The sequence below is a fragment of the Bowmanella pacifica genome (assembly GCF_014645355.1).
Classification (GTDB): domain Bacteria; phylum Pseudomonadota; class Gammaproteobacteria; order Enterobacterales; family Alteromonadaceae; genus Bowmanella; species Bowmanella pacifica.
The window spans coordinates 173,015-226,826 of sequence record NZ_BMLS01000007.1 but is presented as its reverse complement, the minus strand read 5'-3'; the positions used below and the strand labels follow the sequence as shown (position 1 = coordinate 226,826).

Below are 53,812 nucleotides of genomic sequence, written 5' to 3'. Positions count from 1 at the left end.
CGGGTGGTCAGGAGAAAACCCAATAAATACCCCACAAAGAAAAATGCCAGTCAGCTTAACTGACTGGCATTAGACCTTCTGGTCCGCTTTTTTTTGCTTGTTTTTTATCCACCGGCATTTAATCAATTGGCACAGCTCGTTTGACTGCCTGATATTCTTTGCCCGCCATTCGCCAATTTTATCCTGCGAGATTTTCGGATCAGCTTGCCGTACAAAGATATAAAAAGGTGAAATGATCTGGCCTTGATCTATAGAGGAAATTCCGAGAAATGATCTAATCCGCTAGGTTTGGGTAGGGAAAAATGCCTTTTTCGCCAAAAAATTGACATTTTTTTAGCTAAGCTGTTGTTAAATAAATAAACTGTGTTTAGTATTTGTACCGTTTCGTAACTAAGTGTTATGAGTTGTAATACGGTTTCGAAACCTGGCTCTCTTAGCTGCCGATTGGGCAGATACGGACATGCCGGAGGGAGAGAGAGTCGAGCAGGGATTTGTAGACGGCAAAAATAATAACAGAGACAGTTTATGAATCGCTCATCGAGAGGTTTTGGTCTGGCAGGGGTCGTGTTTGTGGTGATTATTATGGTTATCACGGCATTTTTCGGTGCCAGAGCCGATGCTGCAGCCTTTAAGGCGCAGCATGAGTCTAGCGTTTCTGGTGACGTTCACGATTAACCAGACGCTGTTGCTCGCTTTTCTTTAATAGTACGTAGGTGGCTGCCAGGCCGCCATGGTGTTTTTGCGCCGTATGAAAAGCCAGTACTTGCGGAATTTGCCTTAGCCACTGATTCACATAGCTTTTCAGTAACGCTGGAAAAGGTTTGCTATGTAAGCCGATGCCATGCTGTATCAGCAGGGTACGAAGGCCGCGACGATGCGCTTGCATCAAACTGTCAAACAGTGTGTGCCGGGCAGATTCAATACGTTGCATTTGCAGATTCAGGATCTCATCAAGCTGATATTGCCCTAAGCGTAATTTCTTATGCACTCCCTCCTGGACGCCGTCTTTCTTATAATCCAGAAAATCATAGGGATCGAGGGGATCCACTTTTTCCACGCTCAGGTAATTGGCGTCTTGCAGTAACTGTTTTTCCAAGGCTTGGCGTTTCAACTGCTGTGCCAGCGTAGTGTTGCTGGGCGCAAGATTAACCACCTTATTGTCCTGGGCTAGGGGCGTAACATCGCTCATAGCCTGCATAAAATCATTGTTCAGTTGGTTGTCTTGCATACTACTCTCCCCATCATGCGGCCATTATCTACTATACGGCCTAAAGCGATGTCTGGATCCGTGCAGCGAGATGATTAAGTAATTGCTGCAATTTCTCAACGGCGTGAGGATAACCGTCCTGGTCAAGTTGCTGATTATCCGTAAAGCTGCCTTGAGACTGAACTTGGCCTTGCTTATCCAATAACCAGTACTGTGCGTTTAGCAATGCACCCTGCTGCTGATCAATCAGCAGGTGACGTATCTGCACCACCAAACGTTCTTCAGCACGCTCTGCGCCTGGCTCCGTCATGATCAGGAAATGCCCTGATTGGGTATGGTTCAGGGCATCCACCAACACCTGCGGCATACTTTGTTGCAGTCCCTGGGCCCAGAGGTGCTGACGGGAGACATGTAATGAACCGTCGGCCATACGCATAACCAAACCATCTTGTTGCAGATATTCAGGCAGCGGCAGCACCTCTACACGAATCTGCCTTTTCAGCGGCGTATTCTCGGCAGACTTTATGCCGGGGGAGTCCAGTAAATAATACTGCAACGGCGGTGGTGCACTGCTACAGGCAGTAAGCGCTAGTAAAGTGATAACTGAGGTAAATATTCGCATTATTGCGCTCCTTGAGCCTTAGGCTGGGGCTCTGGGCCTTGTCCGGAAAAGATCAGGCTGTTAGGGGACTGATTCAGTTGTTGTAACAGCGGCTGGCTTTGCTGCAGGGTACGTTGAATTTGTTGCAGGGTTTGCTGGATATCTCCTTGCGTACTCGAGCCTTGTGAGAAATCTCGCGCCAGCTTTTCTACACTGGCCAGGGTTGCACTTAGCTGACCGATTAACTGCTTATCCTTTACGTCGCCAAGCATGGACTGCATTCCCTGCAAAGTCACTTGCAGCTCTTGCATGGTCTGAGCGCTGCTGGCTAATACATCATTAAGATTACTGCTCATGTCCTGCAAAGGCAGGGCATTGAACTTATCCAGCAGGGCGGAAAATTTCTCGGTCAGCTGTGACAGCTCGCCGGAAACCGTAGGAATAACCCGGTACTCCCTGAGGCTGGCCAGTTGGATCTCGGATTGTAACGTCGGGGTATAAGACAATTCGACTAATTGTTTCCCGGTTAGCAGGTTGCCATTGCCAAGAGCCGCGCGCAGACCATTTTGGATCCACGCATCCATTTGTTCAGTCAAAAGCTCTCGACCTTGTATGTCGTCGCTAAGACCAATTTGTCCGGGGTACAGGGCGATAAGCACCGGGATTTGATAATGGGTATCCAAATACGCCTGGGCGGAGCCAATAGGTAGATTCACGGCCAGCACCTTACCAATATTTAATCCCCGGTAGGTGACTGGCGCGCCGGCGTAGAGACCTTTGACCGAATCCTTAAATAGCAGCAGAAACTCTTGGCTGAATTTAAAGTCTGGCGTGGTGGCCTGGGCGTAGTCAGGGTAAACCTTAAAATAGGTACGCTCATTAACAACCTCGCCTTGTGGCAGATGTTCCGGGATACCAAAGGTGACCCCACTGGTCAGAAGTGTCTGGAAGGTGCCAGACTGCACACTGACTCCCTCGGCGCTGAGATCCATCTTAATGCCGCTGATATTCCAGAATCGGGTATGGGTGGTGATCAGCTTGTCATAAGGTGCCTGAATAAAGGCATTGTAATAGACGGTGCGCTCAGCAACATTGAAATGCACATGGTCGATCTTGCCCACTTCCATGCCTTTGTAGAGGATAGGGTCGCCTGCGGCGTAGGCAAAATCCTGTCCACTGGATAAGGTCAGATGTAACCCCGGTGCGCCAGCTGGCGTGAGCGGCGGGGTATCCAGTCCGTTGAACTGGACCGCACTTTCGCTGCTATTGCCTGGTTCTAGCTTAATGTAAGCCCCCGACAACAACGTGGAAAGGCCGCTGATACCGCTTAGACTGACTTTGGGTCGTACAACCCAAAAGTTAGCATCTTGTGTCAGCAGGGGAGCCGCATCGGCTGTCATTCTGGCAGTAACCAACACACTGCTGAGATCCTTGCCCAGGGTAATTTCTTTAACCAGTCCTACTTCGACATCCCGTGCTCGAATTTTGGTTTTTCCTGGCTCTAGCCCTTCGGCGGAGCGAAATTCAATTTGGATCATCGGTCCCTGCTGGCTGAGCTGATGGTAGACCATCCATACTCCGACCCCCAGAGCAATCAGCGGGATCAGCCACACCTTTGACCAGCTGGTTACCGGTTCAACACGGGCCTGAGTGAGTTCAGTGTTATCTGTCATCTTGTTTGTGGTTCCAAATCAATCTTGCATCAAAGCTGTTGGCGGCCAACATAGTGAGTAACACTACGGCTGAAAATGCCAGCGCTGCAGGTCCCGGATACACTGCCATGGTATTGCCCAGTTGTACCAGACTGACCAGTATGGCCACGACGAATACGTCGATCATCGACCAGCGACCGATAAAATCCGTGATCCGGTACAACCTGGTGCGCCAGTTTCTAAGGCCAGGGCTATTGGTTTGTATACTGTAATTCAACCAGGCTAACACCAGGAGTTTGGCAATGGGAATCAGCAAACTGGCAACAAAAATAATCAGGGCGATAGGATAAGAACCGCCCCGCCATAAGGTAATTACTCCTCCCAGAATGGTGTTGGGCTCTTCCTGGCCCAGCAACATAGTGGTCATAATGGGAAACAGGTTCGCGGGTATGTATAAAATAACCGAGGCAATCAATAATGCCCAGGTGCGCTGCACTGTCTTACGCCGGGAAGGGGGCGTGCGTTTGGCAGCCTGCCAACGGTCTTCCCCCAGTTCCCTGAGACGGTTGGTGAGTTGAAACTCATCCAGATATAAAAACACGGTCACCAGACAAAGGGTAAACAGCATATAAGCGTAGAACGACATGCCAAGCTCAATCTCGGCGATGGACTGCATCTTGATAAGGCTTATCAGTGCGCCGATGAGAAAGATTTCGGCCATACTCCAGGGTAGCAGGGTAAACACCAACTTCTTTACCCAGGCACCGCGCGGTGGATATCGTCCGTTGCGAATAAAGATAGCAAGATAAGCCAAGCCGATGAGTATACAACCTGGTATCACGTAAATGGCCAGGATCTGTATCACGGCCAGCATAAGATAGTCCTGTTCCACCAGGGTAGTGATACTCAGTGGCATACTCATGGTCTGAAACTGACCACGCACATCAAATATCATAAAATCAAAAGGCAGAGAGGCCAGCAGGAAAAACAATCCGGCCAGGCTAAAGGCCAACACCTTGTCCAACGCCAGATAACGGTATTGGCTCAGCAGATAACCGCAGCGGGGGCAGACGGCTTTTTGCCGGTGCGCCAGAATCGGGATCTGAACCTTAAGATCGCATTCATGACACCGAACAGACTGAGTGGCAGGCATTAGTTGATTAGCTGTTTTATTGCGGGCATGGGAGCAGTGTAATCACCCTGAGATAAGATCTGCAAGCCCAAGAATTGTATAGATTTGTCGCCGGGCTCGTGCAGGCTGTCGGGCGTGAAATGTGTTGGGTTAATCCTGAGCAGGCTTGTTCGCTGAAGTTTTTGTTTTTAAGGTAGCTAAAACGCAATCAGTGGAATACCAAATATGACGATAAAAACCACCTTGTTAGCCGGGTCTGTGCTCTTGGCAAGCAGCGCTATGGCTAAGGACAACCACTTTAGTGCAGAGGATATTTTTGCCCTGGAATATGCCAGCGATGTGCAGATAAGTCGTGATGGCGAGCAAATCGCTTATGTGCGCAGTGGCTATGACATTATGACCGATGGGAATCGTCACAGCCTGTGGCTTTACGATCTGGACAGTAATCGTAATCTGCCGCTGCTGGCTGACGGGCACAGTTATACCCAACCGCGTTGGTCTCCCGATGGCAGTCGTCTGGCCTATGTATCAGATGCCAGTGGCAGCCGCCAATTGCATTTATATTGGCTGGAAGAGGGCAAAAGTGCGCTGCTGACGCAGTTGCAGCGGGGGATAAGTAACCTAAGCTGGTCTCCGGATGGGCAATGGCTGGCCTTTACCATGGATGTTCCACAGGGTAAATCCGACTATGCTAAATCGGTTAAGCGCCTGACTAAGCCCAAAGGGGCTAAGTGGGCGGATGAGCCTATCATTGTTGATAAAGTGCGTTACCAGGCGGATGGACGTGGTTTGCTTGAGCCTGTGTTTAAGCAGATTTTTGTGTTGCCGGCCACCGGTGGCACGCCCAGACAGCTGACCCACGGCGATTTTCAGCATCAAGGCCCCTTGGCTTGGCATCCTGACGGTAAATCCATTGTCTTTTCAGCCAATTTCAACGCGCAGTGGGAATACCAAACCGGTGAGTCTGACTTGCATCAGGTGGAAGTGCAAACAGGTAAGCTGACCTCACTGACACAAGCGCCTGGCAGTGAAAGCCAGCCCAGCTTCAGTGCCGATGGTAAGTACCTGGCCTATCTGCAGGAAGACAATGAACCTATGCCTTATCACACCAGTCGCGTGGCGCTGATGAAATGGGACAGTAAAGATAGCAAAGTGCTCACAAAAGAATTAGACCGTTCTGTGGATGCCCTGACATGGCAAGCCAGCCGTCAGTTAGTGGTGCAGTATGATGACAGAGGAAAACGTAAACTGGCTGAACTGAGCTTATCAGGCAAGCTCAAGCCGTTAACCGACAAACTGTCCGGTACCAGTTTGGGGCGGCCCTATATTAGTGGTAAATACAGCGTGGCTGATAACGGCGCCATTGCCTTTACCAGTGCGAATCCTCAGCGCCCTGCGGATGTGGGGTATCTGTATAAAGGAAAAACACGTCAACTAACCGCCCTTAATGAAGACCTGCTTGCCCATAAGGCGTTAGGCCAAGTGCATGAGATTGAGTATGCCTCTTCCTTTGATGGCGAGAAAATTCAGGGCTGGTATATCACCCCGCCCAATTTCGATCCGGCCAAAAAGTATCCTCTGTTGCTGGAGATCCACGGCGGCCCGCATTTGGCCTATGGCCCGCATTTCGCTGCAGAGCTGCAACGCTACGCAGCAGAAGGTTATGTGGTGTTTTATGATAATCACCGTGGCAGTACTTCTTACGGTGAACGCTTTGCCATGTTGCTGGATGGAAAGTACAGCTCAAAAGAAGACTTTGCCGATCACAATTCCGGTGTGGATGCCATGATAGCCAAGGGCTTTATTGACCCGAATAACCTGTTTATTGCTGGTGGTTCGGCGGGTGGTATTGCCACGGCCTACGCCATTGGCTTGACCGACAGATTTAACGCCGCGGCTATTACCAAGCCGGTGATTAACTGGGTGAGTAAGGTTCTGACCGCAGACAGCTACCTTGGTCAGATCCGTAACCAGTTTCCTGGTATGCCCTGGGACAACCTTGAACATTACTGGCAGCGCTCCCCTTTGTCGCTAGTCGGTAATGTAAAGACACCCGCCTTGATATTGACTGGAGAAGCCGATAGGCGCACACCTATTTCAGAGTCAGAGCAATATTATCAGGCGCTAAAGCTACAGAAGGTGGATACGGTATTGGTTCGGGTACCTGGCGCTCCCCATGGTATTGCCGGTAAGCCGTCCAGAATGATCGCTAAAATCGAGCATACCCTGGCCTGGTTTGAGCGTTATAAAAAGTCTCAGGCTAATTAAGCCTGACAGGGCAGGGCGCCGCTAGCGCTCTGCCCGCCGCGCTTTTATAAAAATTACGTTTTGAGGCCGGAGATGGCCGGCCTTAGTGACTCATAAACAACAAAGCCTGCTTGGCAGAGAGCGCAGACATTTGTGGCAGATAGGCAGCGTAAGGTTGCGCCATATCCAGCGCGCTGTGCAAGGGCAGGGTGGCGACGCCGCTAATGGCAATATCCTGTACATTGGGGGTTTTGAGCATTCTGGGCACGTCGCGCTCGCCATGTTGGGCAATAGACGGGATCAATGGGCGCAAACGCGCGATCAACAAATCCAGTAATTCAGGGGTAATGTCACCGCCAAAAATAATGGTCTGGCTGTTTAGCACCGACTCCAGCATATGAATGGCGATACGCATTGGCTCGGCAGCCAGCTCCAACCAGCGGTCTACCATTTGCGGGTGTTCATCCAGTAAGGCAGAAATGGCGGCTAAGTCCATATTGGGTTGCCGGCTTTGTTGGCGCAGCGCATCTAAGGAGGCAAAATCATTTAGTCTGCCAAGTTCTGCATCTTTGTCACTGGTTTCCGGCGTGACAAAAATCTCCCCCAGCGCGCCGGTCAATTGATTGTGACCCAGCATAATACGACGACTGTGCACCACCGCCGACTCAATTTGCAGGCCCAGATGGATATAAACAAAACTGGTCAGGCCCTTGGCTTCGCCATGCAGCATATGACAAGCGGCGCATGCCGCCGCGGTGGTCTCCAATACGGTAGGCAGGCTGAGCTTGTTGGCCAGTATCTGGGCAAACGCTTGCCGGGCCTGATGAGTGGCATAGTGTTCATCGAACTGATCAACAAAACTTAAACCTGCCCCAAGTAATGCCTCGCTACTGACCTTGTGCTTGCTTAATAAGGCTTGTGCAGCTTGCTGCAAACTCAGCTCCAGTGGCTCGGTGCGCTCAATTTGCACTTCGCCCAGTTTGCTGTTGGTCAGATTGTACAGCGCTACCTGGCAATGGCCGCTAAATACCCGAAAGCCGAGGCTGTAAGTCCCCTTGGCTGACAACGCCAGCATCTTCGAGGGTTTTCCTACCGTACCTTCCTTTTTTATTCCTAACTCCGCAATGAGCTCGGCAGCCAGCAACTCATCCACCATATTGGTGATGGTTTGCTTGGTCAGCCCGGTGATCTTGGCTATCTCTGCCCGTGAGATAGGGCTGAGAGTGGCGATATGGGATAGCACCAACCTAAGATTTAACGCTTTGTTTTGTTTGGAATTTGAAGCCTGCAACTAAGGATCTCTGGGTGTTATTTAGCGCGATCATTGTACGTATTATGCCACCCCCTGCCAGTACTATTTCTGGTTTTTGTATTTAAGTAAAAATGATTGACATATGTTTTGCGGCCTCTACACTAACTTCAAATGTAAAGTTAACGTAATAGGGTTGTGAATGCGAAAGCGGTTGTTACCACTACTGGGTAGCCTGATGCTACTGACGGCACCGGTTATTGCCAAGACCGGCGGCGAGACGGACTTTGTCGGGGCGTTGGCTGAGGCGGCTAAGGCGGCCGATATCGCTATCGATGCCAGTCAAAAGGACAGCTTGAAGGCGTTAGAACTTACCGCCGCTATGGCCTGGCATGGTGCAAGTCCCTGGATTAGCGCGGTAAACCGTGGCGCTAAAGAGGAATTTGAGCGTTATGGGGTAAAGGTTCTGGTAACCACCGATGCGCAATACGATCCGGCTAAACAAGTGGCGGATATCGAGAATATTCAAGCGCTTGCGCCAGATATGCTGCTGTCTTTGGTGATCGATGGCATAAGCGCCAAGGTTGGCTTACAAAAAGCGGTGGATAGTGGCAGCCAGTTGGTGCTGCTGAGTAATCCCATTCCTGGTTTTATACATGGCCAGGATTATGCCGGGATTGTGTCTGATGATATGCAAGGAATGGGCAAATTGGCGGCCCAGGCCGTTAATCAACACCTGCAGGGGAAAGGCAAGATCGGCGTGATCTTTCATGACGTGAACTACTTTGTGACCAACACCCGCGATCAGGCTTTTTTAAAAGCGCTGGATGATTATCCCGCTATTGAGGTAGTAGCGCGTAAGGGCTTTGTAAAAGAACAAGACACCAGCGCCATTGCGTCGGCCATGATGCTCAGGCACCCGGATATTGACGTGATTTACGTTGCCTGGGATGCCGCCGCCGAAGGGGTGGTGGAAGCCCTGCGTGGTGACGGCTTCGAACAGGTCAAAGTGGTGTCGCATGATCTCGGCGTGAATAACCTGCTGGATATGGCACAACGCGGCAATATGCTGGCGTCGGTTGCCGACCGGCCTTATGAAATAGGCGCCACTATGGCCAGGATTGCCATGCTGGCCGAACTCGGTGAGCAGGCCCCGCTTTTCACCCTGGTGCCCTTTGACCTGGTGACCCGTGACAATATTCAGGACGTTTGGCAACAAGCTTACCAGGCCGACGTTCCACGCATTATCAACCTTGTTCTTGGAGACTAAGATGTCCACCACTTCTTCTGCACTGGGTCGCAATGACTGGAGTGCCAGGCTATTAAAGCGACAGTACTTTATTTACTACATGTTCATTCTTGTATTGGCTGGTTTTGCCCTGTTTCTGAATGACACCGGTTTTTTAAGTCTTAACAACTTTATGAACATCATCCGTCAGACCGCGCCCATTACTATTATGGCGGTGGGATTGAGCTTTGCGCTGGCGGTGGGTCATATAGATTTATCCATAGGTTCGGTGGTGGCATTGAGTGCCATTGTGGGCGCGATTTTGCTGCAATACGTTGGTATGCCGCTGGCCGTAGCGGGCGCATTGCTGACCGGCGTGCTGGTTGGTCTGATTAATGGGTTGCTGATTGAACGATTGCGGGTGTCTTCTTTACTTATCACCTTAGGCACTATGGGCGTGATTACCGGTATTACCCGGCAGGTGAGTAACCTGGAGTCTATTCCTGTTATTGACCCTATGTTCAGGGCGTTATTCGGAAACGGTGAGTTTCTCGGTATTCCCGGCTTGCTGTGGTGGACGGTGATCTTCGCGCTAATTGGCTACCTGGTAATGAACAAACTGGTGTTTGGACGCCACTTGCTGGCGGTGGGCGGTAGTCCTGATGCCGCGCGGGCCATGGGGATTCGCATTGAGAATGTGCGCATCAAGGCGTTGGTGGTGTGTTCCTTATGTGCCGCCCTGGCCGGCTTACTCTATGCCGGCCGCTTAGCCGGTGCCCGCTATACCCTGGGCGAAGCCGATTTACTCACAGTAATTGCCGCCGTGGCTATTGGCGGGGCCAGCTTGTTTGGCGGACGGGTCAGTATCATTGGTGCGGTCATAGGTTCATGGTTGATGGGCATGATTAATAACGGTTTGATCCTTTCCGGTTTTTCAACCGATGAGCAAATGATCACCCGTGGTCTTATTTTAATTACTGCTGTGGCTATCGGAGCCAGGGAGGCGCGAAATGGTTAGAAATGCATTAAGCCAGACCATTCTGGAAGTAAAAGGCATTACCAAACGTTTTGGTGGCGTTGAGGCCCTGCGTGGCGTGAACTTTAAGGTCAATAAAGGCGAGGTAGTGGGCCTTTTGGGCGACAATGGGGCCGGTAAATCGACCCTGGTCAGATGTATCTCAGGTATTCATCCACCGGATGAAGGTGAGATCCTGATTGCTGATAAGCCGGTCAAGTTTAGCTCCCCGATGGATGCTAGGAACGCGGGGGTTGAAACTGTGTTTCAGGACTTGGCTATCGTGCCGGAATTCGATGTGGTGCAGAACCTTTTTTTGAATAGAGAGATTCGTGCCTCCAACCCTATTCTGCGCTGGTTGGGATGGTTGGATACTAAGGCCATGACCAAGCGCAGCCAAAAATCCCTGAATCGCTTGAATAGCCGGATCCCTAGCTTAAATGAAAAGATCATTAACCTGTCGGGCGGACAACGCCAGGCGGTGGCTATTGCCAGAGCGGTAAGCTGGGGCGCGGAAGTGGTGATTATGGATGAACCGACCGCTGCCTTGGGGGTTGAGCAAAGTGCCCAGGTTAACGAACTCATTAAGCTCATTAGCTCTCAGGGCGTGGCCGTGGTGCTGATCAGCCACAATATGCAGCATGTGATGGATACCTGTGACAGGGCCGTGGTGCTTTATCAGGGGCGTTGCAGTGCGGATGTGGCGATTGCCGATGTGGACAAAAACGATCTGGTATCGCTGATAACCGGTGCCTCTGGTTTGCAATTGGCTGAATCTGCATAGGGAGCAAAGGAATGCAGCGCAATATTAAACAACTTATCGATTCGATGAGTGTGGAAGAGAAGGTAGGGCAGCTATTTGTACTGGCATTTGCTGGTCAAGACAAAGAATACGCCAGCTACCTGGTCAGAGAGCGTCATATTGGTGGTTTTTATCTGACCGATGACAATGCCGCCACACCGCAACAGGCCAGAGAACTGACCATGCATTTGCAACATCTGGCCAGTTTACGCGCTTGCGATGCCCCTTTATTGCTGGGGGTGGATCAGGAAGGGGCTTGGGGAATTTTAACTAAGTATTTGGATCTGGGACCAGGAAACCTGGCACTGGGCATTGCTGATGACGAAACCCTGACCCGGGAAATTTACCAGATGTTTGCCCGCCAGGTGGGTGCCCTGGGGTATAACTGCATTCTTGGCCCTTGTGCTGACGTGAATACTAATCCCGATAATCCCATTATCGGACAACGCAGTTTTGGTGAACGGCCCGAGGCCGTCAGTCGTCAGGTTAAAGCGGCGGTTGACGGCTTGCATCAAGGTGGGGTGGTAGCCAGTGCCAAACACTTCCCGGGCCATGGTGATACCGCAGAAGACAGTCATCAAACCTTGCCTGTGGTCGACAAGCCCCTTGAGCGGTTAATCAATGAGGATCTCGCACCCTTTCAGGCAGCGATAGACAGCGGGGTTGAGTTGGTGATGACCAGCCATATACGTTTTCCGCAGTTGGATAAATCACAGCCAGCTACCTTGTCACGCGCTATCTTGACCGACTTACTAAAACAGCAAATGGGCTTTAAGGGCATTATTATTACCGACAGCATGAATATGTGGGCCATGCGTCGTCAGTATGATCCCGTAGATGCGGTCGTTATGACACTGACTGCAGGCGCTCACTTGATCATGTTGTCAGAAGAGCATTATGAGAATAAAACCACTGACTATAAGGCCATACAGAATGCCACCCTGGATGGCGTAATTGAGGCCGTCCGACAGGGACGATTGAGTGAGTCCGTGTTAGACAGCCGTCTGGCAGAGGTGCTTGCCATGCGTTATGTAAAGCTGCAAAAGCCACCTGTAGATCTGTCGCGGGATTATGATGCCGCCTTGTCTTTGCAAGCTGCAGCAAAAGCCATAAGGCGGCTTCGCCAAAAACAGGCCATGCCCTGTGCGGATGCGCCTTGTTACTTTATCCCGCTGGCTGACCCGGCCAATCAAGAAAAGTTGGTTAACAGCCGCGGTATCGGACCGAACGATCCAAGAGCCGCCAGTGTTGAACTGCAAACGGCCTTGCAAACAACAATGCCTCATTTGTATCCAGTGAGCTTTTCTCAGCTACAGGCATTTTTAAGCGCGCCGGATAAACGTTTTGCCGATAAGCCAATTTTCGTTATTTGGGAAGACTATCCTTTACCCGGCGAAGATTTTGACCCACTGCAGGGGAAAAGACTGACGCAGTTACTTCAGCAGCATCCAGACAATCTGCATCTTTTGATACTGGGCCCGGATTACCCGCTTCGACATTTCCCCAACGTGCAAAGTTGTATCTGCACTTACTCAAGCCGCTGGGTGTCAGCCCAGGCTCTGGCTGAGTTTTTAGTAACTAAAAAATAACTTTTTTAACAAAGGGTTGACATTAGTCCAAATGATGGATAAATAATAAGTAAAACAAAATGACTTATTGTTTGACCACCAGATAGCAATTAAAACGAGAGGAAAGGGAACATGAACAGATCACTTAGCCGCCTGACTCTGGCCATTCTGGCCGGTTGCTGTGCTTTACCCGTTACTGCCCAAGAAACTGCCGCTGCTGGCGCTCAGGGTGCTGACAATACCGAAGTTATCCAAGTCCGCGGAATTCGCGGTAGCCTGACCCAGGCACTGGCCACCAAACGCATGTCCGATTCTGTTTTAGACAGCGTGTCGGCTGAGGACATCGGCGATTTCCCTGACAAAAATATCGGTGATGCATTGCAACGTATACCTGGTGTCACGGTTTCAAGAACTTATGGGGAAGTCGACGGCGTTAATATCCGTGGTACAGCACCCGAGCACAGTTTATTGCTGCTTAACGGGCAAAATGTCGCGACCGTTGGTTGGTTTGATAATGATCCTTTCACGCGTAGTTTTAACTTTGAAATGGTCTCGGCTGAGCAAGTTTCGGGAATGGATGTATATAAGTCCACGGAAGCGCAGGTTAACGAAGGCGCGATGGGCGGCACTATCAATCTGAAGACCCGTAAGCCTTTAGAGATGGATGCGTTTACCGTGTTTGGTTCAGTAGAAGCCAGTCACAATACCAACACAGATGGCTGGGAGCCTAGTCTTTCGGGTTTGGTTAGCTGGAAAGATGATGACGAACGCTTTGGTTTGCTGGTTGCGCATTCTATCGAGAAAAACAATGTAGCAAGGGAAACCCAGAGTACTTTTGGTGGTGCCATACCATGGACTGGCGGCGATCTTCCTGAAGTCCCAAATACTGAAGGGGATCATCCAACCGTGCCACTTGGTTTTGCCAGCATTCTGTTTGATGAGAAACGCGAAAGGACCAGCTCACAAGTGTCCCTGCAGTTTCAGGCAACAGACAAATTACTTTTCTCTGCTGACTACAACCGATTTGAACTAGATAACCCACACGTCAATACCGCTATTTTCAATTTTATGCACGTTAACGGAATTATTGACGCGGATAGCGAAGTGTATAACGACCAGGGGGTGTTGGTAGCTGCCCACAGCAGAACCCGAGATCTTGATGGTTATTCTGTGCCTTTATTCAACAATACCGTTGTTAGGACGCCGAATATGGTGTCGGATGTAACTAACCTGACCATGGACTATGAGGCTGAAAATTGGGAGCTGTCCGGGGTGGTTGGGCGTTCAAAAGCCAAATCCCGAGGTAAACAATCTAGTGTATGGTTCGCGGACACGGTAAATAAAGATAAGGCTGGTGTTAGCTGGGATATTCGGGATGTGCATAAGTTCAAACCTGATCATCCCGAAGTATTACTTGATCATGATGCTATGAATCTCTTTATGGAGTTCACTTATCTGAACAACGTGAGAGACCATAAAATTGATTACTATCAGTTGGACCATAAATATCATCTAGATGCCTTTGGTTTAACCAGCATTGAATCAGGAGTGAAATACCAGGAGCAAAAATTCAGTGCGTGGCAAGAAAATATGCACGACGGGCTGCTTGCCAAAGCTGAAGCCGATGGAATCAATATGAATGATTTCAATGGTGGTACGGTTACCGGAATTTTAAGTGAAGTATCAGGTGCTGACACCCTGACAGATTTTGCTGTAATTGATGATAGGGTACTTGCTTATGGCGAAGCGAATAAAAGCGCCATGTCAATTGATAAGTACTTTGTTATTAACGAAGACATCACTTCAGCTTACCTAAAGGGTAATTTCGAAGGTGAAAACTACCGTGGGAATATCGGCTTTCGTTGGGTTGATACTGAAGTAAGTTCCAATAATTTAACCCTGAGTCAAGATACAAGTTATACGAACTTTCTGCCAAGTTTGAACTTTGTTTATGATCTTCAGGATGATTTGCTATTGCGTTTTGCCGCCAGTAAATCTGTTTCAAGGCCACAATATGAACAAATGAAAATGGCCAGCAAGATTGAGGTGCATCAAAAGACCGCAAGCATTGGTAACCCAGATATAGAACCATACAAATCTAATCAATATGACTTGGGATTGGAATGGTATTTCAATGAGTCATCAATTATTAGTGCAACATATTTTAAGAAAGATATTAGTGACTATATTGAGACGACCGAAGAGCTAGAATCAATTCAAGGGTGTGAAGGATGCCTGGTAACGCGCTATAGGAATGCAGGCGATGCCAAAGTTAATGGTATTGAATTGCAATATCAACAGGATCTTGGCAACGGGTTTGGCTTCGTTGCTAACTATACCTACACAGACAGTGAGCTGAATAGCGTAAACACAGGAAAAGGGCCTTTGTACGGCGTTTCGGAGAATTCTTATAACCTTTCAGCTTATTATGAAAACGACATCATCAGTGCTCGCATAGCCTATAACGCACGCGATGAATGGCGTCAGGTATATAACAGCCAAGCTGGCATGGCAGAACCTTTTAACTCTGTGGATGCATCTTTGGTATGGCATGTGACAGACCAGATTGATATCTCTCTGGAAGGTGTGAATTTGTTTAACGAAGTAAGACAAATATACCGTCCCGATTATGGATATATGCATTCAGTTGACCAATTTGGTGCGCGTTACTTTGTTGGCGCAAGTTTCAAAATGTAACCACTTGCAGAGGTGAGTCATCAGACTCACCTCTCTTTTGTTTCACTGACCATTTTCTTTTTTGAGAGCAATTTTGCCTAAGCGCAGAAGAAAGTGCTGCAGGCTTTTGCACTAGTAACCCTAATCCAGTGTTTGGCGGCTTCGTGCTTTTGGAAAGGACGGTCAACTTACCCACTGAGATGCTGTAGCTGTCGGTCTCATACCATCACTAACCAGAGGATCGGATATGAAATTGAGATTGTCTTTGCTGGCCGCCTGTTGTGCGGTATCTGTCAGCGCGCAAGCCAACAATGGTGGCATTCAGGACTTCCTGGATGCATTACGTAACTTTGAGTCAGGTATTAACCCCAATCTGGCAGATTTCTATCTGCAGAATTTAAACAACCCTGTTTATACCTATGCGCAAGTATCAGCGCCGGGCCAGATGGTGCGAGACTGTACCACAGGCAGTATGATCCCTGAGCCAACCACCATCAATGAATTTTTCACCAAGTTAGGGGTGGATGGCTTTTACAATCCTCAAACGCCCTACGACGCGCAAATGTACCGCAATATGCAGTACAACTCGTTAAATGCCTGGGGCTTTGTGGGCTATCAGTTAGGTGAAGCGCTGCTGATTGATACTGGTTACTACAGCCCGGTGACCAAAGTAGTTAACGGTGTTGAGTACGACAGTTTCTATATCTTCGTGGATGACAGCAACTGGATTGGCTGTCAGACCGAAGCCCTGGTCGAGGTGGTGGGCTCTGGTGGCAATAAGGTGGTGGCCACATCGTTGAATAACTGGCAAGGCACTTTTATTGGTAAAAATGGCATCAATTCCTTTGCCGATCTGCGCATTCCCGAGAAGCAGGAGTTGGTGATGCGCGATGCCATGCGTTTTAACTACAACGTCATGAGCCAGTTGTTGGAAGACGCCAATATGACCTGGGCGCAGGCGCTGGCAAAAAGCTGGCCGGATACCGATGAAAACGGTAACCCGATTCAGGTTCAGGCCACCATGTCAGGCCTGCTGGCCGCCGCTCACCTGCGTGGTGCCTGGGGCACAGGCGCGCTGCTGACTAACGACCAAATTACCTGTGATGAACTGGGTACCTGTATCACTAAGTACGTGCATAAATTTGGTGGTTACAACACCTTATTTGATACCCCGGCGACCGAGACCATTGAGGGATCCAGCTATGATGAAACCCTGTCTGCGGGGTGGGGTAACGACGTAGTGATAACGGGGGGCGGCGTAGACACCATTCTGCTTAATGAACAGTCTAACTCTGCAGTGACGGTGAACGATTTCACTGTTGGGGAAGATTTAATCATTCTACGTGACTGGGCCGACCCGGCGCCACTGTCTAATTTGGTGGTCTCGGATACTGTTGATGGGGCCTTGTTGTCTTTCTCTTCTCAGTCAGTGCTGATAAAAGGCGTAACAGCGGCGCAGGTGAACGCCAATACCTCGGCCGTGATTGTGCAGTCCAAGGTTTACACTATGGCCTGGAGCGGCACCCAGGTAGCCAATAATTTTAACCCGGCGGTAGATAAGATCCGTGGTACGGCGGGTATAGGCTTTAAACACCTCAAAGCTTATGAAAGCAACGGCTCGCTGTTTGTCGGCGTGCAGGCCGCAGATGGCGGTATCTATAGTTATGTGGAAATGCCGGGACTGGGTCTGACAGATTTGCATGTCGATATGTTTGACAATATGACCGGCAGCTTTGACCGTCTGGGCTATGTTGTTTCGTTGGGGTGGCAGACCTGGGGTTGGAATATGGTGGTCACAGTAGACACCTTCTTCCCGGATAAAACCGAGATCAGCCTGGGGGTATTCCAATACAGCTTTAGCCAATTGCAGCTTACCCAGAATGGGGCGGATACTGTGCTGTCTTTGACACCTGCGGCCGCGGGGGGGAATAACAAACAATTGGTGCTGAAAAATACCCTGATAACCGATCTGAGTGCCGCCAACTTTAGTGGGGTATCCGGTAACTTCAGCGATATCACCACTGATAATCCGGTGTTCTTTGATATCAGTGCCAGTGTTTCCGGCGGCAACGGTGCTATCAGTCCCGCTCCGGTGGGCGGCGTTATTAGCGCCCAAGGCGGCCAGGATTTTACCCTTAGCTTTGTGCCGGATAGTGGCTACACCGTTGATACTATTTTGGTAGATGGCGTTGCTGTGGCGGCGGCCTCAAGTTACACCTTCACGAATCTGAATGCCGCGCACTCACTGGTGGTAAGCTTCAAAGTGGGTTCAAGTGGGCCAAGTTGTCCGGCGGCATGGGACTCTGGGGCAGTATATACCGGTGGGATGCAGGCAACCTATAACGGTGTGATCTACGAAGCCAAGTGGTGGTCGCAGAATAATCTGCCAACCGCCGGAGATCCTTGGAAAGTTATAGGCCCATGCAGCTAAGGCAAGTAAGCAGCGGGAACACTTCCCCGGTGCTTACTTTGACCGAATAATGCTTAAACGATAGGTGAAACCGGCCGGGACTGGCCCTCTCGTCCTGGCTGGTTTATTTATTTTCTGGCAGCGGCTTGAGATTCAAACCTGACAATCTGTCGCGCAGCTTATGCATAAAAGCAAGATCAGGATCGGTCTTGTGGGTCAGATAGTTATCGTCCTTCTCCTTCCACAATTCAGTCCCTTTAAACTGCTGATATTCGCTGTGACCTATCACATAGTCGATGGGGTATTTGCCCGCCAGGTACTCAATCAATGTCGCGTTAGCCTCTAACTGGGCATCTGTCATCGGCAACGTTTTGCCGTCCGCGATATTTTCAATCCCAATGGCGGTGTAGTTCAGGCCTATCACATGGCGGGCCATGGTGGTTTCCGGCATAAACTGATAGATAGTACCGTCTCTGTCTATTACAAACTGGCTGGATACATTGAGCGCACCGCCGGCTTTGATGCCGTCCCGGTGGGAGGGCAAGACGGCGGGATTGAATGCGTCAAAGGTTTTTTCCAGGGTAGGAATGACGGTCCAGTGCACCACGACCATGGTGGGGGTGATAGTGGGCTCATCCTGAACTATACCGTAACGCTCTTGCATATACTGCAAGGTGAGGTCTTTACGCTGTTGATCAAAAACAATTGGCTTTTGAACGATGTCTATCTGTGCTTGTTGCTGTCCACAAGCCGACAAGCCCAGTGCCAGGACACTTAACAATAGCTTTTTCATATACTTCTCCAGAACACTCTACATTCCTTATTGTGCCAGCGTTGATAAGATACATGGGTAACAATAAGCAAAGCGCATAGTGCTGTCACTATGCGCCTGCTGATACTGATGCGCTTAGTTAAAGGTATGAGTAAAGCCGGCATACAGAACCCGGCCACGTACATCATGGGTGGTGGCATCGTAACCTGGACGTACACCGTCTCCCAGGCTGGGGGGCGCTTTATCAAACAGATTGTTTACGCCTACATTCAGTAAGGTGCTGCCTGCACTGGACTCAAAGGTGTATGAATACTTCAGATCCACTGAGGTAAAGGCGGCGATCTTATCGTGCTCGTCGGCGGTTAAATCGTTATCGTAATTACTGATATAGCGAATGGAGGCATTCAGGGCATGGCCGTCCAACTTCCAGCTGGCTCGGGTATTGGCTCTTACCTGCGGCATGGCTTTAAAGGCATTGGCACTGTTGTAGCTGCCGGCGCCATCAATAGCCGGCTGACCGTCAATGGCGACAATATCAAAGGTGGCCACGTAGGTGCTGTCAAAGCCTAAGGTCAAATCCCCCATGGCAGCCAGATCCAGGTCATAGTTGGCACTAAAATCAATACCCTGGGTTTCTACCGAACCCGTGTTGATGTAATTCAGTGTTATCTCACGCAACTGACCTTCGGCAGAACGATTGATGCGGGGATCATCTTTAGGCTTGCCGCCCTGGGCAACACCGGCACACTGGGCATTCACTATGCCGGTCGCACTGGAGTCCTGGGCAACCAGGTCGCTGTAGTCGAATGACCAGAGATCTGCTTTCATCATCAGATTTTTAGTGGGTTGATACACCAAGCCCAGATTCCAGCTCTTAGCCTTACTGGGCTCAAGATCATCACTTCCCTTGGTGGTGATATACACATAGTTACTGATGCCAGCCGGGTGACAAACTGGCACGCCATTTTGCACCGACACAGGATCGTCTATGTAGGCACCACCTAGGGTTTCGCCGGTTTGCAGGTTGGTTGGGGCCTGGAACGAGGTACCGAACGAGCTGCGCAGGATCCACTGATCATTGATATCCCACTTCACGGCAATTTTAGGATCCAGCGTGGAGCCGGCGGTATCGTAGTCTTCGTAGCGCAGGGCGGTTTGCACTTCGACATCTTCATGCACTGGCACAAAGAGTTCGGCAAAAACGGCAAATACGTTGGTATCACCCGAGATTGACGCAGAAGGCGTAGAGCCAAAACCCAGTCCCTTGGCAGACAGACTGTCTGGGGTATATTGATAGTCTTCATAACGGTACTGAGCACCTATTGCTAAGCCCACCGTACCTGTGTCTAAGTCGAATAGATCACCACTGGCAATAGACTCCACCACTTGCTGTTCACTGTAAGTCTCATCAACAAAGGCATGTAGCACAGCAGCCAGTTCATCTTCACTGTTGCCTGCAATCGAGGTGCCATCCTTAGGTGAAACCAAGCCTGGGCTGGAAAGGGCGGTGCCAAAAGGATTAAATAGACCATCCAGCACGGCGTCATTAAAGGTGGTGCTGGACATTCCCAGATGCGTGGTTTCGGTGCGTTTGCCCACGGCATATACATAAGAGGTATTCAGTGTCCAGGTGTCACTGATATCGGCCTCAAAACCGGCTACGGCACGGTAATAGTCAAAGTCGATATCCAGCGCATTATTAATACCGCTGGCGGAGTCACCGGTGGTGTAAACACCAAACGGACGAGCCTTGGCAACAACATCTACGGCTTGGTGAATATCATTGTCCCAGTTGGCCGGATCAATGTAGTCGAGGCCATCCCCGGCGTCGTTAAGGACAAAGAAGTTAAACGGATGGTCACCTGGTACAAAGGTACTGCCGCCTTTGACTAAACCGTTGGAGTAAAACGGTGAGCCCAAAATGGCCTTCACTTTGTTGCGCGAAAAGCTGAATTCACCATAGGCTGTCACAGAGTCTGTGACGTCATAGGAAAACTCGCTGAACATCTGGAAACGATTTTCCGCTGGCAATATCGCCAATTGGTCAATAAAGCTGGTTTTACATACGCCACCTTGCAGTACCCCGCCGGCCGCTTCACAGTTGGGATCGGCAAACACTGAGCCGGTTGGGGTAATCACGCCGTTTTCATCGGTTTGGGCTAGCTGGTAGGAACCCGGCGAGCCGGTGGATGACAAAAACTTAGAATCATAAATATTACCGTTACCGCCCACGCGCTCGTTGATAAAATCGAAATCAGAGCGATAGCTGCGAGTCTGGCCTGTCAGTGTTGCGTACAGGTTAAACTGACCACGTTCATTGGCTGCGCCGGTAACCAGGTTGATGTCGTAGGCCTCATTGGTGGTGTCCTGATAGCGGCCGGACACTTCCAGACCTTCAAAACCCTGACGGGTAATAATATTGGCTACCCCTGCGACGGCCTGAGAGCCGTAGGTGGAGGAGGCGCCGTCGGTCAGAAACTCAATACGCTCTATCATCGCTAGTGGCAGCTGATTAATATCAAAAAACTGATTACCTAAGTTGGTTGCCACCGGCGCAATGCCCGCGCGACGACCGTTGATCAGCGTGAGCGTGGAGCCGGGGCCCAAACCGCGAATATTAAATTGTGATGTCCCTGCAAGCTGGGCATTTTCGTTGGTAAAGAGTGAGCCTGAGTTAATGGTCAGGTTGTTTGCCACATCAATCATGTTCTGGGCGCCGGAGTTTTCAATCAACGCTTTATCAAACACGGTGACCGGCATACTTTCTTCCAAATCGGCCCGCTTGATCAATGAACCAGTTACCGCGATTCGCTCAACAGTTTTCGCAGGCTCTTCTGATGCGTAAGTTGCAGGCGCGGCTGACAGAATAGCGCTAACGGCCAGGTAAATCGGTAGGGGGGAAGTTGTAAGCTGTTTCATTAATACAAATCCTATTGTTTACAGATTTGTAAAATATTTTATTTTTAACAAATAATTATCAATGAATAAATGATTCCTGGACTGCTAAGTATTGTTATAGGTAAAACTGTTGACTTTTTATTCTTAATATAGTTTTAACCAATATGCTGGCGGTTTGGGCGTCTATGTAGAGCGGATAATACAGATGATTGATATATCAAGAGAAATGGCGTCCCCACCAGGAATCGAACCTAGATCTAGCCCTTAGGAGGGGCTCGTTTTATCCATTAAACTACGGGGACTAAACGCAGAGGAAGAACCACTGCGCTCTTGGGATGCATTATTACCTATGGCTTGGGGGATTTAAACCCTTAGCGCTTGGATACAAAATCGTTTGGCTGAATATTGGCCAGTGGCGCGCCGGTCGCCGACTCAAGCACGGCGTAATCTTTCTGTACTTGCGTCACTATCACTTCCACTGGGTGCAGAAAATACTGGTAATGGGCGCGACCAAGCGGATCCATAAACTGATTCAGTTTGAATATACGCAGTTTATCGCCTCGGTTGACGCCCTGATGCTGGCCCATATCTATAGTCAGTTGCTCATTGCTGACTTTGAGTATTCTGCCGTTGGCTGGCAGGCAAGATACTTGCTCATCGACACGTTGAGCAACAGACGTGAGCAAATCGCTGACAGCCATACCATAGCTGGACTGCCAGAATTGCTGGCTTTCTGGCTGCACTTTTTGGTGCAGGTCAAACGGCCAGGGGGCGCTGGTATGAAATTGCTCTTGCAGCAAGACTTCGCCTGTCATGCCTTCCACCAGGGTAACTTGCAGAGCAAACTGTCGTTCTATGCTGGCGTCTTGCCAAAAGGTCAGCCTGCCCGGTGTACTTTGCTGGTGGCTTAGATCGGTAATTTCTGCCAGCAGTACCAATTGCCCGCCATTGCGCTTGGTCAGTCCCATAGCTTGGTTGGCGGGGTGGGTTTCTGGCTTGAGATAGAATCCCTCTATGGTATCCAGTTGTACATGCCGACTGGATAATTCAAAAGCGCGACGGAGTTGATTCGGCAGACTTTTACCCAGATCAAATACCTCCCCCAGGGTGGCCTGACGCTTGTCTTTGATGGGATACCAACTGCTGATCAGGCTCTTGCGGTAATCAGCGCCGGAACACTGGGCTTCTTCTGGGAATATATCGGCGCGAATGGAAACGGTGACAATATCGTCGTGATATACCTCATTAATCAGCTCAACCCTATCTACCTCGCCACCGGCTCGAACTTCAAAACGGTCATCCTGTAGCAGACCGTTGGCCAGCTTCTGTACCGAACTGACCCTGGCTCCGGCAAACATCAATGCCTGCTTTATAGCTTCCTGGGTGGCCAATTGCCTGGCCTGTTGTTTGTCACCCTGGACAATGACCGCCTGGCCGCTGGCTTCAAACCAAATCGCCTGACTGACAGGACTGAGTAAGATTGATATCAGCACAAAAAACCGTTTCACAGGACCACCCTTAAAAGCTAAACGCCAAGTGATTAAGCACAAAACGTACCGTTTTATCACAGCAAAACTTTGACGCCTTGGAGACGGTACGTATTTTGCTATATAAATTGAACATAGATAAAGGGCCGCAATGTGCTGTCTGGTTTGTTCGAGGTGATGATATGCGACTTCTGGGATATTGCCTGCTGTTGGGTACGCTGGCTGGTTGTTCGACATTGTATGATAAGCAGGTTGAATGGGAATACGTTGAGCCACAGAGTTATCCGCTGTTAAAGGCGGTAGGGTATGCACCTGTCGCTGCGCAGCAGGGCAGTTCGGATACAGTAAAAATGCTGCAGGCTATTAAGGCTTCCAAGCTGGATGCTTACCGTGAGTTGGCCGAACAGGTATATGGTCAGCGTTTGTCCGGCCAGCAGGAGTTGTCTAATCTGGTGCTGGATAATGCCACCTTGCGCTCCTCAGTAGATGGCGTCATCCGCGGTGCCAAGGTGATTAAGAGTTATGCCGTAGACGAGGATACCTATGCCACAGAATTGGAGCTGGATATGCGCAAAGTGCATGATATTTATCTGAGCGTGGCTAAACCCAAGCGTATCAAGGATGTGAAGTATTACTAAGGTGTTGCTTGGGAAAGGCGGGGCTGGAAGCCTAACTCGCAGGAACCGGAGCTAAACTCTTAAATCAAGCGCTGATACCGCTACCACGGGTGCCGGAATGCTTTTTGCCTGCTTTATCATAGGTCAGGCTTTCTTTAGCCCGTGACTCAACAATCAGATTTCGCAGGTGTTCAAGACGCAACTGGCCTTGCTCGACGGCGGTGGCGTTAATCTGCGTGCGGTACTGACAATCTTTCACTAAATCCAGAATATGCTGTTTCAGCGTGGCTTGCTGTTCGGTTAACTCATCGGGAAGCAATGTCGCCAGCTGTTCATCCTGTTGTTGAATTTGCTCCAGCAAAAGTTCTTTCTCTTTGACCACTGAGATCAGGGCTTCAGCATCGCGGCTACTGATCTGTTGCAACTCGTTATCTAATAACAGTTGCAGGCGCGCCAAGGCGTCCTTTTGCTGGTTCAATAGCTCAAGACTTTGCTGCGTAGACACTTAGGACTTTACTCCAAACAGTTCAGATTCCAGTTTAGCAATTTTCTGCGCCAGCACTTCAGGATTCACTTTGTATTCACCAGATTGAATGGCGCGCTTAAGGCGATCCACTTTTTCCTGGTTAACCGGTGCATCATTACCTTTCTTTTGAACCTGGGCTAACTGCTGGGCAGACTGTGTCAACGACACGGAGTCCTGCCGGGGTGCCGTTGTTTGTGCCTTGGCTTCATTTGCCTGGGCGGCCGCTTGGTTTTGAGCCTGCTGCTGTTGATTGAGCTTCTGGCTGTCTACCTGCGGCTTGTTCACATTACCATTGATGTTGTTAATCGACATGCTCACATCCACTACCTGATAAACCTCTGCTTACGTTATCGGCATAGGTCAGGATTACTTTAGCAAATTATTTTAAACGGCTCACCTGTTGCAAATCCTTGCCCCCAGGTTATCGACACGACTGCTGAAAAATTAAGCCAAATTGCATGGTACATGACTAAAAGCCATTTGTCCTAAATTCCCACCGCCACTTCGCCGACATTGATTACACGCGCATCAATTTGCTTATCGGAAGCGCGATTCTTAATCAATATGGTGTCACCTATATTACCGTCCTGTAGTGCAATGCCGGTGGTTTTAATTTGTAACCCCGCGGTGTTTGCTCTTATTACTATGCTGTCTCCCTTACATACATAGCATAGCTGCGACGGCTCGATTGGCTGACCGGCCCGCAAACGACGTTTACTTCGCGCCCCGGAAAGATCGCTAATGCTGGCAAAGGTACTGCTGCGCAGTTGCCCTAGCTCCATATTAATGACTTCAAGTTGAGATTCATCCAGCAAGGTGCCGGGTGACACTGGTACTTTGGTGACAACCACGGGCTGAGTCTGGCTTACTTTCACCATCACATATAAAAACCAGCTAGATGGGACACAACTGACCCTGACCGTCACATTAGCCTGGGATAAACTGTTTTCACTGGCCTGGGCGCTAAAAGGCTCAGTACAGGCTGGAATTTGTAATCGTTCATCCACTGAAGCGGCTTCCACCTTTAGTTGCGTGGTATCCGGGGTAAGTTGCGTCAGGCGCTCAAGTACGTACTGTCTGGCGGTATCACTCACTTGCTGGTGGGGCGATGAAATATCCAGCGTCTCGGCGAAAACACCGCCACTTTTTACGGTTAGTAGCAAAAAAATCAATATTCTCATAACACTAGCAGAATTAATCATGTTTACTTCAAGCCACTTTGGCTATGCTTAGAGACAAATTCTAGTAACATAGAGCCTGGGCGTTGAAATCCGTTTTGCATCTGTTTCCCGAATTTATTCATCAATAGATGCCCAGTGGATGTCGGTTATCAGACCGAAAGATTTTAGACGTTTACATGCCGAGCACTTAAGTATGTAGGTATGTCAAAAATCAGTCGGCCTTTGGCCAGTTTTCGAGCCTTTTAAGGCAATCTATGCGCGCTTGAATAAGTTATCGCAAGTATTGTGCCTGAATTGATTCATCACTGAGGTGGTTTTATGGCGGGAATCTTAGATTCGGTAAACCAGCGTACACAACTGGTTGGGCAAAACAGGTTAGAGCTGTTGCTGTTTAAGTTACGCGGGCGACAGCGATTTGGTATTAATGTGTTTAAAGTGCGGGAAGTGTTGCAGTGTCCGCCCTTGACTGTGATGCCTAAGCTTAACAAATTTGTCCGTGGCGTTGCGCATATTCGTGGACAAACCATTTCAGTGATCGACCTGAGTTTAGCCACCGGTGGTAAACCCATCGAGGATCTCAGTAAGTGTTTCATTATCATTTCTGAATACAATCGCTCTGTGCAGGGTTTCTTGGTTGACTCGGTTGAGCGGATCATCAACATCAACTGGGATTCCATTATGCCGCCACCCAAAGGGGCCGGGCGCGCCAGTTATTTGACGGCCGTGACCGAAGTGGACAACGAGTTGGTGGAGATTTTGGATGTTGAGAAGATTCTCAACGAAATTTCACCGCTGAAAACCGACGTCAGTGCCGAAGTGCTTGATGGTTTAGACGTATCCCCTGTTCGCGATAAGCTGATTTTCGTTGCGGATGATTCGTCCGTGGCGCGCAATCAGGTTGTTAAAGCTCTGACCAGTTTGGGGCTGAAAATTGAGACTGCAAAGAATGGCATGGAAGCTTTAGTTCGCTTGCGGGAGCTTGCCGAGGAAACCGGTGATGTCACGGATCGGGTTGGCGTGTTGGTGTCAGACATTGAGATGCCGGAAATGGATGGCTACACTCTGACTGCGGAAATCAAGCATTCCCCCGAACTCAAAGACCTGCATGTGATTTTGCATACCTCGCTCAGCGGGGTGTTTAATCAGGCGATGGTGAAGAAAGTGGGCGCGGACGATTTTATTGCTAAGTTCCACCCGGACGAATTGGCCAACTCGGTCAAAAAATGGTTAGGTCTTGAATAATTAGAGATTAATTTGTGCCTGATAAAGAGATAGGAATCCAAGACTATGCCATGTTCCGGGATTATCTGGAACGCCAGTGCGGCATTGTTTTAGGCGACAATAAACAGTATTTAGTGCGTAGCAGGTTGTCGCCTCTGCTACGTCGTTTCAACATCGCAAACCTTTCATTATTGATTACTAATGTAGTGAATGGACGGGACAGAACGTTGCGAGAGGCGGTCATCGATGCGATGACCACCAATGAGACCTTGTGGTTTCGTGACACCTACCCCTTTGAGCTGTTGAAAAGTGAGCTATTGCAGAAGTTTAAAGGCAGGCCAGGGCCGTTACGGATTTGGTCTGCTGCCTGTTCTTCAGGTCAGGAGCCTTATTCCATAGCTATGACCATTTTGGAGTTTTTACAACGCAGTCCTGGCGCCTTTCCTGGTGGGGTGCAGATTGTGGGAACAGATATCTCATCAGATATGCTTAACCGCTGTAAGGCGGCGGAGTATGACAATCTGTCGTTGTCCAGGGGCCTGTCCGATGAGCGTAAACGACTGTTCTTTGAACCTACGGCCAACGGTACTATGCGTCTTCGGTCGCAAGTGACCAACATGGTCTCGTTTCGTCCAATTAACCTGCTGGACTCCTACAGTTCGCTGGGTAAGTTCGATATTGTGTTTTGCCGCAACGTGTTGATTTATTTTTCCGCTCAGCTCAAAACACAGATACTGCAACAAATTGCCGCCGGCCTGAATAAAGAGGGAATTTTGTTCCTCGGTGCGTCTGAATCTATGTCTGGATTGTCCGATGCATTCAGTATGGTACGTTGCAATCCTGGCCTCTATTACCTTAAAAAACAATAATCTACCTCCCATTCTTAACACTGCCGGTTTGATGACACCATTAAGCTGGCACGTGTATTGCTAAGCTATTGCCAAGACAAGCTCCGTGCAAAGGAGAAAACAGGTGGCAATCAGCTTAGACAAATTAGTCGGTTTGCATCATCGCGCACTGCAAGTGCGCAATGACAAGATGGAAGTCATTTCCGGTAACCTGGCTAATGCCAATACGCCCGGCTATAAAGCGCGCGACATTGACTTTAAGTCTGCGATGCAAACGGCCCAAGCCGAGCGCAGCTCCAGTTTATCCCGCACCCACGAGAAACATTTTGCCATCGAGACCCGTCATCGTGGCGACCAAATGTTCAGGGTGCCAAATCAACCTGATACCGGCGATGGCAACACCGTGGATGTGCAGGCTGAACGGAATGCATTTTTGGATACCGGCATGCGTTATCAGGTCGGTGTTGAGTTTTTAAGCGGTAAGTTTAAGGGCATGAAAAAAGCCCTGGGTGGAGGGCAAGGCTGATGAGTCTGTTTAATGTAATGAATATCGCGACCACAGGTATGAGCGCTGAATCCACGCGCCTGAATACCACGGCTAGTAATATCGCCAATGCAAACAGCGTCAGTAGCAGTATTGATCAAACTTACCGGGCCAGAAAGCCGGTATTTGCCGCTGAAATGCAGCGAGCCATTGACGGTCAGTCAGCTGGTACCGGTGTGAAGGTGCTGGGGATTGTGGAAAGTGATCGGCCACTGCAAATGGAATACAACCCAGGTCATCCCATGGCCGACAAAGACGGCTATATCTATAAGCCAAATGTCAATGTGGTGGAAGAGATGGCCGACATGATGTCAGCGTCAAAAGCCTACGAAACCAATGTTCAGGTTGCCGACACCACTAAGCGGATCTTCCGTAGGGTGTTGCAGCTTGGTCAAGGTCAGTAAGCGCACTGAGGATTAGCAGATGACAGATTCAGTTAACAACAGTGATGTCCGCGACCTGTATTGGCCCCAGGACAAGAAAACGCCTGAGAACACCAATGGCCAGCTAAAGCAGGAAGATTTCTTTGCCTTGCTGACCGAGCAACTTGCCCAGCAGGATCCCACCAAACCGGTGGACAACGATCAAATGATCGCGCAGATGACCAGCTTTACCATGGCCGACAGCCTCAGCAAGCTGCAGTCCAGCTTTGAAGGTTTTGCTGCCAATATGAATTCCAGTCAGGCGTTAGCAGCGTCAGGTTTGATTGGGCAACAAGTATTGGTGATTGGTGATAAAGGCACTTTGACAGATGCGGAAGGCGCAGAACTCTCAGGGGTGATCATCAATGAGAAAGCCGCTCATGATATGAAGATAACCATCGAAGATAAAAGCGGGCAGACCGTCAGAACCATGACATTAGGTTCTAACGCGGCCGGCAACATCGAGTTTAACTGGGACGGAACGGATAACAGCGGCAATCCATTGCCACCCGGCAACTATACCGTTACCGCCACGGCTAAAGTGGGCGAGAAGCGTATCGACTTGCCGACTGCCATCAACCGTCATGTAAATAGCGTCAGCCTGGCGTCCAGTACCCAGGGTGTCATTCTCAATCTGGCCGGCGAAGAGAGCGTGAAGCTCGCTGATGTACTGCAGATTGGCAGCTGATAGGAGAGAACCAAGATGTCCTTCAATATAGCATTAAGTGGTGTGAACGCGGCTCAGCGTGACCTGGATACCACGGCGAATAACATCGCTAACGTGAATACCGTGGGCTTTAAGCAGTCCAGGGCGGAATTTGGTGATGTGTATGCCACCTCACTATTGGCCGGTTCACGCACCAAAGTGGGTGATGGTGTACTGACCCAGGAAGTGGCACAGCAGTTTACCCAAGGCTCACTGCAGTTTACCGAGAGTGCGCTGGATTTAGCGATCAGCGGCAATGGCTTTTTTGCTATGGCGCCTGACTTATCCTCGCGGGACTTCTCTTATACCCGAGCCGGTATGTTTAAGCTGAACTCCGACAATTATATTGTTAACTCAGGTGGTCAACACTTGTTGGGTTTTCCGGTTAACGCCGATGGCACATCTGCGTCGGTGGCCAGCAGTACTATGATACCTATTCGTGTCCCTGATTCATCCGGTGCACCTCAGGCTACCACCGAAGTCGATATGAAAATGAACCTGCCGGCAGGGGCTGTTGGTCTGGACCCGGCACAGTTTGACCCGGCCGACCAGCTAAGCTATCACGCCAAAACCTCCATTACGGTGTATGACTCATTGGGTGATAGCCATGTACAGACCTTCTATTTTATTAAAGATGGCACTGTCGGTCCTGCACCCGCTAATCCCAATCAATGGGTAATGGTAACCGCGGTTGAAGACCAGCTTGTGAATATTGAGCCGGCAGTAGCGGGTGACCCTATTGTAAATACTGCTGGTACTGCAACCGGTAATGCAGTTAACGCCGCACGTTTGGAATTTAACAGTGGTGGTGAGTTTATTGGCATTTTTGCGGCAGATGGTGCAGCCACTTCTGACTTCAAGCTAGAAACTGAAGCCTTAGGCGGTATTCTGACCAATGGTGCAGATCAGGCCCAGACACTGAAAATCGATTTCAATTTCTCTACTGGGCCACAAACCCCGGAAGAGCCGACTCAGTACGCTGACCCCTTTGTGGCAACCACCTTATCGCAGGACGGTTTGCCTGTTGGCCGCTTAACGGGAATTGAGATCAATAAAGACGGGCTGGTTCTGGCTAAGTACTCAAATGGTACCTTTGACCCGGTTGCCCGTATTGGCCTTATTCGCTTTGCTAACGAACAGGGTCTGACACAACAGAGTAATACCCAGTGGAAAGAAAGTATTCTGTCCGGCGAAGCATTAGCCGGTGAGGCGACTACCGGCACATACGGTGATATCAACTCGCAGGCACTGGAGTCGGCCAACGTCAACCTAACCACTGAACTGATTGATATGATTGTGGCACAGCGTAACTTCCAGGCGAACTCCCGTGCGCTGGAAGTGAACAACCAGCTGAATCAGACGGTACTGAATATCCGCTAGAGATAGATAGTTAGGAGAGAAGCGAAAGGGGTAAGACGGACAGCCGTCTTACCCCTTCTTTTCATTCTGCTGGAAAGCAGGGAAGAGTATTTGGTACTAATATCGCCAATGCATCATAGAATTGCCTAACACCTAACACCTAACACCTAACACCTAACACCTAACACCTAACACCTAACCATTCTGGCATCAAAATTGCTCAATTCAGGTTAAGTCTGTCTTCGAGTCAATAAACCGTCATGGATAAGTTGCTCTACATCGCTGCCAGTGGCGCCAAGCAAGATTTGCTCGCTACTGCCGTACGCGCCAATAACCTGGCTAATGCCCAGACCAATGGCTTCAAAGCCCAGTTGGAACAAGCTCGCGCCATGCCGGCGTTCGGTGAAGGCTTACCTACCCGGGTATTTGCCATGACAGAAAGCCCAACCAATGACTATGAAGGCGGTGCCATGATCCGCACCGACCGCGAGCTTGATGTGGCGATTCAGGGCTCAGGTTGGCTAAGTGTGCAGGATAAGCAAGGCAATGAAGCTTATACCCGTGCAGGCAACCTTCAAGTCGGACCGGATGGATTATTGCAGGATGGTCACGGCAACCTGGTGATAGGGGAAGGCGGTCCAATTGCCTTGCCCTTGCCCCTGTCCAAAATAGATATTGCCAATGACGGCACCTTATCCATTCGTCCCCAAGGGGCGCCTGCTGAGGTGTTGGAAGAAATTGGCCGACTGAAGCTGGTTAACCCAGACGTGGCGCAGATTGAGCGGGGAACCGATGGCCTGTTCAGACTGAAAAATGGCCAGGTAGCGGATGAAGATTTCACGGTGCGATTGGCCAATGGCACTTTGGAGGCGAGTAACGTCAATCCGGTGGAAGAAATGGTCAGCATGATTACGTTGCAGCGCCAGTACGAAATGCAAGTGAAAATGATGAAAGAAGCGGCTGATTTGGACTTACGAGCCAATCGTCTGCTGCAGATTATTTAATTTAAAGACAAGGCGGAGGTGACTTATGCACCCGGCATTATGGATCAGCAAAACCGGCCTGGATGCGGCCCAAACCGATGTGTCGGTGGTATCCAATAACTTGGCTAACGCCAGTACTGTTGGTTTTAAAAAGGGCAGGGCCATTTTTGAGGACCTGCTTTATCAAAACATCAACCAGCCTGGTGGCCGTTCGTCGGCCGATACCGAGTTGCCGTCCGGTCTGATGTTGGGCGCGGGTTCGAAAGTGGTAGCGACTCAGAAAGCCTTTACTCAGGGTAACCTGCAAACCACCGATAATGCCTTGGACATGATGGTTCAGGGCCGTGGTTTCTTTGAGATCCTGCAACCCGACGGCACTATTGCCTACACTCGTAATGGTCAGTTTACGCTTAATGAAAATGGCGAAATTGTGACGCCGGGCGCTGGGTTTCAGCTGCAACCTGTGATTGCCGTACCTGAAGACGCACAGCAAATTACCATATCTCAGGATGGCGAAGTTTCTGCCACTATCCGTGGTCAGGCTGATCCTGTTGTGCTGGGGCAAATCACCATATCGGACTTTATTAATCCCACTGGCCTTCAGCCCATTGGACAGAACTTATATGTCGAGACCGCCGTCAGTGGTGCGCCGCTGCAAGGTGTGCCGGGATTAGCTGGGTTTGGCACTGTTATCCAGGGCGCGTTGGAAACCTCTAACGTGAACGTAACGGAAGAACTGGTCAATCTGATCGAAAGCCAGCGTTTGTATGAGATGAACTCTAAAGTGATCTCGTCGGTGGATCAGATGCTCGGTCAGGTTATTCAGCAGCTTTAAGTGAAGGGTAATGCCATGAAAATCCTGATGTCGTCCATGCTGTTGGTAATGGTGGCGGGGTGCTCCAGCACACCGTCCATGCAGCCTGCTCCTAATGATCCCTTCTTTGCTCCGGTGATGCCGGATATCCCCGAGCAAAAGGTCAATGATGACGGTTCCATTTTTCAGGATAATTTTTCCAGCAGTCTCTATTCGGATGTAAAGGCCCGTCGTATCGGCGACATTATCACTGTTGTGCTGCGGGAAAATACTACGGCCAGAAAGTCTGCCGGCACGAATACCAATCGTGCTTCTGAGATGGCATTGGATCCCATTACTGGGCTGGGAGGAAATCCTGTGGCCATTGGTAATGAATCTATCCAACTCGGGGTAACCTCAAGTAACGACTTTGCCGGTTCTGCAACGGCCAACCAAAGTAATAACCTGGCGGGTAATATCTCTGTAACGGTAATTCAGGTTCTGCCCAACCAAAACCTGGTGGTTCGGGGCGAAAAGTGGCTGACGCTTAACAACGGCGACGAATATCTTCGTCTGACTGGCATAGTGCGCGCGGCAGACATCAGTCCGGAAAACGAAGTGAACTCGACCAAGATTGCCAATGCCCGCATCCAATACAGCGGTACCGGCACTTTCTCTCAAGCGCAGCAACAAGGTTGGCTGACGCGATTCTTCTCGTCCGAATGGTGGCCCTTTTAGGAGGCAATATGGTTAAGTTCAGCTATTTACTGATTCTGGGGTTACTGTTTAGCGCGCCCTTGCAGGCCGCCCAGCGGATTAAAGATTTGGTCTCTATTCAGGGGGTACGTAGTAACCAACTGGTAGGCTATGGCTTGGTGGTGGGCTTGCCGGGTACCGGTGAACAAAGCCCCTTTACCGAGCAGAGCTTTCGTACCATGTTGTCCAACTTCGGCATCATGATGCCGAGTAATTTAAAGCCAAAGATCAAGAATGTGGCGGCGGTTGCTGTGCATGCCGACCTACCGGCTTTTATTAAACCCGGTCAGACCATAGATGTCACAGTGTCATCTATTGGTGAGGCGGGCAGCTTGCGTGGCGGCACCTTATTGCAAACCTTTCTTAAAGGCCTGGATGGCAATGTGTACGCTGTTGCTCAGGGTAGTTTGGTAGTTAGCGGTTTTGGTGCGGAAGGCGCCGATGGTTCAAGAATTGTGGCTAATACGCCGACCGTGGGCAGTATTGTCAATGGCGCCATTGTTGAACGGGCAGTGCCAAGCGGCTTGATGCAAAACGACTATCTCACCCTGAATTTACATTATCCGGATTTTTCTACTGCGCGCAGTCTGGCCGATGCCATCAACAAGCGCCTGGGAGCCGATGCTGCGAGTGGGTATGCCATTGCGACGCCTATTGATGCGGCGTCTGTAAGAGTCTCCGCCCCCCGTGATGTGGGGCAGCGGGTTGGCTTTTTAGCCACCTTGGAGAATTTTGAATTTGAACCTGCCGATGCGCCGGCCAAAGTTATTATTAACAGCCGTACCGGCACTATTGTGATTGGTAAGGACGTGCGCCTGTTGCCTGCTGCGGTCACACACGGCGGGCTCACGGTCACTATCACCGAGAATCAACAAGTATCGCAGCCGAATGCATTGGCTGATGGGGAGACGGTCGTAACCCCGCAATCCGTGGTTGATGTTAATCTGGATGACAGCCGGATGTTTAAATTCGATCCCGGTGTGACACTGGATCAACTAGTGCGGGCGGTGAATGAAGTGGGCGCCGCCCCCGGTGACTTAATGGCCATTCTTGAAGCCTTGCGTCAGGCTGGCGCGCTTCAAGGTCAACTGATTGTTATTTAGTTATGGATCAGAACTTTTCTATCAACCAGCTTGAGCAGTCGCGTAATGTTCACGATCTGAAAGGACTGGACAGTTTACGTCGTGCCGCCCAGGCTGGGGATGATAAGGCGCTGGATGAAGCGGCCAAGCAGTTTGAAGCTATCTTTGTGCGAATGATGCTGAAATCTATGCGCGATGCCCAGGATGTACTGGCGGATAAAGACAGTCCCTTTAACTCCCAACAGGTCAAGTTTTATCGGGATATGCATGATCAGCAGCTCGCCACCGATCTGGCCACCAATGGTAACCTTGGATTAGCAGATATTATCGTTAAACAGCTTGGCCAAAATGTGGATGGCTATACACCGGCCAGTGTGCTGCGCGACGACGGTAATTTATCCAGTATTAACCGCAATCAGATTAAAGCCCTGGACAATATTCAGCAGCAAGTACTGGGCCCCGTTAGCCTGCCCGGCAATAAACAGCCTGCGTTTGCCGATGCAGAGGAATTTGTTGCCGCCTTGTTGCCTCATGCTGAGCAAGCTGCCAGCCAGCTTGGCCTGGATCCTAAAGCCTTGGTTGCCCAGGCTGCGGTAGAAACTGGATGGGGACAGCAAATGATCCATTTATCGTCCGGGCAGAACAGTCACAACCTGTTTGGTATTAAGGCGGACAGCCGTTGGCAGGGGGATAAGGCCCTGGTGGGTACGCTGGAATATGAGCAAGGCGTGGCAAAACCGCAAAAAGCGGCGTTCAGAGCCTATTCGTCATTTGCCGACGCCATGCAGGATTACGTCACTTTTGTGCGTGATAATCCCCGTTACAGCAAAGCCATCGAACAAGCCTCAGACAGTCAGGCTTATTTCACCGAGCTGCAACAGGCCGGTTATGCTACCGATCCTAATTACAGCAACAAAATTCTCCAGGTATTGAATCGTCTGCCCTGAGTTGGCTGGGATTCCCTTCTTTCTCGCCGTATTGGCGTAATTTTTGCTTTTAAATCGGTAAGGTAATTGGAATTGACGCTGGGTAGCGCGTTGATTTCACCCACGCTTTACTGGAAATATTAATGAGCTATATTCGCAGCGCCGACCTTCTGAACATTGCCTCATCGGCGATTAACGCACATAACAATATGCTGCGTACCACGGGTAATAACATCGCCAACGTGAATACCGAGGGCTTTGTTCGTGAGCGCACCACCTATGTTGCTCAGTTAACCGGTGGGGTAGGACGCGGAACCACGGAGCGAATTCTTAATACCTTTGCCCAGAATCAACTTCGCCGGGACACTTCCACATTAGGCGAAGCGCAGTCTTTCTTTGACAAGATCTCCCAGTTGGACAATATGCTGGCCAGTGAAGCTAACAGCATTTCTGGTAGCCTCAGTCGTTTTTTTGCGTCCATGCAAACCGCCATTGATGAACCTGGCAATCTGGCTTCGCGGGATTTGGTGCTGGGGGAAGCCAGCTCCCTGATGGAACGTATGTCCAGCTTGGCTGAGTACATGCGGCAAATGGAAAAAGACGTTAATCAGGAGTTGGCCAGTGTTACCCAGGAAGCCAATGATCTGATTAAAACCATTTCCACTCTTAATGATCAAATTCGTTATGTGGAAAGTGCCTCTACTCAGCAGGAAGCGGGGGTACTCAGAAATGAGCGGGATCTCGCGATTCAAAAGCTTTCCGAAATTGTCTCCATAGAAACCCGCACCATGGACGATGGCTCGACGCTGGTTCATCTCAAAAATGGTGAAGCCTTAGTGATGGAGGCTGGGGTTTTCAATTTATTCCAAATCAGTGGTGACCCGGATGCGCAGCGACGTAATTTGACCTTAGTGGCTTCTAACGCGCCTGTTACTCTGGGCGTAAATGAGACTGAGATGGGCGGTAAAATGGGCGGCCTGTTCTCTTATCGTGATGAGGTACTTGGCCCCAAACAGCGTGAACTTGGACAATTGGCGCTGGCATTTGCTGATGCCATGAACGAGCAGAATCAGTTGGGTATGGACTACGATGGACAGCTTGGGGCCAAGCTGTTCGAACTGCCCGAGTTTCAGGCGTTGGCTTATCAGGATAACTCGTCCAACAATCTATTGATGAATGGTCGGGTGGAAGAGAACCAGGCCGAACACCTAACCACGTCGGATTACCGGGTCACCATTAATGCCGTGAATGCCGGTCCACCGCAGACACTGGACGCCACTGTCGAGCTGCTTAATTCTGATGGCTCCCCCACTTTGGGTACTGATGGTAATCCTATTGTATACACCTTTGCTGGCCCTGATGCATTGACGACCGGTGCGGGTAACTGGAATAAAATCGGTGATGGATTGGAGCTTGAATTTCCCAGTGGTGCCTATGCCGTTGATGACAGGTTTTTGCTCCAACCAACCCGCAACGCCGCATCACAGATAGATATGGATGTATTGCGCGGCGAAGATTTAGCCTTTGCCTCACCGATTAAAGCCGAAGGAAGTATTGATAATCTGGGCTCGGCGGTGGTGGTGTCCACCTCGGTAAGTAATACTCATGTGGACAATACCGCACCTTTTGATCCTAATACTTCAGCCTTTGATGGCGCGGGGGGACTACATGGCCCCGGTGCTGCGCCAGGTGGCGGTGTGGGCGCACCTACCCAGATTCGCTTCACCGCCGAAGACACCTATGAAGTGTTGGATAGCGCTGGTACAGTGATTACCACGGTATCGGGGGCCGCCGACCTGCGCAATTTGCTTGAGCAAGCGAAAGGAACACCTGGCTGGCCGGCTGCTTTTAGTCCGCCAGCCCAGGAGGACTATCCTGGCTATGATATTAGCTTAGACGGTGTGCCCAAAGCAGGTGATACCTTTACCATAGGTTACAACACCGATGGTGTGGACGATAACCGTAATGGCTTGGCCCTGGCGGGATTGCAGGATGTGAATACGGTACGTCGTGATGCCAGCAAAGCCTTTAGCGATCAAAATGCCACCACGTTTCATGGTGCTTACGCTGATACTGTCAGTTCGGTGGGTGAGAAAGCCGCCACCGCTGATATAGAATTAAAGGCGGCTAAGGCCATGGTGCAGCAATCAAACGATTGGTTCCAGTCAGTTTCCGGGGTCAGTCTGGACGAAGAGGCGGCCAATTTGATTCGTTTTCAGCAGGCGTATGCCGCATCGGCACGAATTTTAAGCACGGCCCAGAGTCTATTCGATACTATCCTTAGCGCAGCCAGGTAGTGAGGTAACAGAATGAGAGTTTCTACCAGTCAATTATTCGACCGCGGCATCAATAATATTCTTAACGGTCAGGGTGAGCTTTCCGACACTCAGCAGCGTCTGGCTTCGGGTAAAAAACTGCTCAGGCCTTCAGATGATCCGGTCGGGGCGTCCAAGGTTATTCGCCTGACCGAAGAACTCGACCAAATAAAGCAGTTTCAGCGTAACAACGAGTTATTGACCGGCGCCCTGAAGGAGCAGGAAGCCGTGATGCGCAATATCAACGAAGCTGTGACACTGGCCCGTACTAAAGCCATTCAGGCAGGTAGTGGTGCGATGACCCCGGAAAGCCGGGCCGCCATCGGGGTGGAAATTGCACAGATTCGTGACCAGGTCTTTGATCTGATGAATTCTAAAAATGCCGCCGGTGAATATATTTTTGCCGGGTACCAGTCCAAGTCACCTGCCTTTGCTTATGATCCCAGTGCCACCGGCAATAAATATTATTTTCAGGGTGATGAGGGCACAACCAGCTATCAGCTCTCTCCGTCTGTACAGATGCAAGGAAATGACTCGGGTAAGTCGGTGTTTGAGGATGTGTTTGCCAGGCTGAAGGCTTCGGTGACTGGAACGACGGCCGCTGATGCCTCAATGACTATCAGTGAACAGAACGACCTGGATCGTTTTCATAAGCAAAATTACGATGCACTAACCCCTGCCAATAACGACTTCCAGCTTGAGGTTAGCCCCGCGGGGGACCAGGTTACCATTACCAATGTCGGCACAGGTGCTAACTTAGGTACTTTTAACTATACGCCAGGTGAGCCATTTACCTTTAATGGTATGCAATTCACCATCGATGGGGCGCCTGGAGATACGGTAGATTTCTCGCTAAGCCCACCTGAAAAGAAAAACCTGGCTCAAACCCTGGACGATTTTTTTGTCGCATTGGACGACCCGGATATTTCCCAGCAAGATTTTTTGTCTGCCCTGGATGATGCCATTATCGGTATGGACAATGGACTGGGGGCATTAGGCGCTGCTACATCTGGCGTGGGGGGAAGATTGAATGTATCGGCAGCGGTATATAGTTCTAATCTGGATCTAGAGATATCGACTAAGGAAGCACGCTCTGTGGTGCAGGATGTGGACTATGCTAAGGCCGTGTCGGATCTGAGCCGCCAGGAAACGGCCTTGCAGGCCGCTCAAGCTACGTTTTCACGAGTTACCAGCCTGTCGTTGTTCGATTACGTTCGCTAACTTGGGCTGTTTATCTGGTCAAGGGGCCCTGTCAGAAAGACTTGGGCTCAGCTAAGTAATTCGTCATCTAATGTGAACTTGGCCAGGTAAATACAGGCTTTATGGTGCTGATGACTGGAGTAGTAGCTGACAAATACGTTATTGCCCTGTCTGACTAACCCAGGGTAGCTGGTATCCCCCCCCGAGGGTAAAACCCGCAGCAATGAAGGTTTCATAGTTTGCAAATTCAACAAAACCAAAGCTGTTTTGGGCCCGTCTTGTTGCCAGATTCGTCCTGCCAGCAGGCTATAACCTTGCGATAAATTCAACATGCGTGGCCCAGCCAAATAAAAGCCTAAATCATGCCATACCCAGCGCCGATAAGGGGGAGCTGAAATTCCCAGCTGAGCGGTGCAGCTGTCTGCATCCCGGCGCAATAAAACCTGCGCTGTGCCATCTGCACTAAAATGCAGATCACTCTCGTTTGGGTATCCTTTACCTTGCTTCTTCAGGCTAAAAAGCTGCGGTTCAACACATTCAAAAGTTCGACGCGGAAGGCCGGCATATAGCCTGGTATTTTGTGCTTCGCGGTTATAAGCCACACCATAAGCCTTGTCTTTGTGCCAGCGCAGACGCCACAACCACCAGTTTTTATCACCCAGTTGTTTGGGGGATGACCAGCTTTGACCGTCTTGTGTCAGCCAGGTGTAGGCCTGGCGATAGACAGGATCCTGGTGGCCGTTATACACCTTGGCATAGGCCAGCAATAATAGCTTTCCGTCCGGTGTTACCGATAATTTGGGATCACGAAGATCCGCCCCAGGCAGCTTGACCTGCTGATGGCGAATAAGCTTGCCTTGCATATCCAGATATAGCAGCCGAATAACACCATCGGCACTGATATGGTTGGTTGCTTCTCTGAAACTACACACCAACATGCCGTTGAATTCACATAAATCCGTAAACGCGTTGTGTTGACCACGCTGCCATACACATGATTGCCACTGTTCGTGCATTTTTCTTTTCTGAGCCGAATTTTCGAGAAAGTCATTGAAACGCAAGTTCTTTAAGAATGCAAAGGCGGCAAGTTTTTTCCGCTTTTTTGCCGGGGAGGCAAAATTTTTCTAAAGGAGTTTGCCGGGGCGTCGATAACCTTAAGCGAGAGAGCCAGTAACACTAACTTTTTAACCAAAGTTATTGTTCTTAAAGTGTTTTTAACCTTCGGCGTGAGCCGGATGCCAGCGACTGCTGGACTGAGAGTGTAGGAGAGGTTTATGTCCTTATACGTTAACACCAACGTTTCGTCTATCAATGCGCAACGTCAATTGTTCAACTCCGGAACAGCATTGAATGTTTCATTCGAGCGTCTGTCCTCCGGCTTCCGTATTAACCGTGCCGCCGATGATGCCGCAGGTCTGCAGATCACTGATCGTATGACCTCACAGGTTCAAGGTTTAAACCAGGCTGTACGTAACGCTAACGACGCGATTTCACTGACGCAGACTGCTGAAGGTGCCTTGCAGGAAATTACTACGTCTTTGCAGCGTATCCGTGTCCTGGCGGTGCAATCACAAAACGGTATTAACAGCTCTGCTGACCGTGCGGCACTGCAAAAAGAAGTGTCTGCGCTGAAGTCTGAAATTTCCCGTATTGCCACTACCACGCAATTTGCCGGTGTCGATCTGCTCAAAGGCGGTTACTCAGCAGCATTCCTGGTTGGCGCAAATGCTGGACAGACTATCTCTGTTAACCTGTCTGCCAATAAGCTGGGTATCGACGGATTCAGTGCTACAGGCTTAGGTCTGGCTACGACTAGCGTGGCAACTATTGGTGGTGCATCTACTGCCCTGGGCACTATTGATGAGGCCATCTCTGCAATTGGTGGTATTCGTGCCGACCTGGGTGCGCTGCAAAACCGCTTCCAGTCAACGATTCGTAACCTAAGCAACATCTCAGAGAACGTATCGGGTGCCCGTTCACGGATTCGCGATACTGACTTTGCAACAGAGACCGCTGAACTGACGCGTAACCAGATTATCCAGCAGGCGAGTACCACTGTACTGTCGCAGGCTAATCAGCGTCCTCAGGCTGCACTGCAGTTGTTGGGATAAGCAGATAAGTATTGAACCGATGCCAGGAGGTAGTGTCGATGGGCCTGGGTTCAATACATGATTTCGCTCACTCTCTCCTAACGTAGAGCGATTTGACCGGGGGAAACCCCGGTCTGTTTCCCCTTCTGAAAATCTGTAACATCCTGAAAAATATATTATTTTTTGGGAGTTTCGTTATTTCTGCATTTTTTCCTAAAGTTTTTGTCCGTTTTGCTCGATAACTTAAGCGTAAGCACTGAGTAATAAAAATAAAAAACAGCTCAGATGCAAGACAAGCCAATAAAAACAATAACATAGGTTTGTCTGTAGCCAGATAACTAATAAAAACAACAAGTCTGGCTCGAAAATTTATCAAGTTAGGAGAAAAACATGAGTCTTTATGTAAGCACCAACGTCTCGTCGTTGAATGCGACCAGGCAGTTGTTCACGTCAAATATGAATCTGAACACCGCGTTTGAACGCTTGTCTTCCGGCTTTCGGATTAATAGCGCAAAAGATGATGCGGCAGGTTTGCAAATCTCTGATCGTATGACGTCTCAGGTCATGGGTTTAAACATGGCGGTACGTAATGCTAACGACGGCATATCCCTGGCGCAAACCGCTGAAGGTGCTATGCAGGAGATTACTACCGCGCTGCAGCGTATCCGGGTGCTAGCTGTTCAGTCGCAAAACGGCATTAACAGCTCGGCAGACCGATTGGCGCTGCAAAAAGAGGTCTCAGCCCTTAAACAAGAAATCAGCCGGATCGCCATCACCTCGCAATTTGGTGGCGTGAATATCCTTGATGGCACCTATTCCGCGGTGTTCCTGGTTGGCGCCAACGCCGGCCAAACCATCAGCGTGAATATTTCGCGTCCAGGGGGTTTTACACCCACAGGGTTATTTGGTGCCGGTAATGATGTCTCTGTTGCCAGTGCCGCAGATGCTTCAAGGGCATTAAGCTTGGTCGACCTGGCTATTTCCACTATCGGTGGGGAGCGAGCTGATTTGGGTGCCATTCAAAACCGCTTTCAGTCAACCATTCGTAACCTGAGCAACATCTCAGAAAACGTATCGGCGGCAAGATCACGTATCCGTGATACAGACTTTGCCGTTGAAACGGCAGAACTGACCCGCTGGCAGATTATTCAGCAAGCCAGTACCACGGTATTAGGTCAAGCCAATCAAAGACCGCAGTCAGCGTTGCAGTTATTGCAAGGATAAGAGGTGGATTGGATAGTGGCCGACTGACAGGCTCGATGCCAGGAGGTAGTGAGAGGTTTGAGGTAGGCCATCAAACCTGTCAGAACGGCCAGAGCTTTCGCTCACTCACATGCTTTACAGGTTGAGGGACCTGCAAACCATGAGTCAGTTTCCTGACTACGTAGAAATTAAAGCACATAGCGTGCCAAACATTTTTAAGTAAAAAAGCCGAGTATAAAAACAACAATATCAGGCGTTAAAGTTAGGAGAGAATCATGAGTTTGTATGTAAGTACTAACGTATCGTCGTTAAATGCCACCAGGCAATTGTTTACCTCTAGTACGAATCTGAATACCGCTTTTGAGCGTTTGTCTTCAGGTTTCAGAATTAACAGCGCCAAGGATGATGCGGCGGGTTTGCAGATATCGGACCGAATGACATCACAGATCATGGGCCTGAATATGGCCGTGCGCAACGCCAATGATGGGATTTCACTGGCACAGACTGCTGAAGGTGCTATGCAGGAAATTACCACTGCACTGCAGCGTATCCGAGTACTGGCGGTACAGTCACAAAACGGTATTAACAGCTCGGCTGACCGACTGGCACTGCAAAAAGAAGTCTCGGCCCTTAAGCAAGAGATCAGCCGTATTGCTATTACCTCGCAATTTGGTGGCGTCAATATCCTGGATGGCACTTATTCCGCGGTATTCCTGGTAGGCGCCAATGCCGGCCAAACTATTAGCGTGAATATCTCACGTCCTGGCGGTTTCACCCCCACTGGGTTATTTGGTGCTGGCAATGATATATCGGTTGCCACCGCCGCGGAGGCATCTCGGGCCCTGGGGGCGGTAGATATGGCTATTTCCATTATCGGTGGAGAGCGTGCTGACTTAGGTGCTATTCAGAACCGTTTTCAGTCAACGATTCGCAACCTGAGTAATATCTCAGAAAACGTCGCAGCGGCAAGATCGCGCATCCGTGATACAGACTTTGCCGTCGAAACGGCAGAACTGACCCGTTGGCAGATTATTCAGCAGGCCAGTACCACAGTGTTGGGGCAAGCAAACCAAAGACCGCAGTCGGCACTGCAGTTGTTACAAGGTTAATCGCCATACAAAGATAATGAGTTTGAGAGGGTAGGAAATGAGAGGCCGACCCTGGTAGCCTGAAGGCTGCCAACCAGAAGACTTATGCAGACTCGTCTGGATAAGTCTCCCCCCAGGGCTCTGGGGGGGAAGGAAGAAAACGCCGACTGACGGACTGAGAGTGTAGTTTTGGTTGAGAGGCCAGTTTGCATTCTCTAACCCGCAGTCGGACCGAAACCGAATTTGCTCGTTCTCCTAACTTGAGCAAGTTGGCCGGGTCATCTGACCCGGCTTTTTTATGACGGTCAATAAGACAGACCTGTCACAAACATCTATATCCTGATGTCTTCACATACTTAAATCTTTTAGCACTATTCATGCCAAGTTCTTGGCTGCTTGAGTTCACCGCTGAGAATAGGCTGAACGCTTTGTGCTGGTTTACTGACGCGCTTTCTATCTCAATCCTGCCTCCAAGTCAAAAATGCTCTTTGCTGTAGCGTACAGATGCAGATCTTTTCTAGCTTTAAAATTCTTTTAAATCAGTGTGTTGTGATTATTTTGAAAAAAATTCAAAAAAAATCCTAAAGAGTCTCAAAGGTTGGCCGATACCTAGAGTTGAGGGGTATTTTAAGTTTTGAATTTTGACCCGGCGTCAATGTTCAATCATGAGGCAGCCCAGTAATGGGTTGAAATGAGGCGAATTTACTCTGGTATGAGGGTACCAGGATAAATTCTCAGGAGGTATCTTTATGACTCTATATGTAAACACCAACGTGTCATCATTGAACGCCCAAAGGCAGTTGTTTAATTCAGGTAATGCACTTTCAGTGTCCTTTGAGCGACTCTCTTCTGGTTTCAGAATCAACAGGGCGGCTGATGATGCGGCCGGTCTGCAGATTTCAGATCGTATGACTGCGCAGGTACAAGGCCTTAACCAGGCGGTAAGAAATGCCAACGATGCCATTTCTTTGACTCAAACTGCAGAAGGTGCACTGTCTGAGATCACCACATCGCTGCAGCGTATTCGTCAGTTGGCGGTGCAGTCACAAAACGGTATTAACGGTTCTGCTGACCGTGCTGCGTTGCAAAAAGAAGTGTCTGCGTTAAAAGCGGAAATTTCACGTATTGCCACTACCACGCAGTTCGCTGGTGTAAACCTGTTGCAAGGTGATTACTCTGCAGCGTTTTTGGTAGGTGCGAATGCGGGTCAGACTATCTCGGTTAACCTGTCTTCAACCAATCTGGGTGTAAACGGCTTTAGTGCGACAGGTCTGGGCTTGGCACAAACGTCGGTTAAAACCGTGGGCGATGCGTCCAAAGCGTTGGGCACTATCGATGATGCTATTTCTGCTATCGGTGGCGTGCGAGCTGACCTGGGTGCGTTGCAAAACCGCTTCCAGTCAACTATCCGTAACCTGAGCAACATTTCTGAGAACATTGCCGGTGCGCGTTCTCGGATTCGGGATACTGACTTTGCGACAGAAACGGCTGAGCTGACACGTAACCAGATTGTTCAGCAGGCGTCCTTGTCTGTACTGAGCCAGGCGAATCAACGCCCTCAGTCAGCATTGTCACTGTTGGGATAATAAGTAGAGGCCGCTACACTATGGGTGTTGGCGGCCACTATTTCAGCATGTGGAGGTGAAAAATGGACGTAGATTTTTCACAAGGTGGCCAGAGTCTTGCTAGAACTGATGCCTTGCTACAATCACGGGAAAATATCCTGGAGAAGCAAGGGCAGAATAGTAAAGAGGCGACACCGTCGGGTGAGCAGCAATCTAAACTGCAATCAGATATCACTCAAGAAACTGGTGTCGTAGCCGATATCAGAGAAGAAGAGGTTGAACAGGCGGTAGAGCAGGTAAAAGAATTTATTTTTGCTCATAATCGTCAGTTAAGTTTTTCTGTTGATGAAGACAGTAAGCGGTCTGTTATCCGAGTAACGGATCCCGAGTCTGGAACAGTTATCCGGCAAATACCCTCGGAAGAGGTGTTAAAGCTAGCCGAGCGGATACGCGAATTGCAGTCCGACGTTGGCGCTGCGGTGGGGGTACTGTTTAACAAGGCCGTTTAATTAAGAGGTTTATCATGGCTATTCAATCTTTAGGTGTGGGATCAGGACTGGCGCTAGATGATTTGGTCAAGCAGTTGCTTGAGTCAGAGCGCAAGCCAAAGTATGACCGCCTCGATCAAAGAGAAGAGAAGCTTGAGGCCGTGATATCCGGATTAGGTGCATTGAAGTCAAAGATGGACGACTTCAAAGACACCGTAAATGCCCTGCGTAAAGAGAATCAGCTTGGGCAGCGTTCTGCCACGGCCTACCACCCAGGTGGCAGCAGCAGTGAAGATGAAGACGGCCCCAATACCGGTGCCTTTAGCGCTGAGGCGTCTAACTCTGCGGTAACCGGTTCTTATAAGATTGCTATCACTCAGCTTGCCAGCGGCAGTCGTTTAGAAACCGCCAGCGCAGCCAGTGGTGGTTTTACCTCCAGTAGCGATGTGGTGAGTAATACCGCGGGTTCTATGACCTTTAAAGTCGGCAGTGACAGCTTTGATATTAACGTCACTGCGGGTATGACGCTTCAGCAGTTACGTAATGCCGTGAATAACGCATCGGAAAACTTCGGCGTAACAGCCAGTATTATCAACACCGGTACTGCCGATGGTGGTGCCAAGCTGGTGTTTACATCTGAAAAAACCGGTGCAGGTAATGACTTAGTGATCGTGAATAACGACGACATTGCCGACCTGCAACGGGTGTCTACTACGGACTCTTCCGAAACCGCTACCTATCTTGCTCCTGCGGCTGGCAATGAAGCGAAGAACGCGAAAGCGACCATTGATGGTATTGAAGTTGAAAGTAGTACCAACAAGTTTGAAAACGTTATTGAAAACGTCAGCTTTGATGCCAAAGCCTTATCCAGCAAAGACGCCAATGGTGTGTTTGAAGAATCTACCCTGAAAATAGGCTTTGATTCCGACGGGGTTGAAAAGCTGGTCCGGGACTTTGTTGATAACTACAATGCCCTGATGGATGAAATGAAAAACCTGACCAAGTACGGTGCTTCTGAGTTGGAAGAAGATGGTCCGTTGGCAGGGGATTTTATGGCCAGGGATATTCGCACCGGTCTTGCCAATATTGTGGCATCAAGTGTACCTGGTTCGGAGTTGGGCAGCTTGTTCCAGTTAGGCGTGTCTTTTGACCGTGACGGCAAGCTACAGATTACCGCCAATGACGAGTATGGCATCGGGTCTGGTGAAGACTTATTAAAAGATGCGCTTTCTGATCACTTTGATGAAGTGGGCAAGTTGTTTACTGATGCGGACAGTGGCATTGCGACTCGTATCTATGATTATTTGCATGAGTACACCACCTTTGGCGGCTTGCTGAGATCGCGGGAAGACTCCTACAAAGATCAACGAGAAGAAATTTATACAGAACGGGAGCGCCTTGATCTGCAGATGATGGATTTTGAGCAAAATTTGCGTAAAAAATATCTGGGCCTGGATATGACAGTAGCCCGCTTAAATCAAACCAGAAATGCTATGATTGCATCCCTGAGTTCGATGGGAGGTTAATGATGTCGTTGAAAGGCATTAATGCATACAAAAAGGGTAACCTAAAGCAGGAAATCGCCCAGGCCGATCCTCATAAGTTGACCTTGATGTTGATGCAGGGGGCGTTGGACAGAATGGCCTTTGCTAAAGGTTGCATCGAACGTCGTGAATTTGAAGCTAAGGCCGAACACCTGTCCCGCGCAGGGGCCATTGTCATGAACTTGCGTGATACCCTGGATTTATCTATTCAATCCGAAGTGTCTGACAACTTATTCGCTCTTTACGACTATATTTTGCAGCGTTTAGTAGATGCTAACGTGCAGAATAACTTGAAGATTATGGACGAAGTTATTAGTCTGATGCTACCTATTAAGTCTGCCTGGGCAGAGATACCTGAAGCTGCTAAGCAACAGGCCTATGAGACCAGGCGGCAAAAAGAGCAAGCGGCAGTGTGAACAAGATCAATTTAGATCATCCTTATTCGTTTCCCGCGCTAAGAGAAAACAGTGAAGCCCTTACAGGGCTTCTTTTGCAAGAATCCCCCGATATTGATGAGCTACTCCGCCTTACAGAGCTGCGTGAATCATTGATTCTTTCTCATCAGGAAGCACTTGATGGGGAGGAAAAAAAGGCCTTTCTTGAAGCAGAGTTGGCATGTAACCAGCATCTGAATGATGTTATCGAACCAATGCGGGTAGAAGCTGAATTGGCACTATCGCAGTTGGTGAGAGGTAAAAAGGCCGTAAAAAAATACAAGAAGTAACATGCTAAAAAACATCAGGCTACATATCGAAAAGGATGAAACCCGCCAAGCGGAGTTGGAAGCGCAGCTGGCCTCACATATTGCCAGAATCAGTCATGAAAACATTAATGCCTTCCAGCGTCATATTCCTTCTCTGGTCAGCTATTTTGAGGAAACCAACCCGAATATCTCCTTATTCTGCAATAAGTTTGGTGAACTCAATATTGTAGATTACGGCAGTGGCCGTACCTTGTACGGGTTGCACCCCGAGCAGGAAATTATCAGCCATACCCAAGCCTTTTGTCAGCATCCCGCCTATCTGGACTTTTCCGCAGACCAGGCCGCACAAAGTACGCAACAAAAGGTGGGGCAAGAACTCTCATCTCTGCACAGTTATCATAGTCTTCTGGCCAGGCCTTGCCTTCCTCTGGAGCCTGAATTAGTCATCGTTTTGGGCTTGGGGCTGGGCAGTCATATTCGCTATCTGATCGAACACTATGCCATTAATCACCTCATTATTTACGAGCCAGAGCCGCAATACTTCAAGTGTTCATTAAGTGCGCAGAGCTGGAAAGAGATCCTGGAGCTTGCCAAACAAAAAGGCACGGCTCTGTATTTCCAAATAGCTAAGGACGGGCGGGATATCCTGGCGAATCTTGCAGAATTACAGGAACATGTGCAGGTAAAAGGCGCCTACCTTTATCAGCATTATAACCACCCTATATTCAATACCCTTTACCGTCAGCTACTGGATAAGTCCTGGCCAGAATTAAACAAGCAGGGACTGAGCTTTGCGTTGCAAGAGCAGGCGGAGGAATATTGCCCAGCCTGGTTAATGGCTTCCGCGCCGGAAAAATGGCGCTCGCTGACTGCAGAGGACGAGGTTTTACTGCAAAACCTGGCCGCCTTTGCGCAGTACTTTCCGACTATTTATGAAGAATTTAAAGGATATCAGCCAAAGTTTTGGTGGCCTGTACGTATGCCCGATGGCAGTGTAAATGTGGTGGAGCGCCACCGACTGGTGAGTTGGTATGGCGAGCATCCTAGAAAGGAGAGTGAGCTTAGCTATCAGGGGTTTTCCAACCATCCCCACAAAGACGGATTGGTGCTGGGGTACCATGGGGTAAAACTTAAGCATTATTTGCATTATAAGTTTGTCGCTAAGACGCAGGATATGCTGACCGAACTGGAAGATGAGCAGGGAAGTCTGCCTCAGACAGTGAAGTCACTTATCCTGTTCGGCTTGGGAACTGGCTATCAACTGGAAAGGTTGCTTGAGGAACATCAGGTTGAAAAGCTGTTTTTATGTGAACCTAATCGCGACTTCTTTTATGCCTCCTTGTTTGCCATTGACTGGGCTGGAATTTTAAAGCAACTGGATGACAGAGATGCCCGCCTATATATCAATATAGGGGATGATGGCAGCCATTTATTCCGTGACCTGTTAAAGCAGTTTTACGCAGTTGGCCCTTATATTCTGAATAACACCTATTTTTATCAGAGTTATTACAATGGGGCTTTGAATCATGCCATTGCGCAACTGCGGGAGCAGTTGCAAGTGGTCATTTCCATGGGCGAGTACTTCGACCATGCCTATTACGGTATTGCGCATACACAGGAAGGTTTCGCCCGAGGTTATCCGCAACTGCGTAAGCAAGCCTCTGGATTGCTATCTGCTTGTCATAAAGAAGTGCCGGTTTTTCTGATTGGTAATGGTCCCTCATTAGACTTCTCTATTGAGGCAATAAAAGAGTGGCGCGACCAGGCGATTATTGTGTCCTGTGGCACCTCATTGCAGGTGTTGCATCGACATGGCATTGTGCCCGATTTTCATGCTGAAATTGAGCAAAACCGGGCAACCTTTGACTGGGCCAGCAGAATTGATGATTTTGACTATTTAAAGCAGATCACTTTGCTTTCCTGTAATGGTATTCATCCTGATACCGCCGCCTTGTACAAGAATGTCTATCTGGCCTTTAAGGAAGGTGAGTCGTCTACCGTGTCTTCCCTGCAGGTGTTGGATGAGTCGCAGTTTGAAGTGCTGCGTTTTGCGTTTCCTACCGTGACGAACTTTGCCTTGAATCTGTTTTCCCGCTTGGGCATGCATCAACTGTACTTGTTGGGTGTTGATCTGGGATTTGTCAATGACAAGCACCACCATTCAAAACACTCCGGTTATTACCTGGATGGTAAAGAAGAGCTATACGAATACGCTAAGTTGCATAATACAGCCTTAGTGGTACCCGGTAACTTTCGGCCCAGCGTGTTTACCAAATACGAGTTTAAAGTCTCCAAGGTTATGTTGGAGCAGATGTTGGCAGAGGCTAAGATCGATTGTTATAACTGTGCTGATGGCGCCGCCATTAAAGGAAGCAGACCACTTCAGATTGAGGATTTATTGATTGTTACCAGCCCGGCAGATAAGCATCGGGCCTTACAAGCGATTATGTCTTCTGCCTTTACCTCCAGCCAGGGTTTTGCCGAGCGTTATACTGACAAGTATAGTCATCAGACCTTGCTTACAGAGCTACGTGTTTTCAAACAGGTATCTGAGTGCGACGTTAACACAATAGTGGAAGCGGAAGGGGTGATTGAGCAGCAGAAAAAGCTGTTGTTTCTGTCCTATCAGCAAGGTGCGTCATTACTTTTTTACTTTCTGTATGGAACGGTAAACTACGCTAATTCAGTATTGACGAAAGTGCTTTACGCCAGTACTGATGAGACTAAGGTGATTCATGGGTTTAATCATGTGCTTAGTGAATGGCGAAGTAGCCTGGGTCAAATTGAAGCAGCGCTTAATCAGAGAGAAATGAACTTTGATTTGTCTGTCTCTCATGCTGGGGAGCGAAGTATTGCTTGGATACGAAGAAATTCAATTGGTAAGAAAGTTCTGGTACTGACGAATTCATTGCGCTTTGTTTTATCTTCTCGGCATGTTAACAAATCAAGGAATCTAGGTCTTAATATTGACTTTAAAAGCCAATTACCTAAAGCGATTTTAAACGAATATGATCATGTATTAATCAATCAAAATGATAGTCTAGTAAAGGGAACCGATTTGTTCTCTATTCTTCCTACGTTGCCTGAAGGTACCAAATTTACGTTGATAATAAATGATGAAATTCAGCTGGAGAGGCTTAATAAAATACCGAGTAATTTAACTATTATTTATATGCCGAATGACTATAAGTCTGATTTTGAGTCATCTCATGCTCATGATATTCAACGGTTCTACTATTTTTGTGCTTTTCTCAACGAAGTACCATTGTGCCGTTTTATTTTTCCAAAGTTGGTTTACGAAGCAGGGCATTCAATGGATATTCCCACCAAGGTGGTTGAGCTTATAAAGGAATATGAACTCTATGAGTTTTATGACTCCATATGTGCTTTTAACATTAACATTCCTTTACCACAAATGATGGTGAGCTCTGGAATGAGGGGGCAATTATTGTGTCAAGGTTGGCAGAATAGCCCTTTGAGTCTAAGAGAAGTAGATAGGGATGTGCTCCTTAAGCAAAAAGAAAATGTCTCTTACAATTATCCTTATCTAGCCCAGGAAGATACAGAGTATGTTTAATGAACGCTCAATACTTATCACAGGTGGAACTGGTTCTTTTGGCCAGAGGTTTATACAAAAATTACTAAATGACTATAGCCCGAAACGTTTGATTGTATATAGCCGGGATGAGCTAAAGCAGTCTGAAATGCAGCAAAGTTTTTATCATCCTTGTATGCGTTATTTTCTGGGGGATGTCAGAGATAAATACAGGTTAAAAACGGCGATGCGTGGTGTGGATTTTGTGGTGCATGCAGCTGCACTTAAACAAGTTCCAGCCGCAGAATATAACCCCATGGAATGCATTAAAACCAATATCATGGGGGGGCAGAATGTTTTAGAAGCTGCCATTGAATCTGACGTTAGTAAAGTCATAGCATTATCTACCGACAAGGCCGCTAACCCGGTTAATTTGTATGGGGCGACTAAACTTGCCTCAGATAAATTGTTTGTAGCTGCCAATAATATCTCCGGTGCCAAAGGTACGCGCTTTGCCGTTGTACGCTATGGCAATGTTGTGGGTTCTAGGGGCTCTGTGGTGCCTTTTTTCCAAAAACTGGTCAATCAGGGAGAGAAGAAACTTCCCGTTACTCATGAGCAGATGACGCGGTTTTGGATCACCTTGGATCAAGGGGTAGACTTTGTTATCAACAGCTTCCAGCGTATGCAAGGCGGTGAGATTTTCGTACCTAAAATCCCCTCAGTGCATATTCTTGATTTAGTTGAAGCCGTCAGTGGTCGCCGGGAATACGAGGTGGTGGGGATTCGCCCTGGAGAAAAAATCCATGAAATGATGGTGCCCGAAGAAACGGCTCATCACAGTGTGGAATTTGATGATCACTTTGTGATTCGTCCGCCTATTACTTTCTTTGAAAAGAATATTAATTACCACAAGAATAAGCTGGGGGAACAGGGCCGCGATGTGACTGATGGCTTCGAATATCACTCGGGTAAGAATCCGCATTTTCTGACGGTGGAAGAGTTACGGCAGTTAAACGAGACGGCATTATGATCCCATATGGCAGACACCACATTGATCCAAAAGATGTGGCAGCCGTGGTGGATGTACTTGAAAATCAGTTTTTGACTCAGGGACAGCAAGTCCCTAAGTTTGAGCACGTGCTTGCCAACTACTGTCAGGCAACCCATGCGGTTGCCGTTAACAGTGGCACCTCAGCGTTGCATATTGCTTGTCTGGCATTAGGTGTTGGACCTGGCGATATTGTTTGGACATCACCCATTTCTTTTGTCGCGTCGGCAAACTGTGCCCGTTACTGCGGTGCAGAGGTGGATTTTGTTGATATAGACCCGGCTACCCGCAATATGAGTGTGGTAGCACTTGAGGATAAGCTGAAACAAGCCAAGCTGAGCAATAAATTACCTAAGGTGATAATCCCTGTTCATTATGCTGGTTTGAGCTGCAATATGCGGGAAATCCGGGCCATAACCGAGCCTTATGGTATTTCGCTGCTAGAAGATGCCAGTCATGCCCTAGGCGGTATATACCATGATAAGCCGGTAGGCAGTTGCCAGTATTCTGATGCCTGTGTACTTAGCTTTCATCCGGTGAAGTCCATCACCAGCGCCGAGGGGGGCGCAGTGCTGACTAATAACGCCACCCTTGCCAAGACGCTGCGTTTGTTTTCCAGTCATGGCATTACGCGAGACTCCGCGTTGATGGAAAGCCCAAGTGAGGGGCCCTGGTATTATCAGCAGGTGGAATTGGGCTACAACTACCGTTTAAGCGATTTGCACGCTGCCCTGGGTATATCACAGTTAACTAAATTGGATGATTTCATCAAGGCCAGAGCCGCTATTGCACAGCGTTATGATGATTTATTGGCTGATTTGCCGCTGAATCTGCCTGTCGGCAGTGAGCGCGCGTACAGTGCCTGGCACCTGTACAGTATCGAGTTGTTAGAGCACGAGCGTGCCGATATATTTGTCAAACTTCAGCAGCAAGGCATTGGCGTAAATGTGCATTATATCCCCATCCATTTGCAGCCTTATTATCGTCAACTGGGGTTTAGGCCAGGAGATTTTCCCCATGCCGAAGCTTTTTATCAGCGCGCCATCACCTTGCCTTTATACCCTGCGCTTGATGAACAGCAGCAGTTGCAAGTAGTAAGTGCATTGAGCAGCAGCTTGGCATAGGTGCAATCGCGCGCGCTTTCATTATTCAGAGCGAAATACATAGTGACCATTAAAAATACTAATAAAATTCTTTTAATCAGAATGTTGGATAAAGGCGATGCGCTGTGTGTTGGTGTGCCGGCGCTGCGTTATTTTCGCCAGAAGTTTCAAGGCGCCAGCCTGCATTTTATGGGCTTTGCCCAAGGTAAAGAATTGGTCAAAGCAGCAGAGCCTGATGTTGTGGTTAGTGGGTTGGAACAGCATCAATGGCCGGAGCATATTATTCCTGCCATGGAAACCTTCTTAGGGCTGGCGGAGCAGATCATCGCTGAAGGGTACAGCCAGATAGTCTGTCTGGATACCGCCTTTATGCCGTGCTTTTTATCCCGTTTTCTTAAAGATGCCGGCGAACCTGTGGTGGGGAATTACATCAGCTTGTCGGTACAAGAGCTGATTGATCAATTTCAGTCCCAACAACTCAAGCCTGAATATGTAAATGATGCGGCCAACTATTTACGCAGCGATTTTTTCGCCATGGCTCGCTGGCATACGCCCTGGTGGCAATCGTCCCCGCAATTGGATTATGGCTATCCTGAATTTTATTTGCGCCATTGTTGTGGTTTTGATCAGATTGAAATGGATATGTCGGTTAACTTGTCTGAGTCTGCAACGTCTTCCGACCTGCAAGGGGATAGGAAGGTCGTGGCATTGGCCCCCTTTAGTGAAAATAGCGCCTATGACTATCCTTTTGCTGACCAATTAAAGTCAGAACTGACGGCGATGGGTTATCAGGTGTGGAATGTTCCTAAACAGGATGCTTCAGTGCGCAACACCTTGATGCGGCTGCAAGCTTCGGATTTATTGGTCACGGTACCGGATGGTGCACAGTGGCAAGCCACAGCGGTGAACTGCCCTAGTTTGGTGGTTTGTGGTGATATGGATCCACGCAGATTAGTTCCTGACTATGCCACCGATCCTCATGTAGGCCCGATTCCGGCAGATGATTTAGCGCAAAGTAT

Annotated in this window: 46 protein-coding genes and 1 tRNA gene (1 of these 47 only partly in view); 34 read left to right on the top strand and 13 right to left on the bottom strand. The window is 49.2% G+C overall.

Translation table 11 applies throughout. The features are described from left to right. Positions 1-525: 525 nt before the first annotated feature. A complete protein-coding gene (locus IEX02_RS18040) occupies positions 526-675 on the top strand; it encodes a hypothetical protein (protein WP_188698495.1) in 150 nt (49 codons plus the stop codon). Here the strand turns inward: IEX02_RS18040 and smrA are convergent. Genes smrA through IEX02_RS18020 form a run of 4 tightly spaced genes read right to left on the bottom strand, consistent with a single transcriptional unit; the run spans position 647 to position 4,613 of the window. After that, the gene (gene smrA / locus IEX02_RS18035) at positions 647-1,228 is read right to left on the bottom strand and encodes a DNA endonuclease SmrA (RefSeq protein ID WP_188698492.1); all 582 of its coding nucleotides are present in this window, start codon (positions 1,226-1,228) and stop codon (positions 647-649) included. The two genes, IEX02_RS18040 and smrA, sit on opposite strands and share 29 nt — an antisense overlap. A 40-nt stretch (positions 1,229-1,268) precedes the next feature. Then, positions 1,269-1,829 carry a PqiC family protein gene (locus IEX02_RS18030; protein ID WP_188698489.1) on the bottom strand — a complete coding sequence of 187 codons (561 nt, stop codon included), beginning with the start codon at positions 1,827-1,829 and terminating at the stop codon, positions 1,269-1,271. After that, a complete protein-coding gene (gene pqiB / locus IEX02_RS18025) occupies positions 1,829-3,481 on the bottom strand; it encodes an intermembrane transport protein PqiB (protein WP_188698486.1) in 1,653 nt (550 codons plus the stop codon). Before pqiB ends, IEX02_RS18030 begins: the two co-directional genes overlap by 1 nt. Beyond that, positions 3,471-4,613, bottom strand: coding sequence for a paraquat-inducible protein A (locus IEX02_RS18020; RefSeq protein WP_188698483.1), 1,143 nt, complete (start codon positions 4,611-4,613; stop codon positions 3,471-3,473). The genes pqiB and IEX02_RS18020 overlap by 11 nt, the downstream gene beginning before the upstream one ends. Positions 4,614-4,817: 204 nt before the next feature. Here IEX02_RS18020 and IEX02_RS18015 point away from each other — a divergent pair, with 204 nt between their 5' ends. Beyond that, positions 4,818-6,860 (top strand): S9 family peptidase, encoded by a 2,043-nt coding sequence (locus IEX02_RS18015; protein ID WP_188698480.1) that lies wholly within the window; start codon positions 4,818-4,820, stop codon positions 6,858-6,860. 82 nt (positions 6,861-6,942) lie between these two features. Here the strand turns inward: IEX02_RS18015 and IEX02_RS18010 are convergent, their stop codons facing one another. Further along, complete coding sequence (locus IEX02_RS18010; protein ID WP_188698477.1) at positions 6,943-8,130, bottom strand: ROK family transcriptional regulator; 1,188 nt, start codon at positions 8,128-8,130, stop codon at positions 6,943-6,945. Between the two features lie 160 nt (positions 8,131-8,290). Between IEX02_RS18010 and IEX02_RS18005 the strand changes: the two genes are divergently transcribed. The 6 genes from IEX02_RS18005 (at position 8,291) to IEX02_RS17980 (ending at position 17,808) form a co-directional block, all read left to right on the top strand. Further along, positions 8,291-9,358: a substrate-binding domain-containing protein gene (locus IEX02_RS18005; protein ID WP_188698474.1), complete on the top strand. Its 1,068-nt coding sequence runs from the start codon at positions 8,291-8,293 to the stop codon at positions 9,356-9,358. Position 9,359: 1 nt separating this feature from the next. Continuing rightward, positions 9,360-10,334: an ABC transporter permease gene (locus tag IEX02_RS18000; RefSeq protein WP_188698472.1), complete on the top strand. Its 975-nt coding sequence runs from the start codon at positions 9,360-9,362 to the stop codon at positions 10,332-10,334. Beyond that, entirely contained in the window at positions 10,327-11,115 is a 789-nt protein-coding gene (locus IEX02_RS17995; RefSeq protein WP_188698469.1) for an ATP-binding cassette domain-containing protein, read from the top strand. The genes IEX02_RS18000 and IEX02_RS17995 overlap by 8 nt, the downstream gene beginning before the upstream one ends. Before the next feature lie 11 nt (positions 11,116-11,126). Beyond that, positions 11,127-12,722, top strand: a complete 1,596-nt coding sequence (locus IEX02_RS17990; protein ID WP_188698466.1) for a glycoside hydrolase family 3 protein — start codon at positions 11,127-11,129, stop codon at positions 12,720-12,722. A gap of 111 nt (positions 12,723-12,833) precedes the next feature. Further along, positions 12,834-15,398, top strand: coding sequence for a TonB-dependent receptor (locus IEX02_RS17985; protein ID WP_188698463.1), 2,565 nt, complete (start codon positions 12,834-12,836; stop codon positions 15,396-15,398). A 226-nt stretch (positions 15,399-15,624) separates the two neighbouring features. Beyond that, positions 15,625-17,808, top strand: coding sequence for a carbohydrate-binding protein (locus IEX02_RS17980; protein ID WP_188698460.1), 2,184 nt, complete (start codon positions 15,625-15,627; stop codon positions 17,806-17,808). A gap of 103 nt (positions 17,809-17,911) precedes the next feature. Here the strand turns inward: IEX02_RS17980 and IEX02_RS17975 are convergent, their stop codons facing one another. The 4 genes from IEX02_RS17975 to IEX02_RS17960 all read right to left on the bottom strand — a co-directional run bounded on the left by IEX02_RS17975 (position 17,912) and on the right by IEX02_RS17960 (position 22,965). Further along, positions 17,912-18,580 (bottom strand): N-acetylmuramoyl-L-alanine amidase, encoded by a 669-nt coding sequence (locus IEX02_RS17975; protein ID WP_188698457.1) that lies wholly within the window; start codon positions 18,578-18,580, stop codon positions 17,912-17,914. Between the two features lie 114 nt (positions 18,581-18,694). After that, the gene (locus IEX02_RS17970; RefSeq protein WP_188698454.1) at positions 18,695-21,478 is read right to left on the bottom strand and encodes a TonB-dependent receptor plug domain-containing protein; all 2,784 of its coding nucleotides are present in this window, start codon (positions 21,476-21,478) and stop codon (positions 18,695-18,697) included. A gap of 206 nt (positions 21,479-21,684) precedes the next feature. Then, positions 21,685-21,759, bottom strand: a tRNA-Arg gene (locus IEX02_RS17965). Between the two features lie 69 nt (positions 21,760-21,828). Then, positions 21,829-22,965 carry a flagella assembly protein FlgT gene (locus IEX02_RS17960; RefSeq protein ID WP_188698451.1) on the bottom strand — a complete coding sequence of 379 codons (1,137 nt, stop codon included), beginning with the start codon at positions 22,963-22,965 and terminating at the stop codon, positions 21,829-21,831. A 161-nt stretch (positions 22,966-23,126) separates the two neighbouring features. On the opposite strand from IEX02_RS17960, the gene IEX02_RS17955 reads away from it, so the two are divergent. Next, on the top strand, positions 23,127-23,582 hold the full coding sequence (locus tag IEX02_RS17955) for an LPP20 family lipoprotein (RefSeq protein WP_188698447.1): 456 nt from the start codon (positions 23,127-23,129) through the stop codon (positions 23,580-23,582). A 64-nt stretch (positions 23,583-23,646) separates the two neighbouring features. On the opposite strand, the gene flgN is transcribed toward IEX02_RS17955, so the two are convergent. The 3 genes from flgN to flgA all read right to left on the bottom strand — a co-directional run bounded on the left by flgN (position 23,647) and on the right by flgA (position 25,268). Continuing rightward, on the bottom strand, positions 23,647-24,066 hold the full coding sequence (gene flgN / locus IEX02_RS17950; RefSeq protein ID WP_188698444.1) for a flagellar export chaperone FlgN: 420 nt from the start codon (positions 24,064-24,066) through the stop codon (positions 23,647-23,649). Continuing rightward, positions 24,067-24,399 (bottom strand): flagellar biosynthesis anti-sigma factor FlgM, encoded by a 333-nt coding sequence (flgM, locus tag IEX02_RS17945; RefSeq protein WP_188698442.1) that lies wholly within the window; start codon positions 24,397-24,399, stop codon positions 24,067-24,069. Positions 24,400-24,572: 173 nt separating this feature from the next. Further along, the gene (gene flgA, locus IEX02_RS17940) at positions 24,573-25,268 is read right to left on the bottom strand and encodes a flagellar basal body P-ring formation chaperone FlgA (protein WP_188698439.1); all 696 of its coding nucleotides are present in this window, start codon (positions 25,266-25,268) and stop codon (positions 24,573-24,575) included. 318 nt (positions 25,269-25,586) lie between these two features. Here flgA and IEX02_RS17935 point away from each other — a divergent pair, with 318 nt between their 5' ends. The 13 genes from IEX02_RS17935 (at position 25,587) to flgL (ending at position 38,444) form a co-directional block, all read left to right on the top strand. Then, on the top strand, positions 25,587-26,510 hold the full coding sequence (locus IEX02_RS17935) for a chemotaxis protein CheV (RefSeq protein ID WP_188698436.1): 924 nt from the start codon (positions 25,587-25,589) through the stop codon (positions 26,508-26,510). 14 nt (positions 26,511-26,524) lie between these two features. Next, entirely contained in the window at positions 26,525-27,358 is an 834-nt protein-coding gene (locus IEX02_RS17930; protein WP_308422508.1) for a CheR family methyltransferase, read from the top strand. A gap of 103 nt (positions 27,359-27,461) precedes the next feature. Then, complete coding sequence (gene flgB / locus IEX02_RS17925; RefSeq protein WP_188698433.1) at positions 27,462-27,863, top strand: flagellar basal body rod protein FlgB; 402 nt, start codon at positions 27,462-27,464, stop codon at positions 27,861-27,863. Next, entirely contained in the window at positions 27,863-28,285 is a 423-nt protein-coding gene (gene flgC, locus IEX02_RS17920) for a flagellar basal body rod protein FlgC (RefSeq protein ID WP_188698430.1), read from the top strand. The genes flgB and flgC overlap by 1 nt, the downstream gene beginning before the upstream one ends. A gap of 19 nt (positions 28,286-28,304) precedes the next feature. Next, positions 28,305-28,991 carry a flagellar hook assembly protein FlgD gene (locus IEX02_RS17915; protein ID WP_188698427.1) on the top strand — a complete coding sequence of 229 codons (687 nt, stop codon included), beginning with the start codon at positions 28,305-28,307 and terminating at the stop codon, positions 28,989-28,991. Between the two features lie 15 nt (positions 28,992-29,006). Beyond that, a complete protein-coding gene (gene flgE / locus IEX02_RS17910) occupies positions 29,007-30,389 on the top strand; it encodes a flagellar hook protein FlgE (RefSeq protein WP_188698424.1) in 1,383 nt (460 codons plus the stop codon). Between the two features lie 239 nt (positions 30,390-30,628). Next, positions 30,629-31,372, top strand: a complete 744-nt coding sequence (locus IEX02_RS17905; RefSeq protein WP_188698421.1) for a flagellar basal body rod protein FlgF — start codon at positions 30,629-30,631, stop codon at positions 31,370-31,372. Between the two features lie 25 nt (positions 31,373-31,397). Beyond that, positions 31,398-32,186: a flagellar basal-body rod protein FlgG gene (gene flgG / locus IEX02_RS17900; protein ID WP_188698418.1), complete on the top strand. Its 789-nt coding sequence runs from the start codon at positions 31,398-31,400 to the stop codon at positions 32,184-32,186. A 15-nt stretch (positions 32,187-32,201) separates the two neighbouring features. Next, positions 32,202-32,882: a flagellar basal body L-ring protein FlgH gene (gene flgH, locus IEX02_RS17895; RefSeq protein WP_188698415.1), complete on the top strand. Its 681-nt coding sequence runs from the start codon at positions 32,202-32,204 to the stop codon at positions 32,880-32,882. Between the two features lie 8 nt (positions 32,883-32,890). Further along, on the top strand, positions 32,891-34,003 hold the full coding sequence (locus IEX02_RS17890) for a flagellar basal body P-ring protein FlgI (protein WP_188698412.1): 1,113 nt from the start codon (positions 32,891-32,893) through the stop codon (positions 34,001-34,003). 2 nt (positions 34,004-34,005) lie between these two features. Further along, positions 34,006-34,929, top strand: a complete 924-nt coding sequence (gene flgJ / locus IEX02_RS17885; RefSeq protein ID WP_188698407.1) for a flagellar assembly peptidoglycan hydrolase FlgJ — start codon at positions 34,006-34,008, stop codon at positions 34,927-34,929. A 122-nt stretch (positions 34,930-35,051) separates the two neighbouring features. Further along, the gene (gene flgK, locus IEX02_RS17880) at positions 35,052-37,205 is read left to right on the top strand and encodes a flagellar hook-associated protein FlgK (protein ID WP_188698403.1); all 2,154 of its coding nucleotides are present in this window, start codon (positions 35,052-35,054) and stop codon (positions 37,203-37,205) included. 12 nt (positions 37,206-37,217) lie between these two features. After that, complete coding sequence (gene flgL, locus IEX02_RS17875; protein ID WP_188698401.1) at positions 37,218-38,444, top strand: flagellar hook-associated protein FlgL; 1,227 nt, start codon at positions 37,218-37,220, stop codon at positions 38,442-38,444. A 47-nt stretch (positions 38,445-38,491) separates the two neighbouring features. On the opposite strand, the gene IEX02_RS17870 is transcribed toward flgL, so the two are convergent. Next, positions 38,492-39,439, bottom strand: coding sequence for a hypothetical protein (locus IEX02_RS17870; protein WP_188698398.1), 948 nt, complete (start codon positions 39,437-39,439; stop codon positions 38,492-38,494). A gap of 258 nt (positions 39,440-39,697) precedes the next feature. Between IEX02_RS17870 and IEX02_RS17865 the strand changes: the two genes are divergently transcribed. The 12 genes from IEX02_RS17865 to IEX02_RS17810 form a co-directional block, all read left to right on the top strand. After that, positions 39,698-40,534 (top strand): flagellin N-terminal helical domain-containing protein, encoded by an 837-nt coding sequence (locus tag IEX02_RS17865; RefSeq protein WP_188698395.1) that lies wholly within the window; start codon positions 39,698-39,700, stop codon positions 40,532-40,534. Between the two features lie 369 nt (positions 40,535-40,903). Next, entirely contained in the window at positions 40,904-41,737 is an 834-nt protein-coding gene (locus IEX02_RS17860; RefSeq protein WP_188698392.1) for a flagellin N-terminal helical domain-containing protein, read from the top strand. 254 nt (positions 41,738-41,991) lie between these two features. Further along, positions 41,992-42,825, top strand: coding sequence for a flagellin N-terminal helical domain-containing protein (locus tag IEX02_RS17855; RefSeq protein ID WP_188698389.1), 834 nt, complete (start codon positions 41,992-41,994; stop codon positions 42,823-42,825). A gap of 728 nt (positions 42,826-43,553) precedes the next feature. Then, positions 43,554-44,390: a flagellin N-terminal helical domain-containing protein gene (locus IEX02_RS17850; RefSeq protein WP_188698386.1), complete on the top strand. Its 837-nt coding sequence runs from the start codon at positions 43,554-43,556 to the stop codon at positions 44,388-44,390. Positions 44,391-44,452: 62 nt separating this feature from the next. Next, positions 44,453-44,878 carry a flagellar protein FlaG gene (locus tag IEX02_RS17845; protein WP_188698383.1) on the top strand — a complete coding sequence of 142 codons (426 nt, stop codon included), beginning with the start codon at positions 44,453-44,455 and terminating at the stop codon, positions 44,876-44,878. A gap of 14 nt (positions 44,879-44,892) precedes the next feature. Further along, on the top strand, positions 44,893-46,383 hold the full coding sequence (gene fliD, locus IEX02_RS17840; RefSeq protein ID WP_188698380.1) for a flagellar filament capping protein FliD: 1,491 nt from the start codon (positions 44,893-44,895) through the stop codon (positions 46,381-46,383). Between the two features lie 2 nt (positions 46,384-46,385). Beyond that, positions 46,386-46,817 carry a flagellar export chaperone FliS gene (gene fliS / locus IEX02_RS17835; protein WP_188698529.1) on the top strand — a complete coding sequence of 144 codons (432 nt, stop codon included), beginning with the start codon at positions 46,386-46,388 and terminating at the stop codon, positions 46,815-46,817. Then, positions 46,814-47,125: a hypothetical protein gene (locus IEX02_RS17830; RefSeq protein ID WP_188698377.1), complete on the top strand. Its 312-nt coding sequence runs from the start codon at positions 46,814-46,816 to the stop codon at positions 47,123-47,125. Before fliS ends, IEX02_RS17830 begins: the two co-directional genes overlap by 4 nt. A 1-nt stretch (position 47,126) precedes the next feature. Next, positions 47,127-50,681, top strand: a complete 3,555-nt coding sequence (locus tag IEX02_RS17825) for a 6-hydroxymethylpterin diphosphokinase MptE-like protein (RefSeq protein ID WP_188698374.1) — start codon at positions 47,127-47,129, stop codon at positions 50,679-50,681. Then, positions 50,674-51,672 (top strand): UDP-N-acetylglucosamine 4,6-dehydratase (inverting), encoded by a 999-nt coding sequence (gene pseB / locus IEX02_RS17820; protein ID WP_188698370.1) that lies wholly within the window; start codon positions 50,674-50,676, stop codon positions 51,670-51,672. Before IEX02_RS17825 ends, pseB begins: the two co-directional genes overlap by 8 nt. After that, positions 51,669-52,814, top strand: coding sequence for a UDP-4-amino-4,6-dideoxy-N-acetyl-beta-L-altrosamine transaminase (gene pseC / locus IEX02_RS17815; protein WP_188698367.1), 1,146 nt, complete (start codon positions 51,669-51,671; stop codon positions 52,812-52,814). The genes pseB and pseC overlap by 4 nt, the downstream gene beginning before the upstream one ends. Before the next feature lie 81 nt (positions 52,815-52,895). Continuing rightward, on the top strand, positions 52,896-53,812 hold the 5' portion of the coding sequence (locus IEX02_RS17810) for a hypothetical protein (protein ID WP_188698364.1). It continues 34 nt past the right edge of the window; only the first 917 of its 951 coding nucleotides appear in the window; the start codon lies at positions 52,896-52,898; its stop codon lies off the right edge, out of view.

What these genes read in the sequence shown, in the direction of transcription:
- IEX02_RS18040 (WP_188698495.1), top strand. Translation starts at nt 526, where the DNA reads ATGAATCGCTCATCGAGAGGTTTTGGTCTGGCAGGGGTCGTGTTTGTG.
- smrA (WP_188698492.1), bottom strand. Translation starts at nt 1,228, where the DNA reads ATGCAAGACAACCAACTGAACAATGATTTTATGCAGGCTATGAGCGAT.
- IEX02_RS18030 (WP_188698489.1), bottom strand. Translation starts at nt 1,829, where the DNA reads ATGCGAATATTTACCTCAGTTATCACTTTACTAGCGCTTACTGCCTGT.
- pqiB (WP_188698486.1), bottom strand. Translation starts at nt 3,481, where the DNA reads ATGACAGATAACACTGAACTCACTCAGGCCCGTGTTGAACCGGTAACC.
- IEX02_RS18020 (WP_188698483.1), bottom strand. Translation starts at nt 4,613, where the DNA reads ATGCCTGCCACTCAGTCTGTTCGGTGTCATGAATGCGATCTTAAGGTT.
- IEX02_RS18015 (WP_188698480.1), top strand. Translation starts at nt 4,818, where the DNA reads ATGACGATAAAAACCACCTTGTTAGCCGGGTCTGTGCTCTTGGCAAGC.
- IEX02_RS18005 (WP_188698474.1), top strand. Translation starts at nt 8,291, where the DNA reads ATGCGAAAGCGGTTGTTACCACTACTGGGTAGCCTGATGCTACTGACG.
- IEX02_RS18000 (WP_188698472.1), top strand. Translation starts at nt 9,360, where the DNA reads ATGTCCACCACTTCTTCTGCACTGGGTCGCAATGACTGGAGTGCCAGG.
- IEX02_RS17995 (WP_188698469.1), top strand. Translation starts at nt 10,327, where the DNA reads ATGGTTAGAAATGCATTAAGCCAGACCATTCTGGAAGTAAAAGGCATT.
- IEX02_RS17990 (WP_188698466.1), top strand. Translation starts at nt 11,127, where the DNA reads ATGCAGCGCAATATTAAACAACTTATCGATTCGATGAGTGTGGAAGAG.
- IEX02_RS17985 (WP_188698463.1), top strand. Translation starts at nt 12,834, where the DNA reads ATGAACAGATCACTTAGCCGCCTGACTCTGGCCATTCTGGCCGGTTGC.
- IEX02_RS17980 (WP_188698460.1), top strand. Translation starts at nt 15,625, where the DNA reads ATGAAATTGAGATTGTCTTTGCTGGCCGCCTGTTGTGCGGTATCTGTC.
- IEX02_RS17975 (WP_188698457.1), bottom strand. Translation starts at nt 18,580, where the DNA reads ATGAAAAAGCTATTGTTAAGTGTCCTGGCACTGGGCTTGTCGGCTTGT.
- IEX02_RS17970 (WP_188698454.1), bottom strand. Translation starts at nt 21,478, where the DNA reads ATGAAACAGCTTACAACTTCCCCCCTACCGATTTACCTGGCCGTTAGC.
- IEX02_RS17955 (WP_188698447.1), top strand. Translation starts at nt 23,127, where the DNA reads ATGCGACTTCTGGGATATTGCCTGCTGTTGGGTACGCTGGCTGGTTGT.
- flgM (WP_188698442.1), bottom strand. Translation starts at nt 24,399, where the DNA reads ATGTCGATTAACAACATCAATGGTAATGTGAACAAGCCGCAGGTAGAC.
- flgA (WP_188698439.1), bottom strand. Translation starts at nt 25,268, where the DNA reads ATGAGAATATTGATTTTTTTGCTACTAACCGTAAAAAGTGGCGGTGTT.
- IEX02_RS17935 (WP_188698436.1), top strand. Translation starts at nt 25,587, where the DNA reads ATGGCGGGAATCTTAGATTCGGTAAACCAGCGTACACAACTGGTTGGG.
- flgC (WP_188698430.1), top strand. Translation starts at nt 27,863, where the DNA reads ATGAGTCTGTTTAATGTAATGAATATCGCGACCACAGGTATGAGCGCT.
- IEX02_RS17915 (WP_188698427.1), top strand. Translation starts at nt 28,305, where the DNA reads ATGACAGATTCAGTTAACAACAGTGATGTCCGCGACCTGTATTGGCCC.
- flgE (WP_188698424.1), top strand. Translation starts at nt 29,007, where the DNA reads ATGTCCTTCAATATAGCATTAAGTGGTGTGAACGCGGCTCAGCGTGAC.
- IEX02_RS17905 (WP_188698421.1), top strand. Translation starts at nt 30,629, where the DNA reads ATGGATAAGTTGCTCTACATCGCTGCCAGTGGCGCCAAGCAAGATTTG.
- flgG (WP_188698418.1), top strand. Translation starts at nt 31,398, where the DNA reads ATGCACCCGGCATTATGGATCAGCAAAACCGGCCTGGATGCGGCCCAA.
- flgH (WP_188698415.1), top strand. Translation starts at nt 32,202, where the DNA reads ATGAAAATCCTGATGTCGTCCATGCTGTTGGTAATGGTGGCGGGGTGC.
- IEX02_RS17890 (WP_188698412.1), top strand. Translation starts at nt 32,891, where the DNA reads ATGGTTAAGTTCAGCTATTTACTGATTCTGGGGTTACTGTTTAGCGCG.
- flgJ (WP_188698407.1), top strand. Translation starts at nt 34,006, where the DNA reads ATGGATCAGAACTTTTCTATCAACCAGCTTGAGCAGTCGCGTAATGTT.
- flgK (WP_188698403.1), top strand. Translation starts at nt 35,052, where the DNA reads ATGAGCTATATTCGCAGCGCCGACCTTCTGAACATTGCCTCATCGGCG.
- flgL (WP_188698401.1), top strand. Translation starts at nt 37,218, where the DNA reads ATGAGAGTTTCTACCAGTCAATTATTCGACCGCGGCATCAATAATATT.
- IEX02_RS17870 (WP_188698398.1), bottom strand. Translation starts at nt 39,439, where the DNA reads ATGCACGAACAGTGGCAATCATGTGTATGGCAGCGTGGTCAACACAAC.
- IEX02_RS17865 (WP_188698395.1), top strand. Translation starts at nt 39,698, where the DNA reads ATGTCCTTATACGTTAACACCAACGTTTCGTCTATCAATGCGCAACGT.
- IEX02_RS17860 (WP_188698392.1), top strand. Translation starts at nt 40,904, where the DNA reads ATGAGTCTTTATGTAAGCACCAACGTCTCGTCGTTGAATGCGACCAGG.
- IEX02_RS17855 (WP_188698389.1), top strand. Translation starts at nt 41,992, where the DNA reads ATGAGTTTGTATGTAAGTACTAACGTATCGTCGTTAAATGCCACCAGG.
- IEX02_RS17850 (WP_188698386.1), top strand. Translation starts at nt 43,554, where the DNA reads ATGACTCTATATGTAAACACCAACGTGTCATCATTGAACGCCCAAAGG.
- IEX02_RS17845 (WP_188698383.1), top strand. Translation starts at nt 44,453, where the DNA reads ATGGACGTAGATTTTTCACAAGGTGGCCAGAGTCTTGCTAGAACTGAT.
- fliD (WP_188698380.1), top strand. Translation starts at nt 44,893, where the DNA reads ATGGCTATTCAATCTTTAGGTGTGGGATCAGGACTGGCGCTAGATGAT.
- fliS (WP_188698529.1), top strand. Translation starts at nt 46,386, where the DNA reads ATGTCGTTGAAAGGCATTAATGCATACAAAAAGGGTAACCTAAAGCAG.
- IEX02_RS17825 (WP_188698374.1), top strand. Translation starts at nt 47,127, where the DNA reads ATGCTAAAAAACATCAGGCTACATATCGAAAAGGATGAAACCCGCCAA.
- pseB (WP_188698370.1), top strand. Translation starts at nt 50,674, where the DNA reads ATGTTTAATGAACGCTCAATACTTATCACAGGTGGAACTGGTTCTTTT.
- pseC (WP_188698367.1), top strand. Translation starts at nt 51,669, where the DNA reads ATGATCCCATATGGCAGACACCACATTGATCCAAAAGATGTGGCAGCC.